Raw genomic sequence first — 56,369 nt, forward strand, 5'->3', positions numbered from 1 at the left:
TGTCCGTCGTCAGAACATTTGGCGCAGATCGCGGCGTAAATTAGTGGAGAGCGGGCCTCGTCTGGGGATTGATATTAGGCGGCGAGCTTTCGGTGCTGCAAGCGCCGATATTGGATGGTCTGTCGTTTGATCCTTTCGCGCTGTTTGATGATGGCCGGTGCCCTGCCGAAGTAGGCGTCGGCGGGCGTCACGTTACCGAGGCTTTCGTGGTAACGTCGGTGATTATAATGGTCGATGAAGGCCTCGATCTGGGCCTCAAGATCGCCAGGCAGGAAGTAATTTTCGAGCAGGATGCGGTTTTTGAGGGTCTGGTGCCAGCGCTCGATCTTGCCCTGGGTTTGCGGGTGCATGGGGGCACCGCGGACATGGGTCATCTTGTTGGCCTCGATATATTCGGCCAGTTCGCCCGCGATGTAGCTCGGACCATTGTCGCTGAGCAGCCTGGGCTTGTGCAGCACCGTGGCGCTGTCGCAGCCGGAAGCCGCCAGGGCGAGGTCCAGCGTGTCGGTCACGTCCTCGGCCCGCATGTTGGTACACAGCTTCCAGGCAATGACGTAGCGCGAGAAGTCGTCGAGCACGGTCGATAGGTACAGCCAGCCCCACCCGATGATCTTGAAGTAGGTGAAGTCGGTCTGCCACATCTCGTTCGGGCGGGTGGTCCTGGTGTGGAACGCATCGGCGGCCTTGATCACGACATAGGCCGGACTGGTGATCAGGTCATGGGCCTTGAGAAGCCGGTAAACCGTGGCTTCCGACACGAAGTAGCGCCTCTCGTCGGTGAAGCGCACAGCCAGTTCTCGAGGGGATAGTTCGGTCGTCTCCAGCGCCATCTCGACGATCTGGTCCCGGATGTCATCACCGATGCGATTCCACACCCGGCTTGGCGCCGATGGCCGATCTTCCAGGGCCTCCGGCCCGCCTTCGAGGTAGCGGTCGTACCACCGATAGAAGGTCCGGCGAGCGATGCCGAGCTGGTCCAGCGTGCGCTTGGCCGGCAGATGTGACTGCTCGACGATCCTGATGATCTCGAGCTTCTCGGATGCGGGATACCTCATTCGTCGTCGCCCCCATCCGCAATCATGCTTTTTTTGAGCAGGCGGTTTTCGAGTGTCAGGTCGGCCACACATTCCTTCAGGGCACGGGCTTCGCGGCGCAAGTCCTGCACCTCGCCGGTGGTTGCGGCGCGGGCTGTGTCGCCAGCAAGCCGTCGCTTCCCGGCCTCCATGAACTCCTTCGACCAGGTGTAATACAGGCTCTGGGCGATGCCTTCCTTGCGGCACAGCTCGGCAATGCTGTCCTCACCGCGCAAGCCTTCCAGCACGATCCTGATTTTGTCCTCTGCGGAGAAGTGCCGGCGCGTCGCACGCCGTATGTCCTTCACCACCCGCTCAGCAGGGGCCTTCGTCAGCGATTTTTTCAAGGAGGATTTGGGCTTCATCTTCGTTCCTTCGTCACTACGACGAAGCCCAAATCCTCCTTAAATCACAACCTCAATTCTGTGCCATTGGTGCTGACGGCGGACAGGGCGAGACGGCGGTTCCAATCTCCAAGAACTGCAAATCGATCCGGCCCCGCTGCCACTGCGTCGATCCAGGCCTCGAGCACAGGCACCTGCTGCATCAAGACCGGGCATGCTTTCGCTTCACTGCCGCTGAAGCATCCAGATTTCAGGTGAACACTCAGCAACCGTATCGGAGCACGCGCTTGGGGCTTGAGGGTGATGTCGACACCCGACCGTAGCTGCGCATTGCCAAGCATCAATGAGGTCACATCGGGATGGCGGTCGAATGCAAGGCCCTTGCGGACCGCAAAGCCTACCGCTTGGCGAATGACCGATTGGCTGCTGTTCTTACCACCACAGGTACCGCTCGGCTTTCCCGGCCTTGCTTCCATTACGACCTCGTAGCGCGCAGGATCAAATACGCGCGCCGCCGCGCCGATATTTTCGACTTCCTGAAATGCGATGACGTCTGCGTCGATCTGGTCGACGATCCGGCGCATCGCGGCATAGTCTTCGTCCGTGCGCGGCTCACAGCCCACGCCATTATGCTCGGCCAGGAATTCCATGTTCCAGCTCGCGAGTTTGAGCGGGCGAGCAGCGGCGGAAACAGCGCCCTGCGGACCAGGGCTTGATTGCGCGGCGCAGGCCGAAAGCACGAGCAGCAACGGAAGGAATGTAGTTCGAAAATTGATCATCGATGCCTTGTGGCGATCCGCACACGACAGTTCAATCGGATTAGTTCCGGTGAACCCTGTTCTCGAGTGAACCGACAATTTGCCGCGCAACCCGATGCTTGCGCTTCATGTCACTTCGCCACGGTCCGTCTGCGATAGGTCGTCGAGACGCGCGGCAATGGCCTTCCACATCTCGACGCCAGCCGTGTCACCTTGCAGCACCAGGGCGCCAATACGCTCCGCCGCAAAGACGACAGCGCGCGGTCCATGCTGTCGTTCGACTGCAAGAGCACAGGCCCAGACATGCTGTTCAGGAGTAATCACCCGGTCCGTATAAGGGCATTTCAGCTGGGATCACGAGGTACGAATTATCGCTTTCCTACAATATTTCGCGCTGTCATGCAGAGCCTATGCAAGAACGCGGACCCAAATGGCGCGACCGGGCGCTCGCTATAGAATTCTGGATTGCGACCGCGTTGGTAGGCGGCTCATTCCTCGTCGGGGCGTGGCAGGCCCTTAAATACTTGATCTAGCGGTGCAGGTGGCGCGCTGGGGCTACGCGCCAGCGACGAGCGGTGAAGGAGCAATGTTCTCAGGCGCTACACCGTCGACATCGACAAGGTCTTCACCCACCACGATGCCCGTAATGCGAACACGCTTTTCGATATGGTCGACCGGAACGCGGTGCAAGTCGAGGCGCCACCGGCCGCCAAGGTCACGGCGAAGTGAGAAACCGCCCGCGTCGCGGAGCAACGTCCCTGTCTCTTCGATTCTCGCGCCGATCATGGTCATGTCTTTGGCCTACGCAAAGTCGCAACACCGCGCCAGAAACTTTGGCTGAAGGCCTTTCAACCCAGCCTAAATGCTCAGCGACGCCGAAATGGCTCGCAAGCCACCCCGTCACCGTCGCCATCCATTTCTGGCCGATATCCGGGCTGACCGCGGTATAACGGCGCGGCACCCGCTCCCCATGCCGCATTGCAATTGCGGTAAAAGACGCCGGACGGCGCCGGCGATGCAACAGGCTGGCGCACGGCGGATGCCTTCGGCTTGGGCCGATGAACCCTGGGATTGGCGGCCCGATAGTCAGCCGGCTGTTGGAAGTCGGAACTCCAGATGCCCAGCTTTAGGGACTTGGCGCGCGCCTCGGCACCGATATAGCGATCGCTAAACTGAGGCAACGCAACTGCAAGGCCCGCTTCGACCATGGCTTGGCCCAGATCTATCTGCCGCGCGGTGCAGCTGGCGACGATCCGGTCATAGTCGTCGACATCACGCTGCTTACATTGCAATTCCGCACCGTTCACCAGTTGCGCCAATTTCGCGGACGCTTCTTTGCCACATGCCCAGCTTTGTCCCTCGCGCGCGCAATTCTGGTTGAGCTCGGGGGCGTCCACACCGTGCAAGCGGACGACGATCCCCGCCATGTCGAGAGAGTCGCCGTCCATCGCCCGGCCCGAGCCACTAATGTCCTGCGCGGATGCGGAAAGCGGCGTCAACGCCAGCCCGATTACAAAAAGCCATTTCATGCGAACGAACTTAGCGCGGCTAGCTTACCAAGTTCTTGAGCATCATAGCTCGAGCCAAATGGCCGAAATCCAAACCAAAGCAAATTGGCTTGCGAACGGTCTGAAGGAATGGTGATCGCCCTAACGGACGACCTCCACGAGGTTAGCGCTTTCCTCACGCTCGCTTATCCTGAAGCCCGTCCCAAGGAAGCGCTCGATTAGGCTGGCAGCCGTTCGCGTGTGCTCACTGATCTTGACCGTCGTGAATGCGCCGCCACGAGCAAGAGCCATCGGGAGCAGGAGCTGATCCTGCAGATAAGGACCGGCAAAGGCACCTGACGCGAGATAGCCCGCCATGCGCTTAGCCGCCGTCTTCGCCAAGCGTTCGGCCGGCACGCCAAGCTTGCCAAATGCCGACATCAGTTCCGTCACCTGTTCGAAGCTCGCCTCGAGCAGGAGCGCATTGCCTGGCCCCTGATCGGAAGGAAGCTGCCGCGTCACGAAGGCTTCCGCGGGCCATTCTATCAGCACCTTCTGTGCCGCTTTCAGCTCACGCTCTGCAACGTCGAACGGAATCCCCGCGATGATCGCTGTCGCCTGCACCGGTCCGGCTGTACCGCGGTCGATGCACTCGATCGCGCGCAGCGGAGCCGGCTCGATATCGATCTCGATCCGGCCACCCCCACGCGGAAAGAATCCGTGCCGGACCAGTTTTGCCGTGATGGTCGGCCCCATGCGATTGATGACCGGGAGCAGCGTCCGCTCGATAAAGTCAAACGGCGGTGCCGCCAGAGCATGGGTGCCGCCCTCGATCACGAGCCGCGAGGGTGCGCTAGCGAGCATCAGGGGCACCAGGACCGTCTGGAGCACGAGACCCGTGCTGCCGGCCGTGCCGACGGCAAAATGATAGTCGCCAGGTGTGACGGCGCCAGGCCGAAAGCTAATGCTGGTCGAGCCGACGGCAAGCCCAGTGCATTCTGCGCCGCCGATTACGCATGCGGCCTCGATCGCTGTCACATGCTGACGCATGAGTCCCGGCTTCTCGCGCCCACCACGAATATTCTCAATTGTGAACGGCTCGCCAGTGAGGAGCGAGAGTGCGCAAGCATAGCGCAGCACCTGTCCCCCGCCCTCGCCTTCAGAACCATCGATGATTATCATTTGTCGTCTACCAAATCTAAAAACAGCTCATTAGCTTCGCTCGCAAAAGCTTCGCTCTCCGAGCGCGCCGGCACTTCGGCCGCCCGGCCGAGTTCGTCGAGGATCATGGCCTCGAGCGCGTTCACTCGCGTTACCATGCCAGCTTCACGCGTTTCTGCTTTGAGCTCTACCAACCGATCGATCTCGCCACAGAGCGTTGATGGCAAATCGGCTCGTGCCATGAGCGCCTGCAGCTGCATCGGAGGTCGGCGCGACGGATCGAGCCGTAACACCCGGATCGCAAGCGCGGGGCGCAGCGCGTAGAAGTAGCGTTTGACTGCAATGTCTTCGCCTTGCTCAAACCAGCGCGCGACTGCCGCTTTACCTAGACTAGCATAGTGCAAGGCATAGCTCTGCGGATCGAAATAGCGATCCTCAAGTTCGGCAATTCGCGCAATGACGGGATCGGCATCGCGATACTGAATCGGAGATTCGATCCATTCCGACAGAACCGAATTATTTTTGAGCATCAGTCCCAGCGCCTTGCGGATATCCCAGCCATTGAGATCGATCTCGTCGACGATCGGCCGCTCGATCACGTCACGCACCGGGCTCAATGCGAGATAATCGCGGCGCGGACGGACGTAGATAAAGCGCACATCATAGTCGCTATCGGGCGACGGAAATCCCCACGCACGCGAACCGGATTCGATCGCGAGTAGCAGACGCACCTCGTCCTCCGCCTCGATCGCGGCGAGGCGGTTTTCGATTTCGTGGCGGATCGCGGCGTTGATACTCATCGTTCTTCTTCTATCCAGTTGGTGCTTCGCGGATCGGGAATGAACACAAGCGGGGTCCAGCAATCGGTGCGCAAGGTGCCGACATCAGCACCACATTGGCAATCCTGATTGGGGCCATCGCAACCATCGAGACCGCAGCAGCCGTTGAGACGGCGCGCATTGGTCGTATTGCAGACGTTCCCGTCTAGATCCTCCGGGTTCAACCAATATTGCGGAGCAAATTCGAGTAACGCTGGCTCATTGCCATAGGATCGTTCAATCGGCTCCCAACTCTTGAAGGCGGCCCCGCACGGAGTGAGGGGCTTGCCATCTTCATGCTCGGGCGATTCCACGCCAGGCGCCTTGCTCGACACGATCGTCAGCGCATGCGTCAGTCGCGTCCCGCAAGCAGCACAGCACAAAATCCGCTTCACCAGATATCTCCCCGATGGCGGCGTGAAGGGGTCACCCCTTCACGCACACCACTTGCTTCAGCGTATGGACGATCTCGACGAGGTCGGCCTGCGCCGCCATTACCGCCTCGATCGGCTTGTACGCCTTGGGTGTTTCGTCGATCACGCCTTCGTCCTTGCGGCATTCAACGCCCGCGGTGTCGGCAATATGCTCCTCAAGGGTGACGAGCTTCTTAGCCGCGGTGCGGCTCATGACGCGGCCTGCGCCATGGCTGCAGCTGTCGAACGACTCCGGGTTGCCTAGCCCGCGCACGATGAACGATTTCGCGCCCATCGAACCCGGGATGATACCCATCGTCCCCTTCGCCGCACGCACCGCTCCCTTGCGGGTAACGAGCACATTCTCGCCGAAGTGGTTCTCACGCGTCACATAATTGTGATGGCAGTTCACCGCCTCGGCTTCGGCTTCAAAGGGCTTCGCAATCTGCTGCCGGAGCGCAGCGATGACGTTCGCCATCATCATGCGCCGGTTCAGCGCCGCAAAGTCCTGCGCCCAGCCGACCGCTTCAACATAATCGTCGAAGTGGTCAGTCCCTTCCGGGAAATAGGCGAGGTCGTCATCGGGCAGGTTGATGAACCATTTGCGCATGTCCTTCTTTGCCAGCTCGATGAAGTAGGTGCCGATCGCATTGCCGACGCCGCGCGACCCCGAATGCAGCATCACCCACACCCGCGCATCCTGGTCGAGGCACAGCTCGATAAAATGGTTGCCCGTTCCGAGCGTCCCCAGATGCGTGAGGTTGTTGGTGTTCTTCAGCCGTGGATGCTTGGCGACGACATGACCGAACCGCTCGGCGAGCGTCGCCCAGGCGTCGACGATGGCCTGCGGGGGATCGCCCCACGATCCATGGTCACGCCGGCCGCGACCGACTGAGCGGCCATGCGGCACCGCCGCCTCGATCGCCGAGCGGATAGCTTCCAGATTGTCGGGCAGATCGTTCGCCATCAGCGTAGTGCGCGCCGCCATCATGCCGCAGCCGATGTCCACCCCGACCGCAGCCGGGATCACTGCGCCTTTGGTCGGGATGACCGATCCAACCGTGGCGCCAATGCCAACATGGACGTCGGGCATTGCCGCGACATGTTTGAACACGAACGGCATCTGCGCCGCCTTGACGAGCTGCGCGCGGGCGCCGTCCTCCACCGGCACGCCGCGGGTCCACATCTTGACCGGGCGCCCGCCCTCGACATTCAGCACTTCATAGGTCGTCTGGGTCATAGCTGACCTCCTACTTTCTCTTTGTGGCAAGCTACGCCTTGAGGCGAGCCTTGCCGAACATTCCTCACGCCGCCTCAAATGCGTTCTGGGGCGGCCGGCCTATTCCGGCCGCCCCATCGCTTCGGCCTGTCGGGAGACGTGAACCCCGACGCCCACATCCTTGCAGAAGCCGTGCCAAGCGGATCTGCCAAGCGCAATTTCTCCATAATACTCTGTTATATAGCGGTATTTCAGATCATGAATTCAGCATCGCCTGCATGCATTTGCCGAAATGAGAGATATCTGTATCGTGAATTATATTTCTGTATAATATTGGACTATGAAACCGCTCACCGTCATCGGCTTTCTTGGCTCGACACTCGACGCTGCCAAGTTCGGCCCCTCCCGTTGGAACAAGTGGCGGCCGACGGTCAGCATCTGCATGCAGGAAGATCTACGCGTTGATAGCTTCGTCCTGCTGCATGGCACCCATCACCGCCGCCTCGCCGAATATGTCGCCGATGATATCCGCGATGTATCCCCCGAGACTGAAGTAGCGCCGCATCTCCTCGACTTTGACGATCCCTGGGACTTCGAGGAGGTTTATGGAAAGCTTCTCGACTTCGCGCGCAGCTTTCCGTTCGATCCCGACAATCAGGATTATCTGATCCACATTACAACCGGGACGCACGTTGCGCAGATCTGCCTCTTCCTGCTGACCGAGGCGCGCTACTTGCCCGGCAGGCTGCTCCAGACCCAGCCGCAACGGGGTGTGCCGCAGCCCGTGGGGACGTGGGGCGCCATCGATCTCGACCTCTCGCGTTATGACAGCATCGCAACGCGCTTTGCCGAGGCGAGCGCCGAAAGCGCGAGCTTCCTCAAAAACGGCATCGAGACCCGCAACGCTGCCTTCAACCGCATGATCGACGAGATCGAGCAAGTCGCAGTGCGCAGCCGTGCACCGATCCTCCTCATGGGTCCAACAGGTGCGGGGAAAAGCCAACTGGCGCGCAAGATCTATGAACTCAAAAAATTGCGGCACCAGATCGGCGGCGCTTTCGTCGAGGTCAACTGTGCGACCCTCAAGGGCGACAGCGCGATGTCGGCGCTGTTCGGGCACCGCAAGGGTGCTTTCACCGGCGCGGTCCAGGATCGTCCGGGCCTGCTCAAGACGGCTGACAAGGGCGTGCTCTTCCTCGACGAAATCGGCGAGCTCGGTCTCGACGAGCAGGCGATGATCCTCCGGGCGATCGAAGACGGGCTCTTCTTGCCGGTCGGCTCCGACAAGGAGACCGCGAGCGCGTTTCAGCTCATTGCCGGCACCAATCGCGACCTGGTGAATGAAGTGGCCGCAGGGCGGTTCCGCGAGGACCTGTTTGCGCGTCTCAACCTCTGGACATTCATCCTTCCTGGCCTGGCCGAGCGCCGAGAGGATATCGCCCCCAACCTCGACTATGAACTCGAGCGCTTTGCCGAGCGCGAGGGAACGCGGGTGACCTTCAACAAAGAAGCGCGCGATCGTTATCTGTGTTTTGCCGAAGATCCCGGCGCCCGTTGGCGCGGCAATTTTCGGGATCTCGCCGCCAGCATCACGCGCATGGCGACGCTCAGCTCAACGGGCCGCATCGACGTCGACACCGTCGCCTTGGAAACGTCCCGGCTTCGCTCGCTTTGGTCGAGCGACACGAAGGTGGGAGATGGGCTCGAGGCCTTATTGTCACCCGATCGGCTGGCGCAAATCGATCCGTTCGATCGCGTCCAGCTCGCCTATGTCGTCGCGGTCTGTCGCAGCTGCGGCAGCCTGTCTGCCGCAGGGCGGCAATTATTCTCCGCCTCACGGGAGCAGCGCATATCGACCAACGACGCGGATAGACTGCGCAAATATCTCGCGCGTTTCGATCTCGATTGGGCCAGCATCACAAGCGAAAAGTAGCGGCATGGCGTGCAGGACTTGGCACGCCATGCCGCGCGGCCGAATTATGCCTTTCGGCCTGGTGGGCTTCTTGCGGGTTCGCCGCCCTTCCCACCTCCGCGCTCGATCCGCCCCAGCGTGCGGCGTCTCCCGCGGTCCCCGCGCTTATTGGGTCCGGGTCCCCGTTATGCGGCTTTCTGCACGTCAGCGATCTTCTGAAACTGCGCGAAGATGTCGGGATGGAACTGAGCAAGGTGGCGCACAACGCGCGCATTCTCCAGCAGGCTTGCAATATAAGCCGTCGCCAAAACCAGATCGAGATGGTCTTCGCCATAGCGCTGCTCAATCTGCTTCATGTCCTGATCCAGCCGCCCCGATTCTTGGGTCATGAGGTCAAGCTGCTCGGCGGTCACGCCTCGCGTGACTGGCTTGCGTCCCTCGACAAACTCGCTGATGGGCGTCGCTGCAACAATCGATCTTACATAATTGGTCGAGAAGCGGTTCATCGCCACCATCATTTCCGCCGCGCGTACTTGGCGCATCGGCTTGAGCCGCCTGAGCTCGGCGAAAGCCTTGATCGGAACATGCTTGTCGCGAAGTAGGTCGGCCACTTCCGAGCAAATGCCATTGAGCAGATTTCGTTTCTGACGGATCAGCGCCACATTCACATTGAGAGCCCGGGCGATGCGCTCTTCCGACGCGCCGCGTTTTACCGCCTGGAGGATCATCTTATGCTCTTGGATGATCGCAATGCGGCTGAGGCGACGATTATAGGTAAAGGCCTCGTCTTCGGTGGCGATGAGACACACGACTTCTTTCACGCCATCCGCGATCAGGATGTCGATGCGTAGATGGCCATCCAGCAGCCGGAACCGCCCCTCGCTCGTTGGATCGAGGATCACAACCGGCGGCTCAATAATGCCGACTTCTTTTATCGAAGCGGCGATCTGCGCATATTTGACCGAAGTCCGAATGGCAGGTCGGACCTCATAGAGGAAATTGATGTCGGATACGGGGATGCGCATCGTTGCATCCTCAAACGCCCGGAACACATGGGGTGCCTGCTTCATGCGAGCACCGCCTTTTCAGCTCGCATTTGGACCGCCAAATTGTCAGGCAGCGTGGTGAGGTCTTCGTCTTCCAAGAGTGCGGTAAATTGCTCATCCGCACGCAGCCTTCGCAGAGCCTCGACGACGCACAGCAGCCGGTCGCGCGTTGCATTGGCCCGCGCGACCAGCGACCGTTTGCGGGCGACATCGTCTTTGTAGGCCCGAACCAAACTATCTACGGAGACCTTTTCCTTGGTAGGCCCGCCATGGACACCGAGGTCCTTGCCATGGCGACGGCGACGTTCAATGATCTGCCGGGCGACCAAGAGTTTCCGCCCTTTTAGCAGGCCTTTTTCATAAGCGGCCGACAATGCGGCCTGAACCTCGTGATCTGGCGCTTCAGCGATTTCCACCGCGACACTCAGGGGAATGATCCCACTTTCTACCGACCGCAACAACCGTTGCTCGCCGCGCTCGATCAGCCGAGAAATGCCTCTTACATATTCTTGAGTAAGTCCGGTTTTGCGCGCGACCTCGGCAATCGTATCGCCGCGCTGCTCCATGCCCCGGATATCTTTCAAGAGATCGAAGGCGCCATGTTTTCGGCGCGCGCAGTTCTCGACGAGACTGGCAACAAGACAATCTTCGGTGTCTGCTGACACCACTAGGGCAGGCACTTCCAATTGGCCAAGCTCGATATAGGCTTCAAGCCTGCCTTGCCCGCAGACGAGGTCATAGAATGGCCCTCCCGCCTCCGTTCGCCGGGTCACTGTGATGGGTCTTTTCAGCCCCACTTTCGAGATGTTCTCGACGATCTCCCTGAAGCTGCCCTTGTTCCGCACCCGCGGGTTGACCACGGTTACGCGCTCGATCGGGATCATCTCGACGCGCTGCGCTGGAAGTGCCGCCATTATGCTGCCTCCTTGAACTGGGCGCGAGCCGCCATCTGATAGAAATAGGTAAGGTCGTCGAACCGGTAGGCGTCGAGAGATAGCCCATTGTACTCAGCCAATCGGTAGATTGCCTCGCGCAGGTCGAAATGCGGGAGCAAATAATAGTCGCGGGGATTGTCGTTGTTGCTGTCCATACGGACAGCCACTGTGATGTCGGGCTTAAGTTTTGTGTCGAGCCGAAGCTTCCATCGCAGCGTCCCACTTGCCGTTTTCGAGCAGCGCACGATGACCAACGACACGGTGAATTCTCGATTGATCCTCAGCAGATCAGTGACGGGATCGCGGGCAACCTCGCCGCCAATCTGGATAACACCGTCGATAATCGATTGAATGATTTCGGGATACAGGGCGCGCAATTTGCGGTTGGTCTCGAGATAGCGGTAGTCGTGGTCTGGAGAAAAGCCGACCAAGGTATAGGCGCGCAGCAAACTACCAAAGCGTGTTCGAAACGCACTGCTTGAAGGCGCGCCCTCCGCCTCATCGATGATCAACCCCGACAGATAGCCGTTTCGCTCCAATACCTCGGTCAGCAGCTTCAGCATCTCGTCATCGCTGAGCTTGGCGCTGCGCTGGCGAATGATCGCCTGCGCTGCCTCGAAGAGCTCGGTCGGCACGATCGCGGGAAAGACGCCATCGGCCCTGATCCACTCGCCCGGGTCATTCTGGACATGCGCGCCCTTAAGTTTGCATGAGGTGCGCGCCCACACATTGTTACCGATATATTTCTCGTTGATCAGCAGCTGGTGGACCGACCCCCGCGTCCATGGCCTCCCGAGGTCAGTGAGTACGCCTTGGCGATTGAGCTCCTCAGCAATATCGCTTTCACAGATGCCTTCATCGACGAAGCGTCGGTAGACCTTGCGGACAATTTCGATTTCATCTTCGGGTCCGCGCACCAGGACCACGCGGTCTGTTGCGATGCTTTTGTGCTGCCCGGGACCAAGAACACCTTTTTCCTCGCCGGCCTGGTCGACGAGCATCCTGCGAAGACCAAAACCCGCCGCCCCTCCTTGGCGAAAACCCAGCCGGATCAAATTCGCTTGGCCTGCAAAAACCTTCACCGAGAGCTCGCGGCTATATTCGCCAGCCATAGCCCGCTTCACCGTTTTAATAATCGATGATCCAATGCTGCCATCATTCTCAAATTGCTCGGCGCAATAATGCACCTCTAGGCCAGCACGTCGGCAGCGAAGCTCGTATAGCGCCGCCTCGTCAGGGTCCTGAAACCTCCCCAGCCGACTGACATCGTACACGAGCAGGATACTGAAATCGGCTCGGCCATTTTCGACATCGGCGAGTAGCTTCTGCAGCGCAGGACGCCCATCGACGTTCAGCCCACTCTTGCCCTCGTCGGCATAAGTCCGGACAATTTCATATCCCCGGCCATCGGCATATCGCTGGATCGCGATCAGCTGGTTGTCGGTCGAGAACTGCTGGTTATCGGTCGACATGCGGACATATGCGGCCGCTCGTGCCTTGGGCGGCTCAGTTTGGGCGTTTACCCCTTCTGTATCCAACCAACGTATAACCATGGCCACCTCGGCAGGCGTAAGCGTGCGAGCCTGCGCCTGAGGCGTTGTACAGCATGGGGAGCCGGAGCATGGTCCCTAAGAGCGGTAGTCAACTTCCGAATTCGCGGTTTATCCTGTCGGAATCGGAGTTTGCGAGAGAAATTGGCGAAGCGCTGCGAGAAGAGCTCGGCGCGAGTCGCCTTGCCACGAAGACCGTCATGCGATGGACGGGCGTGAGCGACAAAGCCGCGCGATCTTGGTTACAGGGACGCGCCAGTCCCAGCGGACTTCACCTCATTGCGCTCGCCGCTCGCTCGGAACCGGTGATGACGACTGTGCTTCGTCTGACAGGTCATGGAAATCTTGAAATCGGCATGCGCTTACGCAGCATCGAGGCAGAACTGCTTCGAATGTTGGCGATCGTGCAATATTCGAAAACGGACGAACCGTGAATCAGCGAAATGAAAGACGCGGTCGCTAGCCCAGCGCCCGCGTCCTCATGCTAATTGTCATTCGCCAGGCATGGTGCCGGACGACGAATAGTCTTTGTATTTGTCAGTGAAATTCGCGTGATAATCGTCGACCTGCATGTCAGCATTGTCTGCTGCGTCGGCGGCAGAGTCACCGCCGGCGCGATTGGCCGCAACAATCGCAGTACGGAAGGCGGCGCGCTCGGTTTCGCAGGTAGATTTCAGCGATATTTCAAATTCTCCCTCGGGCATTTTTGCTTCAAGCGATGTTTTGACGAACCCGCGAAGACACTTTGTGAAGGCGGCGCGCGTCGTGTCGACATTGCCCGTCGGTGCGGGCGCCAATGCGGCCAATAGAATTGAAGCGATAAACATCCTGATGCTCCCCGTTTTCGGATGATGTCCCGCGGTCAATTTAGACCAGCGAGATTGGAAATGGGAGAGGATTTCGATGCGGATCGCATGCGCAGCCTGTGCGCGTCCAGTTCTTATGCAACTTTCATGGTCAGCAATGCGATTCAAGCATTCTAAAGCAATCGAACTCTCACTTCGCTGCCAGCCAGACTCGCTGGTGCGCGATGGGCGCCCGGATCTGGCTCCCTCCCCCCTTTCGGGACTGGGCCGGGTGCTTCATCAGTTCAGGCTGTCGAGCCCGCTTTGCCTTCTCGCTACGTTACCGCGCGTCATGAATTATTCTGAAAAGGTCGAAGAGGTTGCGGGTTGAGTCTCATCGGTGAAATGGCCCGACCTTCGAAGGGGGGGGGGGTGAAGGCCGGGTTGAAACACTAAGCGCGCGCTGCGCCGAAGGTTCCCGCACATGGTGGCCCCGCCACGTGGGTCGCTACGCGGCGGGGTTGACCGGACCCTATGCGGAAATTGTGAAATACACGTGAAAAACTGGTTCGACATGAAGGCAACGCCCTACAGCGATGGGATTCTCGTATCCGCCATATGCAACGTCAGTCCTCGAATATCGCCGCGCGCGCCCATGATAGCCGCGCCATAGATATTGGCGAGGTTGCGCACCTGCCGCAAGCCGAGCCGCACCGCGAGATAGGCCGGGCAAAGGAGGAAGGCGATGCGGTCATGGGGTTTAACGGCTCATATGTTCTTTTTATGTTCTACCGTGCACCTACCCGCGTCAAGCGACCTGCGGCAGACGGCTGTGGATCATTCAGCGACGCGACACCTTGGACGCTGTAAACGGGCGCATAATGACCCTCTCTCCCGATCTCGTCGCCGATCTGTCCACCCAGACGCTCGCCGTCTACGCGCTCGGCGCCGCGCTGATCCTCATCCTGCTGTTCAAGATCCCCTATGTCGGCCGCGCCTTCCGGGCGCTGTTCTCGGTCGCGCTGCTTGCGTTCGGCATCTTCCTCATCCTCCAGCACGCCCCCTTCGACCCCAATTTGTCGCGCCTGACCGCGAGCCTTGGGCTCGACAAACAAGAGGTCGTTGGCGACGAAGTCCGCATCCCGATGGGGCGCGACGGGCATTTCTGGGCGGAGGTGGAGCTCAACGGCACTAAGCGGCGCATGCTCGTCGACAGCGGCGCCACGGTTACCGCCTTGTCGCGGGCAACCGCGGCCAAAGCCGGCGTCACCGCCGACACGAGCCTCGTGCCGCTGCTCATGAATACCGCGAACGGCACCGTGCGCGCCGATGCCGGGACGCTCGATCGGCTGACGGTCGGGTCGATCGAGGCCCGCGCGCTCAAGGTCGTGATCGCGCCAGGGCTTGGCAACACCGACGTGCTCGGCATGAACTTTCTGTCGGCACTCAAATCCTGGCGCGTCGAGGATCGAACCCTGATCCTGGTCCCCGAGGACGATACGCAGATGCTTTGAGGGAACCGCGGCGTGCGCCTGGACATTGTCGGCACGGGGGCTTCAAGGAGTTGCCATGTCCTCGCTCACCGCCGCCGCCATCAATTGTTCGCTTTCGGCCAAAGGGCGCAAGAGCTCGACCGATGCCATGATCGCCGTCCTCGCCGAGCATTTTGCCGACCATGACGTCAAGGTTGCCGATCCGATCCGCATCGCCGCGCATCATGTCAAATGGGGCGTGTCGTCCGACGAAGGCGATGGCGACGACTGGCCGAAGATCCGCGAGGCGATCCTCGCCGCCGACATCCTCATCTTCGGCACCCCGATCTGGATGGGCCAGCCTTCGAGCGTCGCCAAGCTCGTGATGGAGCGCATGGACGCTTTTCTCGAGGAGACTGACGAGGCGGGCCGCATGCCCAGCTATTCGAAAGTCGCGGTCGCCGCGATCGTCGGCAACGAGGATGGCGCGCATCATGTCTGCGCCGAGCTGTTCCAAGCGCTAAACGACGTCGGCTGGACGATCCCCGCGGTGGCGGGCTGCTACTGGGTCGGCGAAGCGATGGGCTCGACCGACTTCAAGGACCTCGAACATCGCCCGCGCATGATTTCGAAAACCGCGCAGATGGTCGCGAGCAATGCGGCGCATCTGGCGCGGCTGCTCAAGGCGTCGCCCTACCCCGGCTGATCGCGCGTCATGACCCGGCGAAAAGCGCGCTCCAAATAGCTGATAAAAGGGACATTATGCGCCGCGGGGACCCTGTGGCGCGAGCGGACGGGAACGCTTTTGGTGTCGGCGTCACAGAAGCGCCAGCGTCTGCGCTTCGCGCTCGCCGCCGAAGCAGCGGTCAAGCGCTGCGCCAAATGGCGCCCGCCCGCTGACCGCCTCGCACAGTGTCAATGACGAGCGCAGCTTCACCGCGTCGATGTCGCTGAACACGGCGACGGCGTCGCTGCCGATTAGGTCCTGCACCGCCGACACGCATTCGACATAACGCGATCCGAGCAGCGGATGCGCGAGATAAGCCCGCGCCTCGTCTCGCTCGGCAATCGGATAATGCTGCGCCATCGCGCTTCGCCCCAGCTCGGCGAGCTGCGCAAAGGCGTCCGGCAGATATGTCAGGGGGTCGCGGCAAGAATGACATCGATAGTTTCTTCCGGCATGAAGCCGCTCCCGCCATGCTGCTCAACGCGGACGGGCGCTCAGCGTTCTTTATCACCGGCTATGACGCCGGAAACGCCATCCCGCGCGCGCTCAGGAACCTCGGCCTCGATGCGGCGGATCGCGCGCGCCACAACGCGTGGGGCATTGGTGTGCAAGGGCTTTGGTCCGCCCTATTGACAGGTCATGCGGGCGCGGAAATTGGCGCGATCAGACGCGACGGCTCATGGAAGGGACGCGCGCGCCTGCTCCGGTGGCCGATCGGCGGATCGCAAGGACAGCACGATCGCCGCCCGGGTGCCGCGCCCTGTACGGCTGGCGCCGTAATGTACGCTGGCGCGGTGAGTCTTTGCCAGCGCCTCGATCAATCGCGTCCCCAAGCCGGTTCCGCGAATGGCGCCATCGACCGGGAGACCCGGGCCGTCATCTTCGACCGCGAGCTCGACGGTGTTCGGCTCGACCTGCCGAAGGATCACGCGGATCTCGCCATCCTCCGCCGCGCCATAGGCATATTTACAAGCGTTGCTCACCCACTCGTTAGCGATCATGCCGAGCGCAACCGCTTTGTCCGTGCATATCTTGACGGGATGCGCATCGACGCGGACTTCGCGCCGCCCCGCACCGGTTGACCAGCTTTCGGTCAGATCCGCGGCAAGCGCCGCGAGATATTCGTCCATCGCGACAAACTCGACATCATCGGTCGTGTAAAGACGGCGATTGACCTGCGCGATCGTCGCGATGCGCTGCTGGGTTTGCTGCAGAGTTTCGCGAGCAGCCGGATCGGCCAGGCTTTTCGACTGAAGCCCGATGAACGACATCACCATTTGCAAATTATTGGCGACGCGGTGATTTACTTCCTTGAGCAGGGCCTCGAGGCGCGCATTGCTCTGCCGCAGATCGGCTTCAGCCTGTTCGCGCGCACGCCGGAGCTGCGCGCGTTCGAGCACCTGCTCGAAGCTGCTGCACAGCAGGTCGAAAAATTCCTCGCCAACGGATTTAACGACATAATCGTCGGCACCCGATTTCAGCGCCGCGACCGCAATCCTGCTTTCTTCGGAGCCCGTCACATAAACAATAGGCGGGCAGTCGGCCAGCTTGCGAAGAGCCTCCAGCGTCGCCAGTCCATCCTGCCCCGGCATATAATGGTCGACCGCAATCAGGTCGAACCGGCCTTCTCCGGTCATCGCGACACCCTCGGGTCCGCTCGCGGCCACGCTGACCTCGAAGCCCTTCCGCACGAGCGCGCGCGAGACGAGACGCCTGATGCCCTCATCGTCGTCAATGTAAAGAATATGTGCCAGGGGAGGTCTCAGGTCAGGTCAAGTCGGGATCGGGAACCTGAATCACCGACAAGAACAATCCCAACTGACGGATCGCGTCGGCAAAATTCTCATAATTGACCGGCTTGGTAATATAGACGTTGCAACCCAGATCGTAACAGCGCTGGATTTCGACCTTGTCGTCGGTCGTTGTCAACACGACGACCGGCGTGCGGCGCAGCGCGCTGCCGTCGGCCTTGATCTTGGCGAGGATGTCGGTGCCGCTCATGTCAGGCAGGTTAAGGTCGAGCAACACGAGCGCCGGACCGTTGCGAACCGGGCCTTCCGCGGCATCGAACAAAAATTCGAGCGCGGTGGTGCCGTCGGTGAAGTGATGGATCTTGTTCGAGATTCCGGCGCGGCGAATATTCTTCTCGATCAGCCGCGCATGACCTTCGTCATCCTCGATCATCACGATGTTGACAGGTTGCTGATCAGGCATTTTCATCTCCGCTACGCCATTCGGTCGGCAGGCTCAGGCGAAAGGTAGAACCCTCTTCCAAGGCCGACGCCACCTCGATGGTACCGCCGAGGCGATAGGCAAGCGCTCGGGCATGCGCAAGGCCGATACCTTCGCCGGGCTGGTCTTGCTGCCCCGAACGACGGAACAGGTCGAAAATGCGTTCATGATCGCGCGGATCGATACCCCGGCCATTGTCAGTGACTTCGATCAAGGCGCGGCCCTGTTCGATGCGTCCGGTTACGTCGATCACCCCCGGTCGGCCGGGCTTGAGATATTTGAGCGCGTTTTCGATCAGGTTCGACAATATCTGCTCGACGGCCAAGCGGTCATTCACGATCGACGGCAGCGCCCCAACATTCAATTGCGTTCCCGTCTCCTGCACCCGGTGCTGCATGCTATCGGCAATTCCGCTCGCAATCGCGGTCAGATCCAGCCGTTCCGGCGCGAGCGACCGGCGACCCTGGCGCGACAGATTGAGAATAGCGTTGATCAGCCGGTCCATTTTTTGCGTCGATGTGCGGATGAAACCAATCGCTTCAGGGAGATCCTCCTCGATCGCGAGCCGCGTGGCGGCATCGGGCGCATCCCAGCCGTCGCGGTCGCTCTTCTGCAGATAGCCTGCAATGGCCTGCCGCGCGGTTTCCAGTTCGGCCGTGAACCCCATCACATTGACCAGCGGAGAGCGCAAATCGTGCGAGACGATGTAGGCGAAACGCTGAATTTCCCCATTGGCGCGTTTGAGCTCCGACGTCCTCGCGTCGACCTGCGTTTCGAGATCCTCGTTGAGAAGCCGGAGCTTCTCGCGCGAGGAGCGCAGATCTACCAGGTTGCGGCGGATCAGCAGCAAGGTCGCGACAGCCACAATGAGAATGAGCATTGCGGTGCCAACCAGCGCGGTATTGAACAGCTGACGCGTCGACCTTTGCTGCGCTTCCCGGGAGCGGAGCAAGCTGCGCTCGTCCTCGGCCATCTCGTTCACGACGACGCGCACCGACCGCACATGTTTTACCCCAGCATCGTTCGCGAACCCGTCCAGCATCGCCCGCCGCTGGGTTGCGTTGAAGCGCAAGGTCTGCCGATGATGTCGTTCATACACGTCGAGAAGCGCCTCGAGCCGCGCGACCCTCGCGCGTTGCCTGGCGTTGTCGCTAACGAGCTTGCTGAGTACTCCCAGTCGGGTCCGCGCCGCGACCAAGGATCCACTCATAAGCTGTTCAAAGGTCGGATCGCCGGTCAGCAAAAGACCACGGCGTGCCGTTTCCATTCGCTCGTTGGCGCTTGCGAAGCCGTTGAGGCTCGCCTCGACCGAGAGGGTATGCGCAACGAGCCCGGAATCAGCCTCATTCTGGCGCTGGATCCAGAATGACGCGGCCGCGGCGGCAAGCAGCGCCGCAAATCCTATAGCAAGCATGACAAGGATGAGCCGGCTCGCCCGGTGATCTTTGCCGAGGGCGGAAATCTTGGCTGAATTCATTGCGCTATGCACCCTCCAGCTCCCTGCAAACCGACAGCTGGCAACCCTTGCCTCGTAGCTTGCGCAAGAGCAAGCATCAGCGGTGAAGGAGTCCCCCCTCTCGGCCTAGGACGCCTTGCCTGACGCCTGTGCCGCAGAACACAGATCATTCTTCAAAACATTATAAACACGTACGCGGGGAACCACCGCCGAGGGCAAAAGTTGCTCTCTTTCTTCCCGTGCCTAGTCGAGCCTTGCGTCATCAACCTTGCCGAGGAGTCTCCGCCGTGCCCAAACAAATCCTCGTGGTAGAGGACGATCCGCTCGTTTCCCTGATGCTCGAAAATTACTTGGAAGCGTTGGGCATCGAGGTCGCCGGGTGCGCCGAGGATGTTGCGGCGAGCTTGCACAAGATCGCAACACTGACAATCGACGCCGCTCTGGTCGATATCCATCTTGCAAATGGTCAGACCAGCGAAGCTGTGATCGCCGCTCTGAAGGCCGCGGACATTCCGTTCCTCGTCATGACCGGCGGACCCTTTCACTTTGCTGAGGCGATGGTTGCCGAAGCGCCGGTGCTCACGAAACCCTTCACCCTCGCCCAGCTCGAGCGAGAGCTCGACCGAATTTGATCTATCCCGGAGCTGTGAAATAGGCATGAAAAGCCGGCGCGAGAGCACTGCCTCGCCGGAGGCTACAAGCTTAAACCGCGATGCCCCATGCAGAGTGGACGCACTGCCTAGAACCGACGTCCGAAACGGTCGCGGCGATGTACCGCGGCGACCTGTTTTGGTTTTGTCCCCCGCAGTGCTGAAATTGTAGGATAATGCCAAGCAGCTGGCAATTTACATCCTTGTCAGTTGCACGGTGAATGTCTGCCGCATTCGCAATCGGTTGATGTCGCCGAGACAATCCCCCGCCAGCCCGCTGGTCAATCTTCAATCAGACCGGCGCGAATATTCCCTGCCTCAATCAGCAATGCGCTGGCGCGCGTTCGCGCGTCGGCGCTGCCGGTTTTGGCGGCATATTCACGGAAACGGCAGGCACGCTGATCAAGATAATCCGCAATACGATCGGCGTCCGACAGTCCATTATGCCCGCACTTGTCCACCTTTGTCCTCACTGTTGCTACCGAATCGCTTGCACCGATGTTCCACTAATGTTCTCATATGTCCAGCATGACTCGTCAGCTCGTCAATCCAATTAGCGACCTTTTCGATGTCGCGTGCCGGCATCATACCGTCCAGGTGTCATGCCGGTGCGGGAACGTCGGCATCTTCGACCCGCACGCACTGTGGTATCTGTTCGAGCGCAAAGGTTGGAACGATCGGCTGCCCGAGGTGCGCAAGCGCATGCGGTGTCTGCAGTGCTATTACTCCAAGCGGAAGCGGACACTCGCGACGCTGGAACTCGTGAACGTCGATCACACACGGCAGTTGCCAATGCCGTGCTCCATTGAGTGGAAACGGCAGCTACGTCGACGGCGGTAAGGCTCAGTCGGCGAGGGTTTCGTCTTCGATCGCCGCCGTGATCATGCGGTCCCAGACGTCGGCGTCGCCCACCGCAATCATGCGGCCGCTCGGTTCGCGCAAAGTGCGAAGCACGGCAAGCGCGGCGGGCGCATAGTCGGGCCACAGATCATCGACGGCGGCGCCCGCCGACCCCATGTCGCCTTCGGCATTGCGGCTGAGGGCATGGCCCGCCAGCACGCGCGCCACCCGCTCGACCGGTGCCGTCTTGGCGGCATCATATTCGCTGACCATTTTGCGTCTCCTTCGCATGCCGAACGCTGGCGCATCGGCCTGGTTGCCGATTGACAGCTCGTGCTGGCGAGGCATGATTGCTGCGTGTGCAATCTCTACACCAACAAGAGCACGGTTCAGGAAATGGCGGCCCTGTTCAGGACGTCGGCGACCTACGGGTTCAACGCGCCGACCGATGTTTATCCGCAATATCCCGGCATCGTTGTGCGGGAAGATCAGGGCCAGCGCATCCTGCAACAAATGACCTGGGGCTTTCCGCGGCACTCGGTGAACAAGCGCACCGGAAAGCCGAACAAGCCAACAGCGACCAACAATGCCCGCGACGACAAGCTGTGGACGATCTGGCGGCAATGGTTCACCAATCCTGCTCGGCGGTGCCTTATCCCCTTTACGTCGTTCGCTGAGGCCGAGGGCAAGCCCGGCCAGATGACCCGCACCTGGATCAGCGTTGAGGATCAGCCGATCGCCGCCTGGGCGGCGCTATGGCGCCCGACTGTAGAGTGGGGCGATGCCTATACCGGGGTCATGGTCGATGCGACCGAGGAGCTGTTTCACATTCACGACCGAATGCCGGTGATCTTGCATCCCGAAGCGCACGAAGCCTGGCTTCGCGCCGACGCACAGGAAGCGATGGCGCTGGTGACTCAATACCCTGCAAACCAGCTGGCCGTCGAGCGCACCTCAGAACCTTGGTTCGCCCGAAAAGTACAAGTTTCGGACGGCCCGACACTCATCTAATACCGACTTTCGGCCAATGCACCACAGCGTCGATGGGCCGGAGAATAGCGTATTGCTGAAATGCAATTCGCCTTCCATACCAGCGCCTTCTTAGGGGAGGGGTCATCATGAAAGCTTTGTTACGTGCCGCGCTTGCGGCCGCTATCGTTGTTGCGCCTGCAGCTTATGCGCAGGAGCCGGTCGCATTGCCGGCTGCGCCACCTGCAGCTGCCGTCATTGCCGAGGCGCCAACGACGAATGCCGTACTGCGCGCTGGCACGCCCGTCGTGCTGCGCATGATGGAAGAAATTACGACCAAGAAAAAAGCCGCGCGTGTCGGTCAGCGCTTTATGATGGAGGTTGCCGAACCCGTCCACGTCAACAACGTGGCAGTCATTCCGGCCGGTACCCCGGCGTGGGGCGAAATTACCACCGTGCGCAACAAAGGCATGTGGGGCAAATCGGGCAAGCTCGATGCGCGCGTTCTTTATCTGCGCGCCAATGGTCGCCAAATCCGGCTGACAGGGACATTCGATGACAAGGGCGTAACCGGCACTGGCGGGGTCGTCGCCTCGGTCGCGCTTATCCCGCTCGCAGGTTTCTTCGTCACAGGCACGAGCGCGGTGCTGCCTAAAGGCGGCAATGTCGGCGCATTCATCGATGAAGACGTGGTCTTGGCTTTTGAGAACGTGGCCGTAGCGCCGCTCGCGGTTCCTGTATCGGCGGCGCCGATGACGGTACCCGTGGCGGTAAGTCCGCCAGCTGCCATCAAACCTACCGATGCACCCGCCCCGACCGGCGGCTAACCCGGCCAACTGAATCTACCCGAGTGAGGGGCGCTGGATCTTGATCCTGCGCCCCTCTGTCTTTTGCAGGCCACTTCTGGTCAAAGGCTGTCGGCTTTAGGGCAAGGATCGAAACGAGCGGCCGCTGGAGCGGTACGCGGATCCGGTGCAACGGCTGGCTGCCGATTGCGGGCTAAGCCTGTGGCAAGATACCCGGCTAAACCGCGATACTGCTATGGTGCGGCTTCGATTGATGCGACTTCGTCGGTGTGAACCAGGAAGGACGTGACCTGTGCGGGTCCGAAAGCAGTGGTGAGCGCGGTATCTGTCGCGTCGCGGCCGCGCGCCATCAGGATGCGGCCGATACGCGGGCGATTGTGGCGCGCATCATAGGTGTACCAGTCGCCGTCGATATAGACGTCGAACCACGCAGAAAAGTCCATCGGCGCATCGACCGGCGGAATCCCGATATCGCCGAGATAACCGGTGCAATAGCGCGCCGGAATGTTCATGCAGCGACAGAGTGTGATCGCGAGATGGGCGAAGTCACGGCATACGCCCTGCTTTTCTTGATATGCGTTCCAGGCGGTCTTGTCCGAGCGCGCATGTTCATAGCCGAACTTGATATGATTGTGGACGAACGCCACGATCGCCTCGACGCGGTCACGCGCCGACGCGATTTGGGCGAATTCGGCCCAAGCAACGCCCATCAAGCGGTCGGTCTCGCAATAGCGACTGCCGAGAAGATAGATGAGGATGTCGTCGGGCAGTTCCTCGACCGGCGTTGGCGGCGCGTCGGGAGCGCGGGCATCTTCGAGACCGCTATCCTCTACGACGAAATCGGCTGCCAGGGTAACGCCCCCCGCTGGGACGGTGAGCCGGGTGCAGATATTGCCGAAGCTGTCCTCATAATTGTAGATCGGAATGACGGGTGCCGTCTCAATCTGCTGCGGCGTCTGGAGGTCCTTTTGCCGCGACGGATGGATGCTGAGCATAGCCATCATTGGCGTAGGGCTCGCAGTCTCGAAGCGTATTTCATATCCAGCCCTGATCAGCACGTTTCGCTATTCCTTCGTTTGCCGACAACGCGGCTGTTGGTGGCTCCACCTGTGTCGGGAGATGCATCGCTGTCGCGTTCGCTTCCGAGCTGTACATCGACGGTGACATCCATACCGATGTAGCTGGCCGGAAAACCGCTCCAGCTGCCCGACAGGGGGGCGGCCTGATACGGGTCGCGCGCGATGGCGACACGAACGAGGCCGCGACTGCCGACGATGCCGTTGGTCGGATCGAATTCAATCCACCCAGATCCCGGCAAGAAAACGCGCACCCATGCGTGGGTATTGCCGCCCCCGACGCGCCCTTCGCTGCGGCTCGGGTTATAGACATATCCCGACACAAACCGCGCGGCGAGACCCAGCGCACGGACAGCTTCGATCATCAGCACCGCGAAATCGCGGCAGGTCCCCTGGCGCAAGGTCAGCGTCTCGATCGGCGACTGGGTGCCTTTCTCGTGCCGGGGCACATAAGTGAAGCTGCGCTTGATCGTCGTCGCTATGTCGGTGAGCAGCGCGAGCGTATCAGTTGGCCCATCTTTGCGGAGGAAATTATTCGCCCATTGGTCGATCACACGTCCGACATCGAGATATTGGCGTTCGATCGATCGCAGCAGATCGGGCATGTCCTCCGACGCGTAGGTGAAGGGAAAGCGGCGCGCATAGTCCTCAATATCGATCTGCTCGCGCTCGAGCGGGGCATGATCGAGGGTCATCTCGCTCACTACCTGTAGCGCCTTCGCGCGCGTATCGAACAGCGCGACTGCAACCGAATTGCCGAGCACGTCATGCAACCATCGCAGTTCGCAGGGATGTGGACATATATGAAGCTCGGCTTTCACCAGACGCTGATCGAAGCTTTCGCGCGGCCGCATCATGATCCGGTGCTCGCCAAAAGCGACGGGCTGCCGATAGGCATATTTGGTGGTATGTCGGATCGTTAGGAGGGGCATGGAAGGCTTTCGTGATGACGCTTTCTGACGACCCCCTCCTCGGGACGGCCGACCCTGCGGCGGCTCAGGTCTTCAACGCTGGCGGGCAGTCTCCGTTCCTTATCATCGGCGATCACGCCGGAAATGCGATCCCGCACCGACTGGGGGCGTTGGGCCTGACAGCGGCCGACCGCGCCCGGCACATCGCTTGGGACATCGGCGTGCATGATCTCGGGAGGGCGCTTGCCGAAGCCTTCGACGCACCTTTCATCTTTCAACGCTATTCGCGGCTCGTCATCGACTGCAACCGCGACCCCGCGCATCCCGACGCCGTGCCGGCCGTCGCGGACGGCAGCGTAATTCCAGGCAATGCCGGGCTCATGCCCGGCCAACTTGCTGCCCGGGTCGCGGCAATCCATGCGCCCTATCATGAGCGGATCGCGGCCGAACTGGCCCGGCGCGCAGACGAAGCGCGGCCGACGATATTACTGGCCGTCCACAGCTTCACCCCGATGCTCGGTGGCACGTCGCGCCCTTGGCATGCGGGCATCCTCCACGACGGCGGCGACACGCGCTTCGCCAAGGCGCTGCTCACAGCGCTCGGCGCGCACCGTGATCTCGTCGTGGGCGACAACGAGCCCTATCGAATGGATGCCACCGACTACAGCGTGCCGCGCCACGCCTACGCGGCCCGCCTTCCCTATGCCGAGATTGAGATCCGGCAGGATCTTCTCGCGGACGCGGCCGGCGTGGCATCGTGGAGCCGGACGCTCCGCTCCGCGTGCGAGACGGTGCTCGATCACACCGCAACCACAAGCCCAACATTCTAGCGACATCCACGGGGAACGCTCTCGATTCCTCCGGCGTTGAGACACCTGCGGCGCAGTGCGACGCGTAATTCTCGGCGACGACAGGATGATCCAGGATGAAGGCGCAGATTCTTCCGAACGGTGGCTTCATCAACCGCAGCAGCCTCGAGGACATGCGAGCGTGGTCGGACATCCTTGGAGCGCTACAGGTTGAAATCCTCGTCGCGGTTGCTGCGGTAGGACCTTGGCACCACGATGTCCGCTCTTACTTGCAGCAGAAGTTCTGCTTTTCCAGCCGCGAGCCCGCACCCGAACTCGAAATGGTCCTCCCAGAGACCAGCAGTCTGGCTGCTTGATGCGATTGATTGGTCTCGTCGATCGACACCCCACCACCAACTTTTCAAACCAAAGCTATGTCGGCCCGCGCTCCGGTGTTCTTTTGGCGCTGCTGTACAATTATCGGTCAGGCCACGACGCTATCCGCGCCGGGCGACCCAGGAGAGCTCTTCCTTTCAGGAAAACAGAGATCTTCATCTGACACCCGCCCGATTTCGATCGGGCGGGTGTCTTTTTTTACGATCCGCTCGACGCTAGCTCGAACAGTTCGTCTCGCTGCAATTGGTGGTTAGCCGACTAATTGGGCTTTTTCAGTTCGACACGAAGCAAACGAAAAGGAGCAGTGCCAAGATTTTGTACGGCATGGGCCTCTTGTCGTGGAACCCAGATCGCAGCCGGTGGAGCGCCCGCAGGTAGCTTCCTGCGGCCAGTCTCGACCATTTTGCCGTCACGCCATGCGTAGCTGATATCGATGGCGGGCTGAGCCGATTGGATGTGCAGCACGCTGGGCCAACGATGCTCATGCACCGCCTCGGTCTCGCCCGGCGCCACTTCAACCTGCAGCACGCGAACCTCGTCATTTTCAAGAACGATCCGATGGTTAGCGGGTGCGGCTACGACCGCGTCAAGATCGGGCGCGGCTTCAGCCTGCACCGCCGAAGCGAATATTGCTATTGCGATCATCAGCTTCAAAGGCAGTTCTCCTCGACGAGCACAATGTCAGATACGGTGACCATCCGATAGTGGCCGATTTCGGACCGTCCCTTATAAAGCAGAACTAATCCTTACCGGACATTGTGCCGCGCGAGGTTCTCGATCGCCACGGGCGGAATCCGGGGCCCTAAAACTCGATTGAGGCGGACGCCTTGTACGTCCGTGGGGCGCCTTGCAGCAGGTCGGGGCTGAAGATTTCGAAGGCCGATGCCCAATACCGCTTGTTGGCGACGTTATCGACGCCGAAACGCAGCGTGAGCGGCTTGTCGCCGACCACCGCGACATAGCGCGCGCCAAGATCAAACCGTGTCCATGACGGCAGCGAGAGCGTATTCGACTGGTTCGCCGCCTGCTCGCCGGTGTGAACGATGCGGCCGGTCAAAGTCAGGGCGGGCACGAAGGGCAGGTCCCATTCGATATTGGCGTTGAGCAAATATTCGGGGACGCCTGGCGCATCATTGCCGTCGTTGATCCCGTCGAGCGTGCGGCGCAGCTTGGCATCGATGATCGAGCCCCCTGCGATCAGGCGCAGCCCCGGCGCGAGTTCGCCGTCCAAGCTGAGTTCGACCCCCTTGTTCCGCTGTTCGCCGTTGAGGCCATAGACGACCTGCCCCGGATTCGCAGGGTCAGCGATCGCACCGGGACGTGGGCGGTCGATCTGGAAGGCGGCAAGCGAGGCGTTAAAACGGCCGAAGCTGTATTTGGCGCCGAGTTCATATTGTTTGGTCTTGACCGGCGCAAACACGTCGCCCGCATTGGTGACCGGAAAGGCGCCGACGGTTGTTGGAGCAGCGTCCGGCTTTTCGAAACCTTCCATGCGGTTGGCATAGAAAGCGAGGCCATCGGCGGGCTTGACGACGAGGCCGAAGACCGGGGTGACCGCATCCTCATCGTACGTATCGGTTAGCGCGCCGCCGAAATGGCTGTAGCTTTTCTGGCGGATCGACTGAACGCGCAGGCCAACGGTGAGGAGAATGCGGTCGTTCCAGAGGCCAATCGTATCCGATGCAAAAGCACTGAGCAGGCGGGTGCGGCTGACCGGAAACGGGTCGTCGAGGTCGCCGCCGACCAGCGCCGAAGCCGGAATCGGCACTTCGACGGCGTTGTAAAGGTTGGTCGCATAGCCCGCAAAACCGGGGCCATAGAGAAAATCATAGGCGTTGCGGTTCACCTGCCAGTTCATCGAACCGCCGAAATTGATCTCGTGCGTGACCGCGGTGCCGAGCTTGACACGCAGCCCCGCCTGCGCCGCTTCATTATTGTCGGTGCGCGGAACATACAGCGCGTTGCCGGTCGCCGCGCCGGTGACAGGGTTGTTGACGGTGATGCCACCATAGATGCCGTCCTCCATGCCGTCGCGCGCACCAAAGCTGGCGTAGATCATCGCATTGTCGGCGACGTCATATTCGGCCTTCACGATCCCAAAGACGTCGCGCATTTCGGTGTAGGTCCAGGGCTGGGCATAGTTGGCGTCAGCGTCGGGCACCGCGGGAATGGCGTTGACGCCAAAACCGAGTGCGACCTTGTGCCGAAGGCCGCGTACCTTGACGCGCTGATAAGCGAGGTCGAGCGACAGGCGCAGCGGGCCATGGGTGTAATCGAGCGCGCCGCCCAAGGTATACGCGCTGCGGAACTCGCCATCGATCGACACATCGCCGCTACGCGCGACGCCGTTGACGCGGACGCCCCATTCGTCGCCACCGCCGAAGCGCCGCGCCACGTCGAAGCTGCCGCCGATATGTTCGTCGGAGGTGTAGTTGACCGTCGCGCGCGTGAGGTCGGCGCGCGCCCGCTTGGGGATCAGGTTGACGCTGCCGCCAAGGCCCGAACCACCCGGCGCCGCACCGTTGATAAAGGCGCTCGACCCGTTGATCACCTGCACCGAATCGTACAGTTCGGGAGCAATCAGCTGGCGCGGGGCGATGCCGTAAAGCCCGTCGAGCCCGACATCGTCGCCCGCAAGCGCGAAACCGCGGATCACGAACAATTCGGCCGAATTGCCAAACGCAAAACCGGTGCGCACCGAGGGATCGTTTTCCAGCAGCTGGCCAAGCGTCTGCGGCTGCTGGTTCAGGATCAGTGCCTCGCTATAACTTTTGATCGTTAACGGCAGATCAGCGGCGGGTTTGTCGCCGAACACGCCACCGCTGCCGCCGCGGGTCACCTCGGTCTGGTTCATCCGCTGGGCGGTGACAACGATGTCGCTGCCGTTGCTATCCTGCGCCATTGCCGGGGCGGCGACGGCCAAAATCGTTGCGGCGCTGGTCAGCCCGAGCAGGCTGCGGATGGAAAGCTGGGTCACGAACGGGTCCTTTGGAATCGATTGGTTGAATATATCAGCTGCGGCGGGCGCGCATCGCCCAGCCGACAGCGAGAACGGGAATCGCAAGCGCGGCCCATGACGCAGCATCGCGCAGTCCGTCGCCGGTCAGTGCGATAACGAGTCCAGCAATGCTGGCGAGCGCGAGCAGCAGCGGGACGGCGAAAATCGCACGAAGGCCGCGGCGCTTGCTCATTCGGCAGGTACGATCCGGCCGCCGCTTTCGACCTCGCGCACCAGCGCATCGGTTCCAGCGCGGCGCTTGCCGAGCCAGAGATAAAGCCCCGAGCCGAGGACGATGGTCGTGAACAGCGTCAGGATCGCCCACAGGATTTTGAGCGGCAGCCCGCCGTAATCGCCGAAATGCAAGGGCTGCGACAGCGCCAGCGCTTTCACATACCAGGGCATCGGCCGCGCGTCGGTGAATTCCCCGGTTTCGGCATCGATCAATGCCGAGGTGAGCAGCCGTTCGGTCAGCGGCGTGTCGCCCTGAAAAAACACCGCATAATGATGCTGGCTGCTGAACGCGCCGCCGGGAAAGGCGATGAACTGCGGATTGTTGCCGGGGATTTCGGCCCGGGCGGCGGCCATCGCCTTGTCGATCGAACCGTAGCGCGCGGGCGGCACCGCGCCCTTCCCCGCATAAGTCTTCGTCATGTCGGCAAGCTCGGTCCGCTGCCAATATTGGAAGATCGGGGCCGCGAGCGCGTTGATCACCCCCGTCGCCCCGACGACCGTCATCCACGCGAGCGCCACGATCCCAAGCAGATTGTGATAATCGAGCCATTTGACGCGGCGGCTGCGCGTCGTGCGCAGCGTACCGAAGTCGAGCTTGCGCATGAAGGGCGCGTAGAGGACGACCCCCGAGACGATCGCGATCACGAAGAACAACCCCATCAGCCCAAGGAACAACATGCCCGGCAGGCCGAGAAACATATCGGTATGGAGCTGTAGGATGAAGTGCATCACCCCGCTCTCGTCAACCGCGCCGGTCTTGGCGCCGGTCGAGCGATCGAAGAGCTGGATCGTCATATCCTCGGCGGGCGAGTCCGGCCGCGGCGCCGTGGTGATCGTCATCGACGGCTGGTCGTTGTCGAACGCCATAAACACCGGCACTTCGCCCGGACGCGCAGCAAGCGCCTTGGCGAGCATTTCGTCGAGCGGCCTCAGCCCCGGCGCTTCGCCCGACGAGCCGACACCGGGCATGCCAAACTGCGGCGCATCCTCGGTCAGTTCGTCGATCTCGTGGTGAAAGATCAGCGGCAAGCCGGTAACGCACAGCATCAATAGAAAGGCCGTGCAGACGATGCTCGTCCATTTGTGGATCAGGAACCAGGTCTTGATCGTCGATCGCTGCATGCCGGAATGACTCGAATGTTAATGCGAAGTATTATCATCGACGCCCATAGGGCGATCGCATCGCATTGGCAAACGATACACGTCAGGCAAAAATCAGCACGCTGTCCGCTTTAGAAGTCAATCGTCGCCGACAGCTTGAACGTCCGCGGCAGCCCCTGCAGCAGCGCGGTACCAAAGCTGTTGAAGCCCGAGGCCCAATAGCGCTTGTTGGTGACATTATCGACATTGGCGCGCAAGGTGACCGGATTGTCGCCGACTTGCAGCACATAGCGCGCGCCGAGATCGAAGCGGGTCCAGGTCGGCAGTTCGAGCGTGTTGGTCGCGTTCACCATCTGGCGCCCGGTGTGAACCACACGGCCGGTCAGCGTCAGCGCAGGTGCGAAGGGCAGATCCCATTCGACATTCGCGTTGATCGTATAATCGGGCACGCCCGGCGCCTTGTTGCCCTCGTTGATCCCGCCCGCGGTGTTGGCAAGCACGGCGTCGTTGACCGACAGGCCCGCGATGATCCGCAATCCCTTGACCGGTTCGCCGTCGATCGCGAGCTCGAAGCCGCGATTGCGCTGTTCGCCATCGAGCGCGAAGATATCGGTCGGCCCGCTCGTCGGGGTCGGGGTGATCGGGCGCACGAACGCGCTCGGCTGTTCGATCTGGTAGAGCGCGAGCGAGGCGTTGAAACGCCCGAGACCCAGCTTCGCGCCCAGCTCATATTGCACCGACTTTGCCGGCGGGAAAATTTCATTGGCGTTGATGACGTTGCCCAGATTGGGCGCCGCCGGACCCTGCAACAACCCTTCGATGCGGTTGGCATAGAGCGAGAGGCCGGTGACGGGCTTGACGACCAAGCCGAACACCGGGGTGGTCGCCGACTTGTCATAGGCTGCGGTGACCTGTCCCTCGACGAAGTAGGAATAGCGCGTGACCTTGATCGTCTGGCGGCGCAGCCCCGCCGTGAACAGAATGCGGTCGTCCAACAGGCCGATGGTGTCCGAGACAAAGAAGCTGGTGAAGCGATTGCGCAGCACCGGGAACGGATCGTTCAGATCGCCGCCGACCACGGTGTTCGGTCCCGGCTGCGGCACCGGCACGGGATTATAGATGTTGGTCGCGAACGGAAAATAGCGCTGATACGCATTGCGGCTGACCTGCCAGACCTTTGATCCGCCGACGTTGATCTCATGACTCATCCCGGCAAATTCGAACTTGCCCCGCAAGCCCACGTCGCCCGCTTCATTGTTGTCGGTGCGCGGCGTAAACTGGGCATTGGAACCGGTCGCAGCGCCGGTGACGGCGTTGGTCACATCGACAGCGTTGATCGCGACGCTCTTTTCCGATCCGTCGCGCGCGCCGAAACTGGCGTAGAGCATGACATTGTCGGCCAGGTCGAATTCGCCGCGGATCGTCCCGAACAGGTCGCGCTGGGTGCCATATTGCCATTGCTGGGCATAGTTGGTCTTGGCGCCGGGAACGCGCGGGATCACCGTCGAGACCCCGACCTTGTGGCGCAGCCCGCGCACATGCATGCGCTGGAACGCCAGGTCGAGGAACAGCCGCGCCCGCTCGCCCTGCCAGTCGAGGCTGGTGCCGAGCACATAGGCGCTGCGAGATTCGCCATCGACGCTGAGCTCGCCGCGCCGCGCTGCGCCATTGACGCGCACGCCCAGCGCGCCGTCGGCGCTGCGACGGGCGACGTCGAAACTGCCGCCGAAATGTTCGTCGCCGGTGTAGTTCAGCGTGACGCGGTTGAGGTCGCGGTCGCCCGCCCGCTTCGGGATGACATTGACACTGCCGCCGACCCCCGACCCGCCGGGCGCGGCGCCGTTCAGGAAGGCGTTGGCGCCGTTCAGCACTTGCACCGTCTCGTAAAGCTCGGGCGCGACCAGTTGGCGCGGGGTCAGACCGTACAGGCCGTTGAAGCCGACATCGTCGGAGAACAGGACGAAGCCGCGCATCACAAAGACCTCGGCTGCGGTGCCAAAGGCGTTTGACGTCCGGATCGACGGATCATTTTCGAGCACCTGCCCCAGGCTTTGTGGCTGCTGGTTCAGGATCAGCGCGCTGTTGAAGCTTTTGACGACAAACGGCACATCTTCGGCGGCTTTATTGCCGAGCACGCCGACGTTGCCGCCGCGCGCAACCTGCGTCTGGTTGGCGCGCTGCGCGGTGACGATGATGCTGTCGTCAGCTTCGCCAACCGGCTCGCTCGTCTGCGCCAAAGCCGGCTGCACGGCAGCGCAGGCAAGCACAGCGGCAGACAGCGCAATACCCGAAACGGCACGGCGAAAACGAGGCAGCATGATAATCCCCCAATGGTTAAACGACCAAAACACGTCAGAGTCGTCGTTCAGCGGCGATGATCGCCCGTGCGGAGATGGATGGGGGAACTCCATTCCGTTTTAGCTGTCGACAAACGCCGTTTGCGACGACCCATGTTGCAAGTGATTTAGCATGTCAGCGACGCGCACTCGCGCGCCTTTGGGCCGCAGATTGCATCCAATGGGCCGAATTGCGACGCATTATCGCTACCTCACTGGCTGCGCATCGTTACACGGGAGGTGCTCAGACAGGGGTCTGGCGGGGGAAGCTCAACCGACGCAGCGCATCGCAAAGGCCCAGAACAGCGCATATTCGCGATATTCGCTTTTCAGGTCGGCGCTGCCCTGATGCCCGCTGTCCATGTCGGTCAGCAGCATCGCGGGATTGCCGCTGGTCGAGCGGTGCCGCACCTCGGCAACCAGTTTCGCGGGTTCCCAATAGGCGACGCGATCGTCCTTGAGCCCAGCGGTACACAGCAGCGGCGGATAAGCCGCTGCGCGGACATTCTCATAGGGCGAGATCGACGCGATATAGTCATACGCCCTGCCTTCGGCGAGCGGGTCGCCCCAGTCGGGACGGAACAGCGGCACGAGCGGGTGGCTCGCATCGCTCATCGTGTTGAGCATGTCGACGAACGGCACTTTCGCGATGACGCCGCCCCAAAGGATCGGGGCAATATTCATGCTGGCGCCGACGAGCAGCCCGCCCGCCGACAAGCCATAAGCGACGACCTTGCCCTTTGCCGAATAGCCCTGCTCACACAAATGTTCGGCGCAGGCGATGAAATCGGTGAAGCTGTTGCGCTTGGTGAACTTGCGCCCGCCGAGGAACCAGCGCCGTCCCTTTTCCGACCCGCCGCGGACATGCGCAATCGCGTAGCGCCAGCCCTGATCGACCAGCGCGAGCGCGGGGATCGAGAATAGCGGGTCACTGTTCACGCCATAGGCGCCATAGCCATATTGCAGCAGCGGCGCTTTGCCGTCCTTCGCCATGCCGCGGCGCGACAACAGCGTGATCGGCACCATTTCGCCGTCAGCGGCGGGGGCCATCAGCCGCTCGACCTCATAATCGTCGGGATCGAAATTCGCGACCTGCTGTTGCTGGACAACGGTCTGCTTGCCGTTGGTCAGATCGACCGCGATCCAGCGCCGCGGCGATTTGGGTGATTCGTGGACAATCATCACCGACGGGGCGGCATAGGCCTGCTCGCCGGGCAGCTCGATCGCATAGGCGGGGTCATCGAACGCGATGCTCTGTTCGCTGCCGTCGGCATGCTGGATGACCAGCCGGTGCAAACCGTCGGCGCGCTCCAGCCGGACCAGTGCGGCCTTGAAGGGCTGGATCTGCAAGATCGGCGTTCCGGCGCGGTGCGGCACGAGCGTGGCGAGGGTGCGAAAATCGGCGGGGTCGAGGCGCAGCAGCTGCATATCGAACGCATCATCGGCATCGGTCGTCGCCACCAGCGCGCCGTCCCACTCGTCGATTTCGTAACGCACGCCGCTCTGGCGCGGCCACACTACCCGCGGGTCGCCCGTTTCATCGGCGGCGGGGATGAGCCGCACTTCGGCGGTTTCGGGGCCGGACAGCGTCAGCGCGATAAAGCCGTCGGCGGCGGTGCGCTTAACCCCCATGAAAATTGCGGGGTCTTTTTCCTCATAAACGAGCGCGGTGGTCTTGCCGTCGATCGACGTCCGATAGAGCCGCGTCGGCCGGTTACGCGCGTCGCGCCAGATCCAGAAAAGCCACTGCGACGAGGGGGCAAAAACGAGCCCGCCGTAGCCATAGGCATCCTTGTCGACGAGCGTGCGCACGTCGCCGCTGTCATTGTCGCGGATGACGATGCGGTGGCGGTCGTTGCCGATGACATCCTCCGCCCAGGCGAAATAGCGGTGGTCGGGGCTCGGCTGATGGCCGGTGCTGCGGAAATAGGGCTGGCCTGCGGCGCGGGCGCTTTCGTCGACCAGCGTTTCGGCTGCGCTGCCGCCCTTCCTGCGGCTGTATATCGGATGCACGGACCCTGCGGGCATCGCGGAGGAATAGGCCCAGCCGTCACGCTCCAGCGCGGGAGCTTGTACCGAACCTGCCGACCGCGCGAGCATCGCCTCGACCAGCCCGTCCTGCGCGGCGCGCACCGGCTTCAGCACCGCTTCGGCATAAGCATTTTCTTCGGCGAGCATTTTGGCAACCGGTCGCGGCAGGTTGCCGCGATGGCGTTCACCGTCGGCGGGGATGAATTTCATCCACGAATAGACATCGTCACGCTTGCGACCGAGCTGTTCGATGACATGCGAGATCCGCGGCGATTGCGGGCGGGGCGCCGCGGGCCAGCGCGGATTGCCCTGCGCTGACGCCCACTGCGGTCGACCGGCGAGCAGCAGCGCCGCAACGGCGGCCCCACCCAGAAACTGCCGCCGCGCCTTGTTGCCCAGCCCGTTCATCGCGATCCTCCCGTTCGATCCATAGGCCGCCACTCTATGCCGCGCCAAATGGCGTACTGCGCCGATCAGGCCCGCCAATCCAGCGATCGGGCAAATCGCCGACCGCGCCGCGCCAAGGCGCTGCTGATGGATGGCCCGATACGGTGCGATTCTGGCCCGACCCTCGCCGACACGCGCTTTGAACCTGATAGTTTGACCCTCGGAATTGCATCGCAATCGCAATCAGGGAGGCAAGCATGTCCATAGCAGCCATAAAGCGCGTCGTAATCTGCAGCATTTCGGTGCTGGCCCTCACCCAAGGCGCGGGCGCGGTGGCGCAGAACGCGGCGACCGATGACAGCGAAATCGTCGTCACCGCCGCCAAGCGCGAACAGTCGGTTCGCGACGTTTCGGGTTCGGTCGCAGCGGTCAGCGAAGCGACGTTGCAGAAACTCAACGCGCAGAGCCTCTCCGATTATATCACCCGCGTCCCCGGCGTCGTGTTTAACGACTATCAACCCGGCGTGTCCGAAGTCGTCATCCGCGGCATCGCATCGACCACCTATCACGAAGCGAACCAGGCAACGACCGGCTATTATCTCAACGAAATCCCGCTGATCGAGCCCGGCTTCCCGCTCGTCATCCCCGACGTCGACAGCTTCGACGTCAGCCGCGTCGAAGTGCTGCGTGGGCCGCAGGGCACCTTGTTCGGATCGTCGTCGCTGGGCGGCGCGATCAACTATGTCGTCAACGAGGCTGACCCCGGCGGGTTCGATGTCGGCGCCGAAGGCCAGCTGGCTTCGACCAAGGGCGCCGGTGAGGTCAGCTATGCCGCCAAGGCGATGGTCAACCTGCCGATCGTGACCGACAAGCTGGCCGTGCGCCTCGTCGCGCTGCAGCGCGTCGATGCCGGTTATCTCGACAACACCTTGCTCGGCGAAAACGGCAGCAACGACCTGCGCGTCCGCGGCCTGCGCGGCTCGATCGTCTTCACCCCGACCGACAGCACGCGCATCTCGGCGCTCAGCATGTATCAGGAATATGATCTCGACGATCAGACCTATGTATTGTTCGGCCCGCCCAAAACCTTTGACCGCGCAACCAATGTTGCCGAGTTTCAGGACACCGATTTCATGCTCCACAGCTTGCGGATCGAGCAGGATCTGGGCTTTGCGACCCTCACCGCGGTCGGCAGCTATACCGAAAAGAACGCCAATCTCGCTTTCGACAATTCGATCTTCGGCGGCAACGACCCGCGCACCAACACCCCCGAGCTCGCGAGCAGCAGGGGCAAATCGAAGACCGACTATGCCGAACTGCGTCTCGCCTCGCCCGATGGCGGCCGGTTCCGCTGGCTGCTTGGCGCCAACTATACGCGGCTGCGCTCAAGCAACACCGACGGCACCTTCATCGAGGGCATTGGCGATTATATCGATGCCAATCCCGGGATGTTCGGCGGCCAGTCGGGCGACACGCTGGCGCCAGGCGATCTTGCCACGCGCACCGTCAGCAGCAACCGCGTCACCGAAAAGGCGGTCTTCGGCGAGGCGTCTTTCGACATCGTCGATACGCTGACGCTGACACTCGGCGGCCGCCTGTTCGAATATCGCTCGCGCCCGCGACTGCAATATCTGCCCAATGCGAACCTGATCGCGCCCTTTGATTATGCGCCTGCGGCAAGCAAGGATGCGGATTTCATTCCCAAGGTGTCGCTGACCTGGAAACCCAGTGACGATGTCATGGTCTATGGCCTCTATTCCGAAGGTTTCCGTATCGGCGGCATCAACGTCTATTCCGCGGCGACGCCGGGCCTGCCGCTCAGCTTTGAAAGCGATACGACGAAGAATTTCGAAATCGGGACGCGCTTCGACCTGATCGACAAGACGCTGACCGTCGATGTCACCGCCTATCATATCGATTGGGACAATGTGCAGGCGCGGCTGTTCACCCCCGTCGATTTCAACGCCTATACCGTCAACGGCGGCGGCGCCAATGTGGATGGGGTGGAAATCAGCCTGACCCTGCGCCCGACGCGCAACCTGACCTTCGCATCGAATATCTCGTACAACGACGCGCGCTTGTCGCAGCTGCTTCCCGACAGTTTCGCGCCGGGTGGCGGCTATGCCAAGGGGACGCAATTGCCGGGGGCGTCGGACTGGATCCTCGCCAACAGCATCGACCTCAATTTCCCCGATTCCTCGATGAAGCCACGCGTCGGCATCGCGCACCGCTATCTTTCGGCAGCGCCGGTGGCGTTTGGCGCGGCGCTTGAAAAGGGCGACTTCCATATTGTCGATATCAATGCCGCCTTCACCGTGGCGGACCGGATCGAACTGGGATTGTTTGCGAAGAATTTGTTCAACCAATATGGCATCCTCAACGCGCCCTTCTCGTTCGCGGGATCGGTCACCCGCCCGCGCACGATCGGCGCAAGCCTGCGGTTCAGTCTGGATTGAGGTTGAAGACTTCCTCCCTGTCGCGAAGCGATGGGGAGGTGGCAGCCCGAAGGGCTGACGGAGGGGCTTTGGCGCGACCGTCGCTGCCCCTCCACCCCTCCCCATGGCTGCGCCACACGGAGGATATACTCAGAACCCCGACAGAAACGCCGCGACATTCAGCCCCAGGTCGCCGACGGCATAACCGCCCTCCATCACCACCAGCGTCGGCAGGCCGAGCGCGGCGATCGATGCCGCCATTTCTACATAGTCGGGGCGTTCCAGTTTGAAGCTGGAAATCGGGTCATTGCTGTGCGTATCGGCACCGAACGAGACGATCAGGCAGCGCGCGCCCCAATCGACAATCGCACCCAGCGCGGTGTCGAGCGCCGGACGATATGCCGCACCATCGGTACCGCGCGGCAGCGGTAGGTTGAGCGTCGTTCCTTCACCCGCCCCCTCGCCGCGCTCATCGGCATGGCCCCAGTAAAAGGGATAGTCGGTCAACGGGTCCGCGTGAATTGAGGCAAAAAAGACACTGTCGTCTTCGTAGAAGATGTCCTGCGTGCCGTTGCCGTGATGATAATCGACATCGAGGATCGCGACTGGCCCCAGCCCCAAGGCTTCCGCCTGACGCGCCGCGATCGCGGCGTTGTTGAGGTAGCAATATCCGCCCATATAATCGTGCGACGCATGGTGGCCGGGCGGACGACACAGCGCGAAGGCGTGGCGATCTCCGACTTTCAACCGATCAAGCGCGGTCAGTGCGCATTGCGCCGACCAATAGGCCGATTCCCAGGTTCCCGCTGCAATCGGCGTCGAGGCATCGAAGCTATAGGCGCCGATGTCGGCGTCGATCCGGGCGAATTTCAGCGGCCGCCGCCGCACCACAGGAAAGCTGTAGCCGATCGCATCGCCCTTGCGCCCCGCCGCTTGCCAGCCGTCCCAGGCGCGTTCGAGGAAGGCGAGATAGTCGGCGTCATGCACCGCAAGCAGCGGCGCCATGCCGAAATCGCGCACCGGCTGCCAATCGGCCATTGCCGCAACGATCGACCGCGGCCGTTCGATATTCTCGGCATAGGGGACAAACTCGCCATTGTGCAGCTCGCGTTCGGGGGCGTGCCTTGCCTGCCGGTCGTCGTAAAACAGCTTCACCTTTGTGCCTGTCCTTCCATCCACGCCGTAAGCGCCGGATCGGGATGGCGCGCGACGATTTCGGCAAAGCCATGCGCGCTTTCATCTTGGCCGAGCTTGAAGACGGGATCGGCGCTGCGGACATGGGCGCGAAAGGCGATGATGTGTTTCAGCATCGGGGCATAGCGCGGACCGAGGCGATCGGTCGACCATTTGCTGCCCTCCATCGCCGCGACGAGCCGTTCGATCGCTTCGTGCGTTTCGTCGCCGACAAACTCGACCTCGACCTGGTAGCGCAGCACCGCATAATTCCATGTCGGCGCCCAGTCTGGCTTGGAGACAAGCGACGGTGAGACATAGGCCGCGGGACCGTTGAACAGGATCAGGCCGTGCGGGTCGGCGCGAAAATCGGCGACGAGCGGGTTGCCGAGCGCGCAGTGACCAAATAGCGCGGCGACGCTGCCGTCTTCGCCCGTCTCGGCGAGTAGCGGCAGCGGGCTGGCGTTGAACTGGCGCGAGACGAGCCAGCCCAGCGGATAGTCGGCGATCAGCCGCGCGCTGTCGGCGGGATCCAGCGGATCAAACGGGCGCGACATGCCCGATTGTCCTGCCGATCCACGCCGCCTGATCGTCGAGCGCGTGGGCCGCCAGCGGCGCAATCGACATCGCTTCGAGAAAGCTGTGCGTCGCGCCCGCATAGACCTGGCTTTCGGTCGCGACCCGCGCGTCGGTCAGCCGCGCGGCGAAGGCATGATTGCTGTCGGCCAATATGTCGCATTCGGCGATTGCGAGAAAAGCAGGCGGCAGGCCCGCCAGGTCGGCGCGGAGCGGCGCGACCAGCGGGTTATTCAGCTGCGCGGGTTCGGCAACATAATTATCCCAAAACACATCCATCTCATCGGCCTCGAGCGAATAGTCGCCCTGTCCGAAACGCGCATAGCTTGGCGTATGTTCGGGCGCAAACGCGCCATAATTGAGGATCATCGCGGCGGGCAGCGATCGGCCCGCGTCGCGGCGCAGCAAACAGGTTGCGACCGACAGGTTGGCACCTGCCGAATCGCCGCCGATCAACACCCGCTCGGCATCGAGGCCCAGCCGCGCCGCGTTCGCCGCGATCCAGTCGAGCGCCGCCGAACATTCGTTCAGCGCCACCGGAAATTTATGCTCGGGCGACAGGCTGTAATCGATGCCGACCACCGCGATACCCGCGCGCGCCGAATATTCGCGCATCAACCGGTCGTGGGTGTCGATGCTGAACAAGGTCCAGCCGCCGCCGTGGATATACAGCATCACCGGCAGCACCGCGTCCGCCACTGGGCGATGCAGCCGCAGGCGGATGCCGTTCATATCCATATCGACGCTTTCGGCCATGATCGGGCCGTCCTCGCGCCACGGTTTGCGGACGCGCTCGGCGACCGCACGGCGCGTTGTCATGTCCGATCCGGCAGGGGCGGCATGGGCGACATAGGCAGCGTTGATTGCATCGACGAACCGCCTGATATCGGGGTCGACCAGGTCATCCTGTATGGCATTCAAGCCGTTCGACATCCTGATATTCCTTCCCCGGAGCGCTTCTTTCGACCCTGATAGCTTTTGCCCCCATCTTCCTATCGACCGTTCGGGCCAAACACCACATGACGCAGGCCATTAGCCCGATTGCCGCTGGCCAGCACCCGGCGCGGCCTATAGAGTGGGGTCAGCTGATATTTGTGGAGAATGGGCCATGAAGCACAGCGTCGACGTTCTTTCGTTCGATCGCCCGGTCATCGCGCTGCAGGATGAATATCCTGCTGGCTTCGTCGACCCGATGCACAGCCATGATCATGTCCAGATTCTCTACGCCTCGGCTGGGGTAATGTCGGTGCGCACGCCCGAGACCAGCTTCGTCATCCCGCCGCAACGCGCCGTGTGGCTGCCCGCAGGGATGCGGCACGAGGTGGCCTGCCGCGGCCCCGTGTCGCTGCGCACGCTGTACCTGCCGAGCGCCCCGGGTGAGGAGGCACGGATATGCCGCGTCTTTGAAGTATCGAACCTTTTGAAATCGCTGATCCTCGAAGTCGTCGATTTCCCGCCGCTTTACGACATTGCGGGCCGCGAAGGCCGGATCATCGGGCTATTGCTCGACGAGATCGAACGCATGCCGAACGCGCCCTACCAAGTGTCGATGCCGTCCGACCCGCGCTTGCTGCGCGTCTGCAACGCCATCCTTGGCGACCCGTCGGACCCGCGCGATATCGACGACTGGGCCAATGTGGCCGCGATGGGGCGACGCACCTTCACACGCAGCTTCAAGCAGGAAACGGGCATGGGGCTCGCGGTGTGGCGCCAGCAAGTGCGGTTGATGGAAGCGCTGTCGCTGCTCGCCGCCGGGGCGTCGATCACCCAGGTGACCTATGAGGTCGGTTACGACAGCCCCAGCGGCTTTGCGGCGATGTTTCGTCGCGCCTTCGGCGTTCCACCCAGCCAGTATTTGAAACCATAACCCTCGGTGGGGTATTCGAGCTATGGCACTAACCTAGGCGTCCAATTGTCGTTACACACGATCCGTTCGGCCGGAACCTCCAGCAGTGCGACTTTCATGTGCCGTTGCGTCTTCGCTTGAATGGGCCGTCGGAGGTGCGAAGCGGTTGCAGTATGCTCCGACCGAACGGCTGCTTTCAGGCATGGCCAAATTAACATGGGAACGACCGACATCAGGCGCGTAGCGGACATTAGGCAATGCCCTCGCTAATCAATCCAGCAGCCGAGATGCGCTGACACCAAATGGCACCGCGAGCTTCTCGACGATGGTTATGGTGGGATTGCGCCTCCCCCTCTCGATATCACTCACGTAGGTGCGATGAATATCCGCTCGATCGGCATAATCCTCCTGGCTCCAGCCCTTTTCCTGGCGGAGCTGACGAACGTTATGAGCGAGGCGAAGCCGGATTTCCACGGCCGCATAAGCAGACTGATGTGACCGATATATCTACAGACAATGAGTGACAATCGACTTGACTGGTCGGGTCACGCCAAGCCAATTGCCTCCCATGTTACTGATCGTCGACATGAGAGGGAATGTGATGAGGAACAGGTGCCACCTAGCGATTGCCGTATCCTTGGCCGCTGCTTTTGCCGCTGGGCCAGCCGCGGGGTCGCAGGCCAACGATCTTGATCCAGGCTGCGTACAGAAACTCGCAGCAGCGGGCGCGCCGGCGGATTTTGCCGACCTTGTGGGCACGCTCCCCGCGATGGAAAAGAAAACCCCGTATGAAAGCACGGCAGACTATGAGCGGCGGCTGGCCGCTGCTTCGGGGACCAGCTCCGCCGCGCTGCTGCTGGCTCGCAAGCCCACCCGCGTCGGCGAGGGTCTATCTTACGACGCTGAACGCCGGATCCTCAAGATCTACGCGACCGCCTTCGGCGCCGGTGCGATCAACTTTACGATGATTTTCGGGATGGCACCGCATGGTCAGGATGCATTTGCCAGCGCCGTGGCATTCAGTCTCGAAGCGACAGAAGAGAGCAAGGACAGTTATGAAGCCACGAACGGTTTCGGAGCAAAGGCCATGGTCAACCGCACGACGAGGCGCGTCCATGCGGTTTGGGAGCGCCACGGCAAACGCGGCGAGTCCCAGTTCGCTGGCAAGAATGCCTTCACGCCGCTCGCCGAAATAGTGATAGCGCCCGATCTGGCTCGCGACGTCATCGAGCGCGGGACCATTGCCTTTCTGGCGGTGCCGACGCCGCCTTTCAAAGCAACCGGTGTTGATGGTGTCGCGCCTGATTTTCAGCGCCCGCGCGAGCGGGTGGACAATGTCACGGCCTTGATAGCCGATGTACAGTGCGCCTACGTCCGGCAAAGTGATGGCACGGCGATTGCTGCCTTCGCGGTTCGGTAAGCGCGCCATCGGCTTAAGCCAAAGGCATCCCCGCCCCAACTACGCGTGGGCTGGTCAGTATAGTTCCCAAGGCTCGGTGCCATTGTCCTCGATGCCCCAGTCATCGCCGATCGTTTCGATCGTGCCATCGTCATGCGCCACAAACATGGTCGGCCCGACTTCCAATGCGCTCAGGCCAGAAAAGCCCTGCTGGCGCAGCACCCAGTTCAAGAGCTGCGTCAACGCATCAGCTTGGTCGTCAAACCGTGCATTCGGGAACCCGAGCAGTTCTGCCTTGAATTCCGGCAGCCACGGCGCGTCTTGCGGAAGCAGAAGCTGTCCGCCTTCGATCTGGCCCGACGCCCCCGCCATGCGCGATACCTTGTCCAGTTCGGGTCGGCGCGGGATCGGCAGCGGCACACCTCTCGGTTGATCGTTGCGCAGCGCCTGAAGCAGCTGCTGCCCCGATGCTGCGTCTTCAATCAGCAGCGTCTGCGGGCGATATTCTTGGGCCAGGCGGATTGCGTGCCGCTTGAGATCGGGGAACGTCAGCTTTCGCCGAAACACGTCAAGAATGCGGACTTCAGAATGATATACGTTGGCGGTGATGCACACTGACCAATCATTGTGGACGCCGTCTTTGCTGGCAGTATCCCATGATTGCATGATGTGGCCCGGCCTGGCGGCAAGATCGGCGTCGGTATAGGTCCGCAGCCATTCCGCCTTCACCATGTTGCCGACGGCGGGAAGCGGGTTCTGCTGATACTGGGCCTCGAAGGCGAGCGAGCCCATCGCAAGTTTCTGTGCTTCCAGCACAGCGAGATTCTCGCGCTCGGGGTGCAGAATGTCGCCGGCCTTGCGATAATGGCTTTTGCCGCGCGGAAGCGCGATGATCTCGTCTTCGGCTGCGATGGCCGAAAGGCGCAGTTCGCGCCACCCTGGCGTTTCGAGCAGCATGCCGGCGAGATCATGTTCGTGCAGCCGCTGCATGACGGTGATGATCGCGCCCGACGCCTTGTCGTTGAGCCGCGAAGTGAGCGTGGATCGGAACCAGTTGTTCACCGCTTCACGCGTCGTTTCAGAATAGGCTTCGTCGGGCTTGATCGGATCGTCGATGATCAGGATGTCGCCGCCGCGCCCGGTCAACGTGCCCGTGATCGACGTTGCAAGCCGCCCGCCGCCGCGGGTGGTTTCAAAGTCACCCGACGCTGATCGCTTCTGCGACAGGATCGTGCGCGGAAACAGCTCGCGGTACCAGCCCGTCTGAATGATCGCGAGGCAATCACGCGCAAGTTTACCCGACAGCTCGTTTGAATAGCTGATGCACACGAAGTTCCGGCGCGGATCGCGCCCCAGCATCCACGCGACCCATGCCACCGATATGGCAATTGATTTGAGGTTGCGCGGCGGCAGGGTCACCAGGAGCCGCTGGTTCTCACCGCGGTCGATCCGGTCGAGTTCATGGGCGATCGCGTCGAGGTGCCAGTTCCAGCTGATCGGATCGCCGCCGCGGATCGACGGGAAGGCCTTGCGCAGGAATGCCCGGAAATCGCGCCGCATCAGTTCCTGCAGGACAAGCCCTGGATCATTCGGATTTATCACCGTCGCCTCCCTCTGCAGAACCTTCGATCAGCTCGTCTGCCGGGCGCGGTTGGCCATCCCGCCCACCTGCTCCCGCCTTAGCTTCGGGCTCACCAAGCTCGCCCAGCATGTCATCGAGAATGGCCTGATCCTGCGGCGACAGACTACGCCGCTCGGCTCCGCGATCTTCGGTGCCAAGAACCTGCACGATGAGCGGGAGCAGCGTTCGCGCGGCCTTCAGATCTCCGGCTGCCGCGCGGGCCGCGAGGGCCATGACTACAAGCTGTTGGCGCCGCCCGGTGACCGGCTTGCCGTTGATCTGAATCGTCTGCTTGGCATCAAGCTCTTCGGCGAGGTCGGTCTTCAGGCCCTTTTTGCCTTTCTGCTTTCCTTTCGGGTTGCCCGACTGCCCCGGCGGAAAGCGGCTGTGCTTCGGCGGCTTGCCGTAGCCGACGTCATAATCATTCTTCCCGTCAGCCATGATCCACCTCCTCGCCGATCGCGAGATCGGCTTCGAGATCGGCGAAGCGGGCGCCGTCTTCGCGGATGGCATCAAGACCCGAGGCCGCCATCAAGCGGCGGATGCTGGTGTCGCAATGCAGCGGATCGAGTTCGATCGCCGCGCCGCGGCGGCCCGTCTTGTGTGCCGCGATCAGCGTCGTTCCCGAGCCGCTGAAGGGGTCTAGGATGAGGTGACCGCGGTTCGAGCAGTCGAGGATCGCATCGGCTACGAGCGCCGTTGGCTTTACCGTCGCGTGCGCGGCCAGGTCGCGGTCGCGCCCCTTTCGGAAGCTGTTGGCGCCGGCGTGCTCCCACACATTGGTTCGATAACGTCCGGTTTGGCCGAGGCCGAAGTTGTTGACGTGTTTCGCGGTGCCGGATTTGAAGACGAACAGCAGCTCGTGCTGGGAGCGATAGAAGGTCCCCATCCCGGCATTCTGCTTTTTCCAGACGACGAGCTGCTTGAACCCAGAATACACGCCATCTGCCGCATCGAGCATCTCGCGAATGTGTCGCCAGTCAATACAATGGTAATGAATGGACCCGTTCGAGGCGAAGCGGACGCAGTTGCGGAAAATGGTGCGCAGGAAGGCGGTAAATTCAGCAGCGGTCATTTCACCTGACGCTTCGGCGAACTCGCGATGACGATGTTTGCCAAGCCCCGATACATGGCCATCGATAGGGACATTGTACGGAGGATCGCTGAACACCATGTCCGCCCGATCACCGCCCAGCAGCGTCTCGTAACTTTCGACGCTTCGGGCATTTCCGCAGTAGAGGCGGTGTGGGACGATCCCCCACAGATCGCCCTCGCGTGACACCGGCCGGGCATCGAGGTCGGGCAGCTCGATCTCTTCTGCTTTGTCTTTGACCGCCTCTTCGGGCAGCGAAAAATCTAGGTCGGCCGTCGAAAATCCGGTGATCTCGAGATCATATCCCCCGTCAAACAGGATGCTCAGCTCGTTCGCGAGCAAGTCTTCGTCCCAGCTGCTCAGCTCTGCGATGCGATTCTCGGCAAGTGCGAAAGCACGGCGATCGGCGTCGGTCAGAAAGCGCGCGCGAATGGTCGGAACGCTGTCGATGCCCAATCGTCCTGCGGCTTCCCAGCGCCCGTGTCCCGCCGCGATCATGTCATCGTCGTCAATGATGATCGGCACAAGAAAGCCGAAGCGCTCGATGCTCGCGGCGATCTGGGCCAGCTGCTTGTCATCATGTTTGCGCGCGTTGATCGGGTTGGGCTTGAGCCCTTGGCGCGGCATCATTTCGATGCTTGGATGCGCTCTGTGTTCCATGCACTTGCTCCTACCTAGGTGGAGCAGTTCATTTAGAGCAGCATCGGATCAGCCTCACTCACGGAAAATCGGTTCAATTATAAGCGATGATATTCATCATGCGGCGCGCCGCAGGAGGGTGCATTGCAAGTCGCTCGGACAGGACCAAATGCGCGAGCTCGAGCGCCCGCTCGCTTGGCGAGCGACCGCCCCGGGGATCGTTGAAGCTCCCCACATGGGGAACCCGTATTCCCGTACCATCGTCGATCTGCTTTTTGATCAGATGGTACAAATAGCGGATCATGTTGTTGCGCTGCAGAGACTGCATAGAACGATGATGAGAAATCGCGCGCTGACGATCCGTGACGCCCTGACCTTTGGCAATTCGTTCCGCGAGTGCTCGCTGAAAATTCGCCGGCATGGCGCCGCGATCCACCTGCATTATTCGGCGAGCGAGCGCGTGACGCTCTTGGCCGACCTTGGTGGGGCGGCCCCGCTTGCGGCTCAGACAACGGACAATCGCCGCGCCATCTTTGGTAGGCAGGTCGTCACAATCGAGCCGTTCAAACGCCTCGAGCAGCATCTCGTCCGTCGGCTGCCCGCCGCGCGCGACATACATGTCCACCATCGCCGCGGTGGTTGCAGAATAATGCGAAAAATCCACGCTCATTGAGGCGTCTTTCCAGAAATCCCGGTCAAAGCGCGGGAAAATTCCCTGCTCCGGCATCTAGGGAATTTTCGCGCATTTGCCGCGAATTTCAAGGGTCTTCGGCAATCCATTCCCAACAAAATTGCCGGCAAACTCCGCAATTCCCTGCAAATTCGCTGCATTGCAGGGAATTGCGGCGCGAGACGGGTTCGGTGCAGACTGCGTCGCGCACCATTCATCTAAATTGCAGGGTACCGAACAAGCGCCGCAAGGCCTTGGCGCGCTCAGTTGCTCCAATAGACATAATCCTGCCCGCCCTGCCACGGCGTATTGAGCGCCACGTCGATCCGCACCGGCCCCTCGATCAGGCCTGGCCAGATTGGTTTGGCCATGCCCTTGTTTTGCGCTTCGATCATCGCGCGTAGCGCCGCGACGCGCTGGGGATCGCTGGCGGCGAGATCCTTTCGTTCGGTCGGGTCGGTCGCGAGATTATAGAGCCGTGCCTTTTCAGGCCTTTTGGTCACCTGCAATTTCCAGTCGCCCGCACGCACCGCGCGGTAATCGCCCGAGCGCCAGAACATCGCCGATCGGCTGGCCGGACCAGCGAGGATATTCTCGCTGTCGATCACACGGTCCCGCGGCACCGCTGCCCCAGCAGCCGCCGCAATCGTCGAGAAGATGTCGAGATGGCCGGTGACGTCAGCGCGCTGCGTCCCGGGGGCGATGCCGCCCGGCCAGCGCATGAAAAGGGGGGTGCGGATGCCGCCTTCGAAGAAGGTCGCCTTCCAGCCGCGGAACGGCGCGTTCAGTCGCTCGATCCCGTTGTACCACGCCCCGCCATTGTCGCTGGTGAAGATGACCAGCGTGTTGTCGTCGATCCCCTGCTCTTTCAGCTTCGCCATCACATCGCCGATGCGGCGGTCCATCTGCGCGATCATCGCGCCATAGACGCGGGTCTTGTGATCCTTGATCTGCGGCAGCTTGTCATAGTCGGCGCGCGTCGCCTGCAACGGCGTGTGCGGCGCGTTGAAAGCGAGATACATAAAGAATGGCCGGTTGCGGTTCGCCTCGATCGCCTTGATCGCTTCCTCGGCGAAATAGTCGGTCATATGGCCGCGCGGATGGAATCGCTGGCTGCCGTTAAAGGTCACCGCATGGCGCAAATTGGCCCAGATGAAACGGTCGATCGGATCCCATGGCAGCTTCGCATTGACGACCCCCGGATCGTCTTCGCGCATGAACATCGCGCCGCCCGCCAGGATGGCGAGGCTTTCGTCGAACCCCTGCGCATGCGGCCGCAACGCGGGCGCTTCGCCCAGATGCCATTTACCGATGTGCAGCGTGTGATAGCCCACCGCCTTGACCGCCTCGGCAATCGTTACCTCGCTCGCGGGGACGCCCATGTCGGGATAATCGGGGATGTCGGGGGTGATCCGATCCTTGTGGAAGATCGCCCGCAGCGGCCCGACACCCTCGCCATGCGCCAGATTTTCGGCGAACTGGGCCGGGACGGCGGTAAATTCAAAGCCGAAGCGGGTCGGATACCGCCCCGTCATCATCGCGGCGCGCGATGGCGAGCAGGTGGCGTTGGCGGCATAGGCGGTGGTGAAATTCACCCCCTCGCGCGCCAGCGCATCGATGTTTGGCGTCTTGACGATCCCACCCCCAACGCCGCCGCCGTTCAGGCTGATGTCGTTATAGCCAAGGTCGTCGGCGACGATCAGGATGATGTTAGGCGGGCGTTGTCCTTCGGGCGCTGTCGCCGGTCCCTGCCGCCAAGCCACCGCACGGTTCGGCTGCACCGGATCGTTCCAGTCCTGAAGGATGCCGGGCAGGCGATATTTATTCGCCTCGAACGCCCAATAACCGCCCACTCCCAGCGCGGCGACGACGCCCAATGCGATCCAGCGCTTCTTCATGACAACCTCACCCCTTGCCGTCGATATTTTGGCACTATATGTGTCACTATATTGCAGGTTGCGCAAGATCGCGCGAAAAGCAGCGATTGACCCCGGCGCCAAGCTGGGCCAGCGGAGGGATATGACCAAGGCGGCGAGCAAATCGGTATCGACGAAGGCCGATCCCGCGCGCGTCGACGGCCGCCGAGAACGCGGCCGGTCGAGCCACAAGCGCATCGTCGAGGCGATGATGGAGCTGATCGTCGGCGGCGACCTGGCGCCGAGTGCCGCCCGCGTCGCCGAGGAGGCCGGGATCGGACTGCGCACCGTATTTCGCCATTTCGACGACATGGACGCGCTGTACGCCGAAATCACCGCGACGATTACCGAGCGGGTGATGCCGATCGTGGCCGCGCCCTATCCCAATCAGGACTGGCGCGCCAATGTCCGCGACTTGGTACGGCGCCGCGTGCGGGTGTTCGAAACCACCCTGCCCTTTCGCCTCGCTGCCAATATCAAGCGGTACCAGTCGCCATTCCTGATGGGGCAATATGGCAAGGTCGTGATGCTGGAGCGCGAACTGCTGCTGCGCCTCCTCCCCGCCCCCGTCCTGACCGACCGGATCAATGTCGAGGCGCTGTGCGCTACGCTGTCGTTCCAGAATTGGCGCGCGCTACGCCACGATCAGGGGTTGCCGGCCGAGGAAGCGGGGACGGTGACGATGCATATGGTCGATGCCTTGCTGGCGACGATCGGCGAGGCCGCTTGAAATACCGCAGTGCCGGGCTGGTGCCGCTCGCCTTGATCGGCGCGCTGGCGGGATGCGGCAAGGCGACCGAGGCACCGGTGGCCGAAACCGCGGGACCGGCCTGTCCTGCGATGCCGGCGCAGGATTATGCATGGATTCCCGGCACGACGTTCGCGATGGGCGCCGACGCGCAACTGCCCGAGGAAGGTCCGGCGCGCGAGGTCCGCGTCGCGGGCTTCTGGATCGCGACGCATGAGGTAACCAACGCCGAGTTTGCCGCTTTCGTCAAAGAGACCGGCTACAAGACCCTCGCCGAGCGCGATCCGCCGCCCCTGCCGGGTGCGCCGCCCGACATGCTGGTCCCCGGCTCAGCGGTGTTTACCGCCCCCACGGACGGCAATGCGAACTGGTGGCGCTGGGTCGTCGGAGCGCAGTGGCGCAACCCGTCTGGCCCCGCATCTAACATCGAGGGCCGTGACCGCGACCCGGTGGTCCAGATCGGCTATGACGACGCGATCGCTTATGCGCGCTGGGCGGGCAAGTCGCTGCCGAGCGAAGAGCAGTGGGAGATGGCGGCGACGACCGGCGGTGCCGACCGTCTTGTTCCGGTCGATGCCACGGGCAAGCCGCAGGCCAACTATTATCAGGGCGCCTTCCCGGCCCGCGACCTTGGCACCGACGGCTTCACCGCCCGCGCGCCGGTCGCCTGCTTTCCCGCCGACCGCCACGGCGTGCACGACCTGATCGGCAATGTTTGGGAATGGACAACGAGCAAGGCGGGCGGCGAAAGCAATGTCATCAAGGGCGGCAGTTTCCTGTGCGCCGCCAATTATTGCGCGCGCTACCGCCCCGCGGCGCGCCAGTTTCAGGAACGCAGCTTAGGTACCGACCATATCGGTTTTCGCCTGATCGATCCGGCGCGCCCGGCGCCGACGGCGCCAGACCCCGACAAAAGCTGACAGTAGCAGCACGAAGCCGCCGACCCACAGGCCGAGCTGGATCAGGCGCTTGCGGCCCTGCTGTTCGAAAGCATAACGGTTGATCTGTTCGTCGGCGGTGTAGCCCGCGGGCATGTCGAGCACGCCGTTCGCTTTGGCATAGGCGCGGTAGTCGGCCAGCATTGCCGCAAAGCGGTCGGGCATCGCGGCGGCCAGGTCGCGCGTTTCGCCGGGATCGGCCTTGATGTCGTACAGCCGCCATTGGCCATCGCCGGTCGGCGCAAGATTGCGGACCAGCTTGTAATCGCCGCGAAACAGCGCCGCATTGCCCGACAATTCATATCCGAGCGGCGCATCGCCATGCACGCTCGCCGACTGGCCCGTCAAAATTGGCACCAGACTACGCCCCGTCACTGGCTCGACCGCCTTGCCCTGCCACACGCCGCGATGGCCAGCGACGCCCGCCAGTTCGGTCAGCGTCGGCACGATGTCAGTTACATGCGCGAGACCGTCGCTGATGCCACCCGCGCGCATCGCCTTGTTCCCCGGCCAGGCGATGATCAGCGGGACGCGCAGCCCGCCCTCAGTCGCGCTGAATTTATAGCCCGACAGCGGCGAGGCGGCGGCGCTCGCCCAGCCGGGACCGATCGCGCTGAAACTGCCGCGGCGGCCGATATTGGCGGTGGACAGGTCATATTGCATGCCAAGGAACAGCCGGTTGCGGCGGCTGCTGAACGGATTGGTCGGTTCGGCGCCATTGTCCGATAGGAAGACGAAGATCGTGTTCTCATAGTCGCCGGTCGATTTCAGATGCGCCACCAGACGTCCGACCTCGCGGTCCATCGCAGTCGCCATCCCGGCATACGCCTGCATCACGCGCACCGCGGCGGCGCGTTCGTCGGCGTCGAGTTTGTTCCAGTTGGGGGTGGTCGGCATCGTCACGATCGGCACGCCCGCGGGGACGATCCCCAGCGCCGCGGCGCGCTTCGCCCGCGCGGCACGCAGCGCGGTCCAGCCATCCTTGTACAGCGCCGCATAGCGCGCGATGTCGCTGTCGGGCGCCTGCACCGGAATATGATTGGCAAGGAAGTTGATCGACGCGAGGAAGGGTTTGCCGTTTTTGCGACCCTCCTCGATATAGTCGATCATCCGCTGAACGACGAAGGTCGACGAATAATAATCCTTGGGCAGCGTCGCAGGTTTGCCGTTCTCGGTCCAGGCGGCGGTGTCGTACATCCCCTCGATCGGGCGCTGCTCGAAATTGTCGGCGCCCGCATCGGCGAGGCTGAACGCCCGGTCATAGCCGCGCGCCTCGGGCAGCCGCGTCGGATCGCTGCCAAGGTGCCATTTACCGGTCAGGTAGGTGCGATAGCCTGCGGCCTTCAGCAGTTGCGCGATCGTCACCACGCGGTGGTTCATCACCGTATCATATCCCGGCTTGCCGCGATGTTCGTCGGGGATCGTCTCCGGCATGTTACCGAGGCCGTTACGGTGGTTCATCACCCCGGTCTGGAGCATCGCCCGCGTCGGTGAGCAGGATCCCGATACATGGAAGTTGGAAAAGCGCGTCCCCGCGTAGGCCAGCGCGTCGATGTTCGGCGTCGCAAACTCGGCGCCGAACGATCCAACGTCGCTGAATCCCCAATCGTCGGCGAGGAGGATGACGATGTTAGGCTGGCGCGGCGGGGCCGATTCCGGCTGCCCCTGCGCAGGGGTCGCGGCGAGCAGCACGGCGCAGGCGATGATGGCAGTACGCCGGAACCGGCGCTTGCGACCCGGCACCTTGGTGGTCCTCACACGCACTGCCATCGCCCCCTCTCCCACGGGATAGTGACACTTACTATGCCAATATATCGGCGAGTCAATATGGAGGACGCTGGCTATCGTTCGCGATACTCGGGCGCGCGTTTTTCGACGAAGGCGGTCAGCGCCTCGCGGTGGTCTTCGGTGGCAGACAGGATGACCTGCTGGCGATCCTCGATCGCCATCGCGGCGTCGAGGCTCTGCGCATCGATGTTGAGGTTCAGCGCCTGTTTCGACAGCCGCAAACCATGTGGGCTCGTCGCCAGCATCTCGTCGGCGAGCGCGAGGCCGCGGTCGAGCAGCGCGTCTTCATCGACGATCTCGCTGACCAGCCCGGCGCGCAGCGCGCGCTCGGCGTCGATGAACCGTCCGGTCAGGATCATCTCAGACGCCAGACTGGCACCGACCAGCCGCGGCAGGAAATAGCTCGACGCCATATCGCACCCACCCAGCCCGATGCGGATATAGGCGGCGTTGGCGCGGAATGACGGCGCAGCATAACGCACGTCCGACGCGAGCAGCAGCGACAGCCCGCCCCCGCACGCGGCACCATGGCCCAGCGCGATGATCGGCTGCGGGCAGGCACGCATCTTGCGATAGATATTGCCGATCCGCGTCTGGGTGCGCAGCGTCCGCAGTACCGGGGTTTCGTCGCTAAACCGATCCTCCTGAATATCGAGCCCGGCGCAGAAACCGCGGCCGGCGCCGCGCAGGACGACAACGCGCACGTCGGGGCGGTCGGCGAGTCCGCCGAAATAGGCGTTGAGGTCATCGACCAGCCCCTCGTTCAGCGCATTGAGCCGATCGGGCCGGTTGAGCGTCGCGATCTCGACCTGCCCGCGCGCTTGATCAGCAGGTCGCTCACAGCGTCTGACCGTCGTCGATCGTGAACACGCTGCCGGTGATCCCCACCGCCGCATCGGAGCAGAGGAGAAGCAAGGGGGCGTGCAGGTCGCTCGGCGGACGCATCCGCTGGCGCGGAAAGCTTTTCACCATGGCCGCGCCGACGTCGCTGTTCAGCAATTCCGCAGTCATTTCGGATTCGAAATAGCCGGGCTGAATCACATTGACGCAGATCCCGCGCCGCGCCCATTCGCGCGCCAAGGCCTTGCCCAGATGCCGCACCGCGGCCTTGGTCGCACCATAGACCGAGGTGGCCGGGAATATCTTCTCGGCCGTGATCGACCCGATCAGGACGATACGGCCGTGCTGTTTCTCGCGAGCCCCCGCCTTGTCGAGCCGCTTCGCGCCTTCGTTCGCGGTCAGGAATACGCCGCGGACGTTCGCCGCAAGCAGGAAATCGACATCATCGACCGACAGGCTCATCGCCATCTTCTCCGTCGCGACCCCGGCGTTGGCGACAATCGTATCGACCGTGCCGAACGCAGCCTCGGCGGCGTCATAAGCAGCGATGGTCGATGCTTCGTCGGTGACATCCATGCTGACCGCAATCGCGGTGCCGCCCGCCGCCTCGATCGCCACCACCTGCTCGGCCAGCTTGTCGGCGCGCCGTGCTGCAAGCACGACCTTCGCGCCCGCGCCCGCCAGTGCTTTGGCGAAACCGGCGCCCAGCCCGGACGACGCGCCGGTGACCAGCGCCACCCGCCCGGAAAGATCGAACTTCGGTTCTGCCGCCATCACGCTCCCTTTCGCTGCCCCTTCTGCCTTGGCGCTGATTGACGTTTACGTCAATCGACCGCAGTTCCTCAAAAAGGTGGGGAAATCGGGTTGACGAACAATTTTTGTTCTACTAATGTTCTCATGTCGACACCAAACCTCATCCCCCGTTGCAGCTGCCGAGCGTAGCGGACGGGGGATAAAGGTTTTGGCCTTTGTCGCAACGGAATGCGCGGCTTGTCGCTTTGACGACATGCTCGACCCCAAATTCTTTCCTTCGCGCTATTGCATTGATCGTCGTGACAATCGGCGGCAAACATGGTGCCGGATTTTTGGGACTGTCGAGGGGGGCTCACCATGAAATCATCACCCGGCGTCGCCGCCGATCGGATCTGAACCGATGCACGCGGTCGAAACCTTCGAACTGGTGCTCGCCCTGCTGGCGCTCGTCATCGCGCTGCACTGGCTCGCGCTCAAGCTCAACTGGCCGCCTGCCACCGCGCTGCTTGTCGGCGGCGGCGCGCTCGCCTTCATCCCCGGCCTGCCCGCGATCTCGCTCGACCCCGAACTGGCGCTGGTGCTGTTTCTGCCACCTTTGTTGATGGACGGCGCCTATTATACCGCGCTCGGCCGCTTCCGCCGTCATCTGCCGGGCATCCTCTCGCTCGCGGTCGGCGCGGTGGTGTTCACCACCTTGATCGTCGGGGTGGTGGTGCACTGGATCCTTCCCGAACTGCCATGGGCCGCCTGTTTCGCGCTGGGCGCCATCGTGTCGCCGCCCGATGCGGTGTCGGCCCGCGCAGTGTTAAAGGGCGTCCATCTGCCGCGTCGGCTCGAAGCCCTGCTCGAAGGCGAAAGCCTGCTCAACGATGCCACCGGGCTGATCCTGTTCCGCTTTGCCGTCGCCGCCACGCTCAGCGGGGTCTTCCACACCGGCGAAGCGGTACAAAGCTTCGCCATCGTTGCGGTCGGTGGCGCCATCGTCGGCGCCGCGGTCGGCGCGGTCTGGCTGTTCCTGGCGCGCCACCTGCGCGACCGCATGCTTGTCGTGCTCGTCACCCTGTCGCTGTGCTGGGCCGCCTATATCGCCGGCGAGGCGGTGCATGTGTCTGGCGTCATCGCCACCGTCACGGCGGGGCTGGTGATGGGCTGGTACCAGCATGTCGTGCTGTCGGCGGACGTCCGGCTGCTGGGCAGTTCGGCGTGGCAGATCATGGTCTTCCTGCTCGAAGCGCTCGTCTTCATCCTGATCGGCTTTTCACTGCGCGGCGCGCTCGAGCGGATCGGCGGGATCGACGCGGTACCGGCGTCAATGGTCGCGGTAGTGATCGCCGTCGTCGTCACCGTTGCCGGCGCGCGCTTCATCTGGGTGTTCGGGTCGGAGGCGCTGCTCGCGCTCGCGCGCAAAGCGGGCATCGACCGCGCCCGTCCGCTCGGCTGGCGTCAGGCGACGGTGCTCAGCTGGGCCGGAATGCGCGGCGTCGTGACGCTGGCAGTCCCGTTGACCCTGCCCGTCGACATGCCCGGCCGCGACCTGATGCTGATCTGCGCTTTCGCGGTCATTTTCGTCACCGTCGTGGCGCAGGGGTCTAGCTTGGGGCTGCTGATCCGCAAGGTGACCCCGGTCGATGCCGACCCACCGGCCAAGATGGCGATGCCCGCCGCCGAAGCCGCGATGGCGCGGGCGCGGAGCGCGGTCATCGAAAAGCTCGCCTATGACGCAGACGGCACGCTGATCCATCCCCAGTTGCTGGAGGAGCATCGCAAGCGCATGCGCTTCATGGAAAGATATGAGGCCGATGCCGCCGCCGCGATGGACGGTCTGCGTCCGCATTTCGACGTCCTGCTGCAAGCGATCGCAGCCGCCCGCGAAGAACTGATCCGCATCCACCGCGCGGGTCATATCGAGGACGAGGTACTCCACGAACTGGAACGCGACCTCGACATCGAAGAAATGGCGATCACGTTTCAGCGCGGCGAATAGGTCGGGCTATTGGCACCGGCTGGCTGGGGCGGCAGGAACCTCACCTAAGGAAAAGCTGCACCCCAAAAAGCCCTGTTTTCGGCCAATTTCGCGTGGCACCAGTTGCGACTGGCTACACTCACTGGCTACAGTTAGTGGCATCACAGACCAACCGCAATAGAACATCGGTGCGGCGTTCCCATGCAGGCGCTCAGGGTCTTTTGCTGCGCGCTGTGACAGCCGTGCGGTAGCCGTAATTCGGACGTGGCACGTCGCCTGATCTCGCTCGAATGAAGGCATTTTCCCCGTAGCTACCCCGCCTCGCACGCCCTGTCCTACCACAGAGATCGCCCATCGCTCCGCGTCCACTAGGTTAATCCTTAAACAAACGGCTGCCTGTGCGGCGACTGCACCTCAATCAGCGGCGCCAACTTACCTTAGCAACGACCAAGCACGTCCATTCACCTAGGCAGCAGCGCCGCGATGATGATCCCAGAATCTAAGTGGGGTCAACCTTGGTGCGGTCGGGCGCCCATTACGTTGCGCCCAGATCTATCGAAATTCGAATAAATGAAAAAAAAATTCTGAGTAGCTTGGGAGCAGCTTTCGACGATCCTATAACTCAGGGTCGGCGGAATAATCTCGTCCGACGAGCTTTGAACATTAGCTCCAAGGAGAATGAGAATGAAGACCAGTTTTAATCGAGAAATTGCGATGGATTTCCTGATTTGTCTCGGCAGGATGATAACCCTTAGACGAGAAGTAGACGGGATCCCTTTCAGAGAGGCTGCATTCACTGTTGCTGAAGCAGGGAATGAGCATGGTTTTGAGCAGGCGGTAAAAGAAGCCAACAAAGACCTGATTGTGCTTGCCTTCAAGCCCGGGAAGGAACGCCGTGGACCCGCCAATATCGCGGTTTATGAGACCTATGACGGTAAAGTGAAGACGTGGCCTCGATGCTCGGTATGGGTTCTTTCCAGGGAAGGACCGGCTCTGATAGTTCCCAAGGGCGCGGATTTCGGCTTCGCTTATCACGATGCGGCACTTTGTCGGGTATTGG

At 62.0% G+C, this 56,369-nt stretch carries 55 protein-coding genes (1 of these 55 running past the window's edge); 16 read left to right on the forward strand and 39 right to left on the reverse strand.

The annotated features are described in order from the left end of the window. Positions 1-74: 74 nt before the first annotated feature. The 9 genes from VGN68_RS00835 to VGN68_RS00870 form a co-directional block, all read right to left on the reverse strand. Positions 75-1,438, reverse strand: a protein-coding gene (locus tag VGN68_RS00835; protein ID WP_327472952.1) for an IS3 family transposase whose coding sequence is annotated in 2 segments (ribosomal slippage) — positions 75-1,088 and positions 1,091-1,438 — 1,362 coding nt in all. Because the reading frame shifts where the segments join, the coding sequence is not laid out codon by codon here. Positions 1,439-1,482: 44 nt separating this feature from the next. Then, positions 1,483-2,196 (reverse strand): endonuclease, encoded by a 714-nt coding sequence (locus tag VGN68_RS00840; RefSeq protein ID WP_327472954.1) that lies wholly within the window; start codon positions 2,194-2,196, stop codon positions 1,483-1,485. 105 nt (positions 2,197-2,301) lie between these two features. After that, positions 2,302-2,499: a DUF6961 family protein gene (locus VGN68_RS20505; protein WP_414712993.1), complete on the reverse strand. Its 198-nt coding sequence runs from the start codon at positions 2,497-2,499 to the stop codon at positions 2,302-2,304. 231 nt (positions 2,500-2,730) lie between these two features. Beyond that, complete coding sequence (locus VGN68_RS00845) at positions 2,731-2,967, reverse strand: DUF5818 domain-containing protein (RefSeq protein ID WP_327472956.1); 237 nt, start codon at positions 2,965-2,967, stop codon at positions 2,731-2,733. Positions 2,968-3,041: 74 nt separating this feature from the next. Further along, the gene (locus tag VGN68_RS00850; protein WP_327472958.1) at positions 3,042-3,674 is read right to left on the reverse strand and encodes a thermonuclease family protein; all 633 of its coding nucleotides are present in this window, start codon (positions 3,672-3,674) and stop codon (positions 3,042-3,044) included. Positions 3,675-3,824: 150 nt separating this feature from the next. Further along, positions 3,825-4,844, reverse strand: a complete 1,020-nt coding sequence (gene rtcA, locus VGN68_RS00855) for an RNA 3'-terminal phosphate cyclase (RefSeq protein ID WP_327472960.1) — start codon at positions 4,842-4,844, stop codon at positions 3,825-3,827. Next, a complete protein-coding gene (locus VGN68_RS00860) occupies positions 4,841-5,623 on the reverse strand; it encodes a nucleotidyltransferase domain-containing protein (RefSeq protein ID WP_327472962.1) in 783 nt (260 codons plus the stop codon). The genes rtcA and VGN68_RS00860 overlap by 4 nt, the downstream gene beginning before the upstream one ends. Then, a complete protein-coding gene (locus VGN68_RS00865) occupies positions 5,620-6,036 on the reverse strand; it encodes a hypothetical protein (RefSeq protein WP_327472964.1) in 417 nt (138 codons plus the stop codon). The genes VGN68_RS00860 and VGN68_RS00865 overlap by 4 nt, the downstream gene beginning before the upstream one ends. A 31-nt stretch (positions 6,037-6,067) precedes the next feature. After that, a complete protein-coding gene (locus VGN68_RS00870) occupies positions 6,068-7,294 on the reverse strand; it encodes an RtcB family protein (RefSeq protein WP_327472966.1) in 1,227 nt (408 codons plus the stop codon). Between the two features lie 319 nt (positions 7,295-7,613). On the opposite strand from VGN68_RS00870, the gene rtcR reads away from it, so the two are divergent. Then, positions 7,614-9,206, forward strand: a complete 1,593-nt coding sequence (gene rtcR / locus VGN68_RS00875; protein WP_327472967.1) for an RNA repair transcriptional activator RtcR — start codon at positions 7,614-7,616, stop codon at positions 9,204-9,206. Positions 9,207-9,370: 164 nt separating this feature from the next. On the opposite strand, the gene VGN68_RS00880 is transcribed toward rtcR, so the two are convergent. The 3 genes from VGN68_RS00880 to VGN68_RS00890 are packed head-to-tail and all read right to left on the reverse strand — an operon-like array spanning position 9,371 to position 12,719. Beyond that, positions 9,371-10,255 (reverse strand): plasmid partitioning protein RepB C-terminal domain-containing protein, encoded by an 885-nt coding sequence (locus tag VGN68_RS00880; RefSeq protein ID WP_327472968.1) that lies wholly within the window; start codon positions 10,253-10,255, stop codon positions 9,371-9,373. Beyond that, positions 10,252-11,145, reverse strand: coding sequence for a plasmid partitioning protein RepB C-terminal domain-containing protein (locus VGN68_RS00885; RefSeq protein WP_327472969.1), 894 nt, complete (start codon positions 11,143-11,145; stop codon positions 10,252-10,254). Before VGN68_RS00885 ends, VGN68_RS00880 begins: the two co-directional genes overlap by 4 nt. Further along, the gene (locus VGN68_RS00890; RefSeq protein WP_327472970.1) at positions 11,145-12,719 is read right to left on the reverse strand and encodes a recombinase family protein; all 1,575 of its coding nucleotides are present in this window, start codon (positions 12,717-12,719) and stop codon (positions 11,145-11,147) included. The genes VGN68_RS00885 and VGN68_RS00890 overlap by 1 nt, the downstream gene beginning before the upstream one ends. A 68-nt stretch (positions 12,720-12,787) precedes the next feature. On the opposite strand from VGN68_RS00890, the gene VGN68_RS00895 reads away from it, so the two are divergent. Beyond that, complete coding sequence (locus VGN68_RS00895) at positions 12,788-13,150, forward strand: hypothetical protein (RefSeq protein WP_327472971.1); 363 nt, start codon at positions 12,788-12,790, stop codon at positions 13,148-13,150. 57 nt (positions 13,151-13,207) lie between these two features. On the opposite strand, the gene VGN68_RS00900 is transcribed toward VGN68_RS00895, so the two are convergent. Continuing rightward, positions 13,208-13,690: a hypothetical protein gene (locus VGN68_RS00900; RefSeq protein ID WP_327472972.1), complete on the reverse strand. Its 483-nt coding sequence runs from the start codon at positions 13,688-13,690 to the stop codon at positions 13,208-13,210. 692 nt (positions 13,691-14,382) lie between these two features. On the opposite strand from VGN68_RS00900, the gene VGN68_RS00905 reads away from it, so the two are divergent. Together VGN68_RS00905 and VGN68_RS00910 are read left to right on the forward strand one after the other, a co-directional pair. Continuing rightward, positions 14,383-15,015, forward strand: coding sequence for a retropepsin-like aspartic protease family protein (locus tag VGN68_RS00905; protein WP_327472973.1), 633 nt, complete (start codon positions 14,383-14,385; stop codon positions 15,013-15,015). A gap of 55 nt (positions 15,016-15,070) precedes the next feature. Then, complete coding sequence (locus tag VGN68_RS00910) at positions 15,071-15,679, forward strand: flavodoxin family protein (RefSeq protein WP_327472974.1); 609 nt, start codon at positions 15,071-15,073, stop codon at positions 15,677-15,679. 111 nt (positions 15,680-15,790) lie between these two features. Here VGN68_RS00910 and VGN68_RS00915 read toward each other — a convergent pair whose 3' ends face one another. From VGN68_RS00915 to VGN68_RS00930, 4 genes are all read right to left on the reverse strand, one after another. Next, positions 15,791-16,114 carry a DUF1810 family protein gene (locus tag VGN68_RS00915; RefSeq protein ID WP_327473071.1) on the reverse strand — a complete coding sequence of 108 codons (324 nt, stop codon included), beginning with the start codon at positions 16,112-16,114 and terminating at the stop codon, positions 15,791-15,793. 263 nt (positions 16,115-16,377) lie between these two features. After that, positions 16,378-17,466, reverse strand: a complete 1,089-nt coding sequence (locus VGN68_RS00920) for a response regulator (RefSeq protein ID WP_327473073.1) — start codon at positions 17,464-17,466, stop codon at positions 16,378-16,380. A gap of 1 nt (position 17,467) precedes the next feature. Further along, a complete protein-coding gene (locus VGN68_RS00925; protein WP_327473076.1) occupies positions 17,468-17,914 on the reverse strand; it encodes a response regulator in 447 nt (148 codons plus the stop codon). Beyond that, positions 17,907-19,346 carry a sensor histidine kinase gene (locus VGN68_RS00930; RefSeq protein WP_327472975.1) on the reverse strand — a complete coding sequence of 480 codons (1,440 nt, stop codon included), beginning with the start codon at positions 19,344-19,346 and terminating at the stop codon, positions 17,907-17,909. The genes VGN68_RS00925 and VGN68_RS00930 overlap by 8 nt, the downstream gene beginning before the upstream one ends. Before the next feature lie 329 nt (positions 19,347-19,675). On the opposite strand from VGN68_RS00930, the gene VGN68_RS00935 reads away from it, so the two are divergent. Continuing rightward, positions 19,676-20,020, forward strand: a complete 345-nt coding sequence (locus tag VGN68_RS00935; protein ID WP_327472976.1) for a response regulator — start codon at positions 19,676-19,678, stop codon at positions 20,018-20,020. Between the two features lie 299 nt (positions 20,021-20,319). On the opposite strand, the gene VGN68_RS00940 is transcribed toward VGN68_RS00935, so the two are convergent. Together VGN68_RS00940 and VGN68_RS00945 are read right to left on the reverse strand one after the other, a co-directional pair. Next, positions 20,320-20,499: a hypothetical protein gene (locus VGN68_RS00940; protein ID WP_327472977.1), complete on the reverse strand. Its 180-nt coding sequence runs from the start codon at positions 20,497-20,499 to the stop codon at positions 20,320-20,322. Between the two features lie 382 nt (positions 20,500-20,881). Beyond that, positions 20,882-21,151, reverse strand: coding sequence for a hypothetical protein (locus VGN68_RS00945; protein ID WP_327472978.1), 270 nt, complete (start codon positions 21,149-21,151; stop codon positions 20,882-20,884). A gap of 84 nt (positions 21,152-21,235) precedes the next feature. On the opposite strand from VGN68_RS00945, the gene VGN68_RS00950 reads away from it, so the two are divergent. Continuing rightward, the gene (locus tag VGN68_RS00950; protein ID WP_327472979.1) at positions 21,236-21,889 is read left to right on the forward strand and encodes an SOS response-associated peptidase; all 654 of its coding nucleotides are present in this window, start codon (positions 21,236-21,238) and stop codon (positions 21,887-21,889) included. Positions 21,890-21,996: 107 nt separating this feature from the next. Continuing rightward, a complete protein-coding gene (locus tag VGN68_RS00955) occupies positions 21,997-22,674 on the forward strand; it encodes a hypothetical protein (RefSeq protein ID WP_327472980.1) in 678 nt (225 codons plus the stop codon). A 212-nt stretch (positions 22,675-22,886) separates the two neighbouring features. On the opposite strand, the gene VGN68_RS00960 is transcribed toward VGN68_RS00955, so the two are convergent. Together VGN68_RS00960 and VGN68_RS00965 are read right to left on the reverse strand one after the other, a co-directional pair. Further along, complete coding sequence (locus VGN68_RS00960; RefSeq protein ID WP_327472981.1) at positions 22,887-23,711, reverse strand: transglutaminase family protein; 825 nt, start codon at positions 23,709-23,711, stop codon at positions 22,887-22,889. Next, positions 23,705-24,661 (reverse strand): transglutaminase family protein, encoded by a 957-nt coding sequence (locus tag VGN68_RS00965; RefSeq protein ID WP_327472982.1) that lies wholly within the window; start codon positions 24,659-24,661, stop codon positions 23,705-23,707. The genes VGN68_RS00960 and VGN68_RS00965 overlap by 7 nt, the downstream gene beginning before the upstream one ends. A gap of 14 nt (positions 24,662-24,675) precedes the next feature. Here VGN68_RS00965 and VGN68_RS00970 point away from each other — a divergent pair, with 14 nt between their 5' ends. After that, positions 24,676-25,470, forward strand: a complete 795-nt coding sequence (locus VGN68_RS00970; protein WP_327472983.1) for an N-formylglutamate amidohydrolase — start codon at positions 24,676-24,678, stop codon at positions 25,468-25,470. Between the two features lie 95 nt (positions 25,471-25,565). Beyond that, complete coding sequence (locus VGN68_RS00975) at positions 25,566-25,805, forward strand: hypothetical protein (protein WP_327472985.1); 240 nt, start codon at positions 25,566-25,568, stop codon at positions 25,803-25,805. A 277-nt stretch (positions 25,806-26,082) separates the two neighbouring features. Here the strand turns inward: VGN68_RS00975 and VGN68_RS00980 are convergent, their stop codons facing one another. The 6 genes from VGN68_RS00980 to VGN68_RS01005 form a co-directional block, all read right to left on the reverse strand. After that, positions 26,083-26,478 (reverse strand): hypothetical protein, encoded by a 396-nt coding sequence (locus VGN68_RS00980; RefSeq protein ID WP_327472987.1) that lies wholly within the window; start codon positions 26,476-26,478, stop codon positions 26,083-26,085. 148 nt (positions 26,479-26,626) lie between these two features. Beyond that, positions 26,627-28,801 (reverse strand): TonB-dependent receptor, encoded by a 2,175-nt coding sequence (locus VGN68_RS00985; RefSeq protein ID WP_327472989.1) that lies wholly within the window; start codon positions 28,799-28,801, stop codon positions 26,627-26,629. A gap of 34 nt (positions 28,802-28,835) precedes the next feature. Continuing rightward, positions 28,836-29,015 carry a hypothetical protein gene (locus tag VGN68_RS00990; RefSeq protein WP_327472991.1) on the reverse strand — a complete coding sequence of 60 codons (180 nt, stop codon included), beginning with the start codon at positions 29,013-29,015 and terminating at the stop codon, positions 28,836-28,838. Beyond that, complete coding sequence (locus VGN68_RS00995) at positions 29,012-30,178, reverse strand: PepSY-associated TM helix domain-containing protein (RefSeq protein ID WP_327472993.1); 1,167 nt, start codon at positions 30,176-30,178, stop codon at positions 29,012-29,014. The genes VGN68_RS00990 and VGN68_RS00995 overlap by 4 nt, the downstream gene beginning before the upstream one ends. A gap of 110 nt (positions 30,179-30,288) precedes the next feature. Then, a complete protein-coding gene (locus VGN68_RS01000) occupies positions 30,289-32,475 on the reverse strand; it encodes a TonB-dependent siderophore receptor (protein ID WP_327472996.1) in 2,187 nt (728 codons plus the stop codon). A 288-nt stretch (positions 32,476-32,763) separates the two neighbouring features. Then, on the reverse strand, positions 32,764-34,932 hold the full coding sequence (locus tag VGN68_RS01005) for a S9 family peptidase (protein WP_327472998.1): 2,169 nt from the start codon (positions 34,930-34,932) through the stop codon (positions 32,764-32,766). Between the two features lie 236 nt (positions 34,933-35,168). On the opposite strand from VGN68_RS01005, the gene VGN68_RS01010 reads away from it, so the two are divergent. Beyond that, on the forward strand, positions 35,169-37,367 hold the full coding sequence (locus VGN68_RS01010; protein WP_327473000.1) for a TonB-dependent receptor: 2,199 nt from the start codon (positions 35,169-35,171) through the stop codon (positions 37,365-37,367). A gap of 129 nt (positions 37,368-37,496) precedes the next feature. Here VGN68_RS01010 and VGN68_RS01015 read toward each other — a convergent pair whose 3' ends face one another. The 3 genes from VGN68_RS01015 to VGN68_RS01025 are packed head-to-tail and all read right to left on the reverse strand — an operon-like array spanning position 37,497 to position 40,028. Continuing rightward, positions 37,497-38,501, reverse strand: a complete 1,005-nt coding sequence (locus tag VGN68_RS01015) for a histone deacetylase family protein (protein ID WP_327473002.1) — start codon at positions 38,499-38,501, stop codon at positions 37,497-37,499. After that, entirely contained in the window at positions 38,498-39,076 is a 579-nt protein-coding gene (locus VGN68_RS01020; protein ID WP_327473004.1) for an FMN-binding negative transcriptional regulator, read from the reverse strand. The genes VGN68_RS01015 and VGN68_RS01020 overlap by 4 nt, the downstream gene beginning before the upstream one ends. Continuing rightward, complete coding sequence (locus VGN68_RS01025; protein WP_327473006.1) at positions 39,060-40,028, reverse strand: alpha/beta hydrolase; 969 nt, start codon at positions 40,026-40,028, stop codon at positions 39,060-39,062. The genes VGN68_RS01020 and VGN68_RS01025 overlap by 17 nt, the downstream gene beginning before the upstream one ends. 175 nt (positions 40,029-40,203) lie before the next feature. On the opposite strand from VGN68_RS01025, the gene VGN68_RS01030 reads away from it, so the two are divergent. Then, a complete protein-coding gene (locus VGN68_RS01030) occupies positions 40,204-40,962 on the forward strand; it encodes a helix-turn-helix transcriptional regulator (RefSeq protein WP_327473008.1) in 759 nt (252 codons plus the stop codon). 249 nt (positions 40,963-41,211) lie between these two features. Here VGN68_RS01030 and VGN68_RS01035 read toward each other — a convergent pair whose 3' ends face one another. Next, positions 41,212-41,415, reverse strand: a complete 204-nt coding sequence (locus tag VGN68_RS01035) for a helix-turn-helix transcriptional regulator (RefSeq protein ID WP_327473010.1) — start codon at positions 41,413-41,415, stop codon at positions 41,212-41,214. 94 nt (positions 41,416-41,509) lie between these two features. Between VGN68_RS01035 and VGN68_RS01040 the strand changes: the two genes are divergently transcribed. After that, positions 41,510-42,361, forward strand: a complete 852-nt coding sequence (locus VGN68_RS01040) for a hypothetical protein (protein ID WP_327473012.1) — start codon at positions 41,510-41,512, stop codon at positions 42,359-42,361. 54 nt (positions 42,362-42,415) lie between these two features. On the opposite strand, the gene terL is transcribed toward VGN68_RS01040, so the two are convergent. The 5 genes from terL to VGN68_RS01065 form a co-directional block, all read right to left on the reverse strand. Next, positions 42,416-43,942: a phage terminase large subunit gene (terL, locus tag VGN68_RS01045; RefSeq protein ID WP_327473014.1), complete on the reverse strand. Its 1,527-nt coding sequence runs from the start codon at positions 43,940-43,942 to the stop codon at positions 42,416-42,418. After that, positions 43,926-44,402 carry a DUF5681 domain-containing protein gene (locus VGN68_RS01050; RefSeq protein ID WP_327473016.1) on the reverse strand — a complete coding sequence of 159 codons (477 nt, stop codon included), beginning with the start codon at positions 44,400-44,402 and terminating at the stop codon, positions 43,926-43,928. The genes terL and VGN68_RS01050 overlap by 17 nt, the downstream gene beginning before the upstream one ends. Further along, positions 44,395-45,714 (reverse strand): DNA methyltransferase, encoded by a 1,320-nt coding sequence (locus VGN68_RS01055; protein WP_327473018.1) that lies wholly within the window; start codon positions 45,712-45,714, stop codon positions 44,395-44,397. The genes VGN68_RS01050 and VGN68_RS01055 overlap by 8 nt, the downstream gene beginning before the upstream one ends. Before the next feature lie 73 nt (positions 45,715-45,787). Continuing rightward, positions 45,788-46,420 (reverse strand): hypothetical protein, encoded by a 633-nt coding sequence (locus VGN68_RS01060; RefSeq protein WP_327473020.1) that lies wholly within the window; start codon positions 46,418-46,420, stop codon positions 45,788-45,790. A 206-nt stretch (positions 46,421-46,626) separates the two neighbouring features. Beyond that, entirely contained in the window at positions 46,627-48,261 is a 1,635-nt protein-coding gene (locus VGN68_RS01065; RefSeq protein WP_327473022.1) for a sulfatase-like hydrolase/transferase, read from the reverse strand. On the opposite strand from VGN68_RS01065, the gene VGN68_RS01070 reads away from it, so the two are divergent. Beyond that, positions 48,260-49,009 (forward strand): TetR/AcrR family transcriptional regulator, encoded by a 750-nt coding sequence (locus VGN68_RS01070; RefSeq protein ID WP_327473024.1) that lies wholly within the window; start codon positions 48,260-48,262, stop codon positions 49,007-49,009. The genes VGN68_RS01065 and VGN68_RS01070 overlap by 2 nt on opposite strands. After that, the gene (locus tag VGN68_RS01075) at positions 49,006-49,947 is read left to right on the forward strand and encodes a formylglycine-generating enzyme family protein (RefSeq protein WP_327473026.1); all 942 of its coding nucleotides are present in this window, start codon (positions 49,006-49,008) and stop codon (positions 49,945-49,947) included. Before VGN68_RS01070 ends, VGN68_RS01075 begins: the two co-directional genes overlap by 4 nt. On the opposite strand, the gene VGN68_RS01080 is transcribed toward VGN68_RS01075, so the two are convergent. From VGN68_RS01080 to VGN68_RS01090, 3 genes are all read right to left on the reverse strand, one after another. Beyond that, positions 49,867-51,735, reverse strand: a complete 1,869-nt coding sequence (locus tag VGN68_RS01080; RefSeq protein WP_327473028.1) for an arylsulfatase — start codon at positions 51,733-51,735, stop codon at positions 49,867-49,869. The two genes, VGN68_RS01075 and VGN68_RS01080, sit on opposite strands and share 81 nt — an antisense overlap. A gap of 71 nt (positions 51,736-51,806) precedes the next feature. After that, positions 51,807-52,649 (reverse strand): enoyl-CoA hydratase/isomerase family protein, encoded by an 843-nt coding sequence (locus tag VGN68_RS01085; protein ID WP_327473030.1) that lies wholly within the window; start codon positions 52,647-52,649, stop codon positions 51,807-51,809. Beyond that, the gene (locus tag VGN68_RS01090) at positions 52,591-53,367 is read right to left on the reverse strand and encodes an SDR family NAD(P)-dependent oxidoreductase (RefSeq protein WP_327473032.1); all 777 of its coding nucleotides are present in this window, start codon (positions 53,365-53,367) and stop codon (positions 52,591-52,593) included. Before VGN68_RS01090 ends, VGN68_RS01085 begins: the two co-directional genes overlap by 59 nt. Positions 53,368-53,746: 379 nt before the next feature. On the opposite strand from VGN68_RS01090, the gene VGN68_RS01095 reads away from it, so the two are divergent. Together VGN68_RS01095 and VGN68_RS01100 are read left to right on the forward strand one after the other, a co-directional pair. Further along, the gene (locus tag VGN68_RS01095; protein WP_327473034.1) at positions 53,747-55,330 is read left to right on the forward strand and encodes a Na+/H+ antiporter; all 1,584 of its coding nucleotides are present in this window, start codon (positions 53,747-53,749) and stop codon (positions 55,328-55,330) included. 663 nt (positions 55,331-55,993) lie between these two features. Further along, on the forward strand, positions 55,994-56,369 hold the 5' portion of the coding sequence (locus tag VGN68_RS01100) for a hypothetical protein (protein WP_234181336.1). It continues 110 nt past the right edge of the window; 376 of the gene's 486 nt are visible here — the first part of the coding sequence; it begins with the start codon at positions 55,994-55,996; its stop codon lies off the right edge, out of view.

The organism is Sphingopyxis sp., assembly GCF_035998965.1.
Lineage (GTDB): Bacteria > Pseudomonadota > Alphaproteobacteria > Sphingomonadales > Sphingomonadaceae > Sphingopyxis.

Bases quoted from the DNA above. Each gene is read 5' to 3' on its own strand.
- VGN68_RS00890 (WP_327472970.1), bottom strand. From the start codon at position 12,719: ATGGTTATACGTTGGTTGGATACAGAAGGGGTAAACGCCCAAACTGAG.
- VGN68_RS00845 (WP_327472956.1), bottom strand. From the start codon at position 2,967: ATGACCATGATCGGCGCGAGAATCGAAGAGACAGGGACGTTGCTCCGC.
- VGN68_RS00930 (WP_327472975.1), bottom strand. From the start codon at position 19,346: ATGCTTGCTATAGGATTTGCGGCGCTGCTTGCCGCCGCGGCCGCGTCA.
- VGN68_RS01095 (WP_327473034.1), top strand. From the start codon at position 53,747: ATGCACGCGGTCGAAACCTTCGAACTGGTGCTCGCCCTGCTGGCGCTC.
- VGN68_RS01070 (WP_327473024.1), top strand. From the start codon at position 48,260: ATGACAACCTCACCCCTTGCCGTCGATATTTTGGCACTATATGTGTCA.
- VGN68_RS01090 (WP_327473032.1), bottom strand. From the start codon at position 53,367: ATGGCGGCAGAACCGAAGTTCGATCTTTCCGGGCGGGTGGCGCTGGTC.
- VGN68_RS01060 (WP_327473020.1), bottom strand. From the start codon at position 46,420: ATGCCGGAGCAGGGAATTTTCCCGCGCTTTGACCGGGATTTCTGGAAA.
- VGN68_RS00840 (WP_327472954.1), bottom strand. From the start codon at position 2,196: ATGATCAATTTTCGAACTACATTCCTTCCGTTGCTGCTCGTGCTTTCG.
- VGN68_RS00870 (WP_327472966.1), bottom strand. From the start codon at position 7,294: ATGACCCAGACGACCTATGAAGTGCTGAATGTCGAGGGCGGGCGCCCG.
- VGN68_RS00905 (WP_327472973.1), top strand. From the start codon at position 14,383: ATGACCCTCTCTCCCGATCTCGTCGCCGATCTGTCCACCCAGACGCTC.
- rtcA (WP_327472960.1), bottom strand. From the start codon at position 4,844: ATGATAATCATCGATGGTTCTGAAGGCGAGGGCGGGGGACAGGTGCTG.
- VGN68_RS00925 (WP_327473076.1), bottom strand. From the start codon at position 17,914: ATGCCTGATCAGCAACCTGTCAACATCGTGATGATCGAGGATGACGAA.
- VGN68_RS00880 (WP_327472968.1), bottom strand. From the start codon at position 10,255: ATGAAGCAGGCACCCCATGTGTTCCGGGCGTTTGAGGATGCAACGATG.
- VGN68_RS01010 (WP_327473000.1), top strand. From the start codon at position 35,169: ATGTCCATAGCAGCCATAAAGCGCGTCGTAATCTGCAGCATTTCGGTG.
- VGN68_RS00990 (WP_327472991.1), bottom strand. From the start codon at position 29,015: ATGAGCAAGCGCCGCGGCCTTCGTGCGATTTTCGCCGTCCCGCTGCTG.
- VGN68_RS00885 (WP_327472969.1), bottom strand. From the start codon at position 11,145: ATGGCGGCACTTCCAGCGCAGCGCGTCGAGATGATCCCGATCGAGCGC.
- rtcR (WP_327472967.1), top strand. From the start codon at position 7,614: ATGAAACCGCTCACCGTCATCGGCTTTCTTGGCTCGACACTCGACGCT.
- VGN68_RS01040 (WP_327473012.1), top strand. From the start codon at position 41,510: ATGTTACTGATCGTCGACATGAGAGGGAATGTGATGAGGAACAGGTGC.
- VGN68_RS01005 (WP_327472998.1), bottom strand. From the start codon at position 34,932: ATGAACGGGCTGGGCAACAAGGCGCGGCGGCAGTTTCTGGGTGGGGCC.
- VGN68_RS00945 (WP_327472978.1), bottom strand. From the start codon at position 21,151: ATGGTCAGCGAATATGATGCCGCCAAGACGGCACCGGTCGAGCGGGTG.
- VGN68_RS01050 (WP_327473016.1), bottom strand. From the start codon at position 44,402: ATGGCTGACGGGAAGAATGATTATGACGTCGGCTACGGCAAGCCGCCG.
- VGN68_RS00995 (WP_327472993.1), bottom strand. From the start codon at position 30,178: ATGCAGCGATCGACGATCAAGACCTGGTTCCTGATCCACAAATGGACG.
- VGN68_RS00860 (WP_327472962.1), bottom strand. From the start codon at position 5,623: ATGAGTATCAACGCCGCGATCCGCCACGAAATCGAAAACCGCCTCGCC.
- VGN68_RS01085 (WP_327473030.1), bottom strand. From the start codon at position 52,649: ATGCGGCGGTGGGGATCACCGGCAGCGTGTTCACGATCGACGACGGTC.
- VGN68_RS00965 (WP_327472982.1), bottom strand. From the start codon at position 24,661: ATGCCCCTCCTAACGATCCGACATACCACCAAATATGCCTATCGGCAG.
- VGN68_RS01055 (WP_327473018.1), bottom strand. From the start codon at position 45,714: ATGGAACACAGAGCGCATCCAAGCATCGAAATGATGCCGCGCCAAGGG.
- VGN68_RS01080 (WP_327473028.1), bottom strand. From the start codon at position 51,735: ATGGCAGTGCGTGTGAGGACCACCAAGGTGCCGGGTCGCAAGCGCCGG.
- VGN68_RS01065 (WP_327473022.1), bottom strand. From the start codon at position 48,261: ATGAAGAAGCGCTGGATCGCATTGGGCGTCGTCGCCGCGCTGGGAGTG.
- VGN68_RS00910 (WP_327472974.1), top strand. From the start codon at position 15,071: ATGTCCTCGCTCACCGCCGCCGCCATCAATTGTTCGCTTTCGGCCAAA.
- VGN68_RS01020 (WP_327473004.1), bottom strand. From the start codon at position 39,076: ATGTCGCGCCCGTTTGATCCGCTGGATCCCGCCGACAGCGCGCGGCTG.
- VGN68_RS01000 (WP_327472996.1), bottom strand. From the start codon at position 32,475: ATGCTGCCTCGTTTTCGCCGTGCCGTTTCGGGTATTGCGCTGTCTGCC.
- VGN68_RS01025 (WP_327473006.1), bottom strand. From the start codon at position 40,028: ATGTCGAACGGCTTGAATGCCATACAGGATGACCTGGTCGACCCCGAT.
- VGN68_RS01030 (WP_327473008.1), top strand. From the start codon at position 40,204: ATGAAGCACAGCGTCGACGTTCTTTCGTTCGATCGCCCGGTCATCGCG.
- VGN68_RS00975 (WP_327472985.1), top strand. From the start codon at position 25,566: ATGAAGGCGCAGATTCTTCCGAACGGTGGCTTCATCAACCGCAGCAGC.
- VGN68_RS00895 (WP_327472971.1), top strand. From the start codon at position 12,788: ATGGTCCCTAAGAGCGGTAGTCAACTTCCGAATTCGCGGTTTATCCTG.
- VGN68_RS00970 (WP_327472983.1), top strand. From the start codon at position 24,676: ATGACGCTTTCTGACGACCCCCTCCTCGGGACGGCCGACCCTGCGGCG.
- VGN68_RS00955 (WP_327472980.1), top strand. From the start codon at position 21,997: ATGAAAGCTTTGTTACGTGCCGCGCTTGCGGCCGCTATCGTTGTTGCG.